The organism is Sphingomonas sp. 1F27F7B (genome assembly GCF_005503355.1).
In the GTDB taxonomy this organism is placed as follows: domain Bacteria; phylum Pseudomonadota; class Alphaproteobacteria; order Sphingomonadales; family Sphingomonadaceae; genus Sphingomonas.
This window is the reverse complement of record NZ_SCMK01000001.1, coordinates 283,955-339,649: the sequence shown is the minus strand read 5'-3', so window position 1 is coordinate 339,649 and position 55,695 is coordinate 283,955. Positions and strand designations below refer to the sequence as shown.

Genomic DNA, 55,695 nt, shown 5'->3' with positions numbered 1-55,695 from the left:
CGCGCGCAGGCACTTGCATGCGCGTCTGCCGTGACTTTTGCGACTTTTCGGGAGGCGAGGCTTGGATCTGCTGGCGGTTCTCATTGCGGTCGCCGCGCTGGCGGTGGGGCTCGGTCTCGGCATGTTCCTTGGTGGGCGCTCGGCGGCGCAGATGCGCGCGGAGCGCGACGCGCGCGCGGCCGAGTTCAAGGCCGCCGCCGCCGATCTCGGCCGCGCCCAGATCGAGCTGGCGAGCCTCAAGGCCGAGACCACTGGGATGGAGAGCCGTTTCGCCGAACTGGCGCACCGCATCCTAGGTGAATCCCAGAAGAATTTTCTCGACCGCGCCGATCAGCGCTTCGCCCAGGCGGGGGAGAGCAATGAGGCGAAGATGAAGGCGCTGCTGGCACCGGTGCAGGAAACGCTCCTGCGCTACCAGCAGGGGCTGAACGAAGTCGAGAAGGAGCGGGTGGGCAGTTATCAGGCGCTGCGCGAGGCGGTGCAGCAGCTTCATGCCGGCCACACCCAGGTGCGCGACGAGACCGCCAAGCTGGTCAATGCGCTGCGCACCAGCCCCAAGGCGCGCGGCCGCTGGGGCGAGCAGAGCCTGCGCAACGTGCTCGAGCAGGCCGGCTTGTCGCAGCATGCCGATTTCCAGACCGAGGTTTCGGTGAACACCGAGGACGGGCGGCTGCGGCCCGACGTGATCGTACGCCTGCCCGGCGGCAAGAAGCTGATCATCGACGCGAAATGCTCGCTGAACGCGTTCCTCGACGCCAGCGACGCGCATGAGGAGGGCGGCCGCGCCGCCCATCTCGCCGCGCATGCCGCCGCGATTCGCCGGCATGCCGAGCAGCTCGGCTCGAAGAACTATTGGGCGCAGTTCGGCGACGCGGCGGACTATGTCATCCTTTACATCCCCGGCGAGCATTTCCTGACCGCGGCGCTGGAGCAGGACGATGCGCTGTGGGAATGGGCGTTCGAGCGCCGCGTGCTGCTCGCCACGCCCACCAATCTCGTTGCGATCGCCCGAACCGTCGCCAGCGTCTGGCGGCAGGAGAAGCTGGCCGAGGAGGCGGCGGAGATCGCCCGGCTGGGTAAGGAGCTGCATTCGCGGCTCGCCACCATGGGCGGCCATGTCGCGCGGATGGGCCGCAATCTCGAACAGGCGACAGGCGCCTATAATGCGATGGTCGGCAGCCTGGAGAGCCAGGTGATGACCCAGGCCAAGCGCTTCGAGGCGCTGGAAGTGTCGAGCGGCACCAAGGAGATCGAACCGCTGCCGATGGTCGAGAGCGCGCCGCGCCCGCTCACCAAGCTGGTGGCGGGCCCGGACACGGCGGAAGCGGCGGAATAGCCCGGGCGATCGCTCAGGGCCGGGCGCGGACCAGGGTCATGGTGCGGCCGCGGGCGCCGGTGAGGACCAGCTTGCCGGCGCGGTTGCCCGACACGGTCAGGCGCTCGCCGAGCAGACCCAGGATGGCCTGCTCCTGCAGGTTCCGGCCGCGATCGAGGCAGGCCATCTTCGTGCTGGCCACGCCGCCGGTGCTGAGCCGGCCGCGAGCGAAATCATAGGTGCCGGTAAAGCGGTTGCAGCTCGCATTGCCCGAGATGCGGCCCCTCTCGAACGCGACGGTCGGGCTGGTGCCGCGCAGCACCGGCCGGCCGTTCAGCGCTTCGATCCGCCAATTGCCGTCGATCACGCTGGCGCCGGCCTGCGCACGCGGTTCGCCGCCACAGCCCTTGAAGCTGCGGCCGTCCACCGTGACGGTCACCGTGTCGGGATAGACGCGGTCGCTCATCCCGTCGCTGCACTGGCGGTGATTGGTGTTCACGTCGATCCGGCGCGTCTGCCAGATCTCGCCGGCAAAGCCGTGGATCACCCGGGGCGTCGGCACGCTGACGGTGGGGCGGCCAGGCGCCTCGAAGCGCATCGTCCGGGCGCCGATGGTCAGGCTCCAGAAGGGCTCGGTGCCCGAAGCGCGATATTCCGTCTGGGCCTGGGCCGCGGCGGGCAGGGCAGTCAGAGCGATCAGGCTGGCGGCGGCGATGGTCGGGATACGCATGCATTCACTCCTCTTTGCCGCGAGCAATGCGCGGACGGGGCTGAACGATCCCTGGCCGTAACGATTATCGCGCGTTCAGCCTCGCTGCTGGCCGAGCACCTCATAGGCCATCACTGCAGTGGCCACGGCGGCGTTCAGGCTGTCGGCCTTGCCGAGCATCGGGATCTTGACGAGCAGGTCGCACGCCTCGGCCATGAAGCCGGGCATGCCCTGCGCTTCGTTGCCGGTGAGCAGAAAGACCGGCGCTTCGTACCGGGGCGCACGATAGTCGTGCTCCGTATCGAGGCTGAGGCCGACCAGCTGGCCGGGCCCCTTGCGCAGCCAGACCAGGAAATCGCCCCAGTTCGCCCGCGCCACCGGCACGGTGAACAGCGCGCCCATGCTGGCGCGCACCGCCTCCACCGAGAAGGGGTCGACGCATTCGTCGATCAGGATCAGCCCGCCCGCGCCCACTGCATCCGCAGTGCGCAGGATGGTGCCCATATTGCCCGGATCGCGCAGCCGTTCGGCGACCAGCCAGATGCCCGCGCGGCTCCGGTCGAGATCGGCAAGCGTCACGGCGAAGTCGGGATAGACGCCCACCACCGCGCCCGGATTGTCCTTGCCTGAAAGCTTGGAGAGAATGTCGGCATTGGTCTCGATTGCCCAGCCGCCCGCGGCTTCGGTGGCGGCGACCAGCGTTCGGACCAGTGCGTGGCCGACCATGTCCTTCGAGAAGAACAGATATTGCGGAACCCGCCCCGCCTCATGCGCTTCGGTGAGGATGCGCAGGCCCTCGGCGAGGAACAGGCCCTCTTCGCGGCGATGCTTCTTGTCGCGCAGGTTGCGGACACGCTTGATCAGCGGGTTGGAAAAGGCAGTTATCTCGCGGGGCATCGGCGATGCCCTAATGCCAATTTCCGCCTGAGGCTATTCCTCGTTGAATCGGGCCTCGACCAGCGCGACCAATGCCTGGACCGCGCCGTCGGCGCCGTCCCCCTCGGCGCTGATGGCGATCGTATCGCCCTTGGCGGCCCCCAGCATCATCAGGTCGAGGATCGAAGTGCCGGAAGCGGTGTTGCCGTCCTTCTCGACGGTAAGTTCGACCGGCTGGGCGGTGGCGAGCGTCACGAAGGCCATGCTGGCACGCGCGTGCAGGCCGCGCTTGTTCTCGATCGTGACCGTACGGATGCAGCGGTTCAAGCGGCGGCCTCTCCCAGCACTTCGGATGCGATGGTGATGTATTTGCGGCCTGCATCGCGCGCCGCGGCCACAGCTTCGGTGACCTTCATCGTCTTGCGCGCGCTGCCCAGGCGAATCAGCATCGGCAAGTTGATCCCGGCGATCACTTCGACGCGGCCCGCTTCCATCAGCGAAATGGCCAGATTCGAGGGCGTGCCGCCGAACAGGTCGCTCAGCACGATCACGCCCCGGCCCGAATCGACGCTCTTGATCGCCGCGGCGATGTCCGCGCGGCGACCTTCCATGTCGTCCTCGGGCCCGATGCAGATCGATGCGACCTGCTCCTGCTTGCCCACTACATGCTCCATCGCGACTACGAACTCCTCCGCGAGTCGTCCGTGCGTCACGAGCACCAAACCGATCATCTCAAACTCCGCCCCCTGCCGTGGTCACCGGGGCCCCCTCCAGCGAGTCCTGCGGCGCGGTCTTCGTATCACGATGTGCCACCGTGGGGGAAAAACCCGCGCCGCGCAACCGCGCGGCCATCCGTTCGGCGACATGCACCGAGCGGTGGCGGCCGCCGGTGCATCCGAACGCTATCGTAACATATGCCTTTCCCTCGGCCTGGTAGCGCGGGAGCAGCAAAAGCAGCAGCGACTCGATCTGCGCCATCGCGGCCGGATAGGCCGGGTCGGCTGCGATATAGGCGGCGACCTCGGGATCCTTGCCCGTGCCGGGGCGCAATTCGGGATCCCAGTGCGGATTGCGCAGGAAGCGCATGTCGAACACCAGGTCGGCGTCGCGCGGGAGCCCGCGGGCAAAACCGAACGAGACGACCGAGATCACCGTGTCGCCCTGGCCGGCGCCCGAGAAAGTGGTGCGGATCTGCTGGGCGAGTTCGTTGGCGCTGAGATCGGTGGTGTCGATCAGCCGGTTCGCCCAGCTTCGCAGCGGCGTGAGCAGTTCGCGCTCGTGCGCGATGCCGTCCTGCGCCGGGCGATCCTGGGCCATCGGATGGCGTCGGCGCGTCTCCGAATAGCGCCGTTCCAGTTCGGCGCCCGAGCATTCGAGGAACAGCGTGCCGACGTCATGGCCATGGTCCTCGCGCAGCTTCTTGATTCGGCGAACGATGTTCTCCGGATCGAAGCCGCGCGTCTGGGTGCCGATGCCGATGGCCAGCGGCCGATCGTCGTCGGCATCGCCCGGCGCGGTGTCGAGCAGGCGGTTGAGCAGCAGCAGGGGCAGGTTGTCGACGGTCTCCCAGCCCAGATCCTCGAGCGTGCGCAATACGGTCGACTTGCCGGCGCCGGACATGCCGGTGACGAGCAGGATCTGCTTCGGGCGCTTGCTCGTCACGCCAATGCCTTCAGCGCATATTCGATCTTGATCGGCGCGGCCGGCTCGTTGGGTGCGAGCGCGATCACCGGCACGTCCACCCCGGCGATGCGCTGGGTGCGCCGGTCCTCGGGCAGGCGCGGCGCGGTGTCGAGCACCACGGCGATCAGCGCCACGGGCGCTTCGGCAAGGCTGGGCAACTCCACCGATCCGATGCCGCGGATGTCGACACGGCCGGCATTGCCCGTGGGCGCAGTGCCGCGCAATTCGATGCCCCGGCGCACGCAGACGGTGCGCGTGTCGGCCACCAGGACGGCGCCGCGATCCAGCAGGCGGAGCAGCAGGTCGGTGCGCTGCGCGTCGTCGCGCGCCTCGATCAGCACGCCGCGGCCGTCGATCGCCACGCAGGCGCCCAGAATCGCTTCCGAGGACAGCTCTGCCATCAATTGCGTCCCGTCAGTGGCAATTGCACCACGAATCGCGCCCCGCTCAATCGATCCTCCCGCGATTCGACTGAAATGCTCCCCTGATGGCCCTCGACGATCGTGCGGGCGATGGCAAGCCCCAGGCCGGAATGCTGGCCGAATGCCTCGTCCTGGGGACGCACCGAATGGAAGCGGCGGAAGATGTTCTCGCGAGCCTCGTCGGGTACGCCTGGACCCTCATCCTCTACCCGGACGGTCAGATAATCCTCGTCGCTGGATGCCGAGATCGCGATCAGGCTCTTGGGCGGCGAGAAGGAGATGGCATTCTCGATCAGGTTCTCGAACACGCGCTCCAGCCGCGCACCTTCGCCAAGCACGATGAGTTCGACGTTCGGCCCGCGATCGAAGGCGATGCGGATGCCATCGGGGATGCCGCGGGCCTCGCGCTGATCGAGCAGGGCCTGGATCATCGTCCCGATATCGACGGGCTCGAACGTGGCGCGGCTGAGCTGGGCATCGAGCCGCGAGGCCTCGGAGATGTCGGTGATCAGCCTGTCGAGGCGCAGCACGTCGTCGCGCACGATTTCGAGCAGCTGGTCGCGATGCTCCTTCTTCCGCACCGCCGCCATGCCGTCCACTGCGGAGCGCAGCGAGGCGAGGGGATTCTTGAGCTCGTGCGTGACGTCCGCCGCAAAGGCCTCGGTCGCGTCGATCCGGGCGCGCAGCGCCTGGGTCATGTCGGACAGCGCGCGGGCGAGCAGGCCGATCTCGTCGCTGCGATCGGGCAGGCGGGGCACCACCACTTCGCGCGCGCGCCCCAGCCGCACCCGGATCGCGGCGCGCGCGAGCAAGCGCAGCGGCCGCACGATCGTGCGCGCCAGGAACAGCGAGAGCAGGATCGAGAAGACCGAGACGAACAGCAGGACCATGCCCAGGCGGAAACGCTCGGCCCGCACGGTCTGGGTGATGTCGCGCGCATTCACCGTGGTCATCACCACGCCCAGTTCGGTGATCGGCGCGGCGGCGGTGATCACCGGCGTGCGATCGGGCGCGCGCCAGACCGTCGCAGGCGTGCCATGCGCGGAGAGGGCGGTGCGCACGTCCGGCCAGTCGAGCCCCTGGTCCGTCGGGCGCTCGCGGTAGAGCGGCGCGCGGTCGGCTCCCGCCACCGTGTCGATCACGGCATCGAGGAAGCGTGCTGCCTCCAGTCCCCAGGGATCCTTGTCCGGATCGCGCAGCACCACGTTGCGCAGGCCCAGTGCCTTGCTGTCCGAGAGCAGTTTCCCCTTCTCGTTGAACAGGCGGATGCGTGTGCCGGTGTCGCGCGCCAGGCTGAGCACCAGCAGGTCGCGGCGTTTCGCGTCCTTGGCGGAGGCGAGGGCCTGGGCGATCAGCCGCACTTCGCGGCCCGCCTGCTCCACCCGGCTGTCCACGATCCGGCTGCGATAGGAATCGAGATAGGAGAAGCCGCCGCCCAGCAGCGCCAGCGCGAAGATGTTCACCGCGAGGATGCGCGGCGTCAGGCTGACCCGGTTGGACCATTTGAGCGCGAGGTCGCGCTCGTCCCTATTCGTCCGAGAACCGGTAGCCCGCGCCATACAATGTCTCGATGGCGTCGAACTGCGAGTCGACCTGCCGGAATTTGCGGCGCACGCGCTTGATGTGGCTGTCGATGGTGCGGTCATCGACATAGATGTCGTCCTGATAGGCGGCATCCATCAGCTGGTTGCGGGTCTTCACGATGCCCGGGCGCTGCGCCAGCGTCTCGAGAATCAGGAACTCGGTGACGGTAAGCGTCACGTTGGTGCCGTTCCAGGTCACCCGGTGGCGTGCCGGATCCATGGTCAGCCGTCCCCGTTCCAGCGCCTCGGCAGTCACTTCCTCGCCGCCCTCTGCGCTCGGCTGGGCAGCTTCGGTCCGGCGCAGGATCGCGCGGATGCGGGCGATCAGCAGCCGCTGGCTGAACGGCTTGGCGATATAGTCGTCCGCGCCCATCGCCAGGCCCAGCGCCTCGTCCAGCTCGTCGTCCTTGCTGGTGAGGAAGATCACCGGGATCGTGCTCTTCTCGCGCAGCCGCCGGAGCAGCTCGAGCCCGTCCATCTTCGGCATCTTGATATCGAGCACCGCCAGGTCGGGCGGGTTGTCGATCAGGGCCTTCAAGGCGCTCTCGCCGTCGGAATAGACGCGCGTCAGAAAACCCTCGGTCTGCAAGGCGATCGAGACGGAGGTGAGGATGTTGCGGTCGTCATCGACCAGCGCGATCGTTGCGGTCATGCGTGTGCGGCACTCGGATCCATTGAATCCGTGGCGTAACCGAAAGTTCTTTGCCGCTCAATCGGCTGACAACGTTTACTCGGGTTGACCCCCGTCCGGCTGAGGTCCAAGGGCGCGCAATATTATTGCACCGGAGGGCGACAATCCGGGCAAGCACTTGGAGACGGAGGCTAATTTGACCGAGCGCACGCCGCGCCATGGTCTCGATGCCATGGGCATCGGGACGGGTGCCGATATTATCTGGAACCTCGAGACCGCCCCGCTCGTGGAGCACGCGGTGCGCCGCGGCGAGGGCAAGCTGGCGAAGGACGGCCCGCTGGTCGCCACCACCGGCAAGCACACCGGCCGTTCGGCCAAGGACAAGTTCATCGTCCGCGACGCGACCACCGAAGACAATGTCTGGTGGGGCAATGTCAACAAGGGCATGTCCCCCGAGCATTTCGCCGCGCTGAAGGCCGATTTCCTCGCAGAGCTGGCGGGACGCGACACGCTGTTCGTGCAGGATCTGTACGGCGGCTCGCAGCCCGAGCACCGCGTCAACGTGCGCGTGATCAACGAGCTGGCCTGGCACAATCTCTTCATCCGCACGATGCTGGTCCGGCCCCAGGCGAGCGAACTCGGCGGCTTCGTGCCCGAATACACGATCATCGACTTGCCGAGCTTCCGCGCCGATCCGGAGCGCCATGGCTGCCGCAGCGAGACGGTGATCGCGGTCAACTTCACCGAGAAGCTGATCCTGATCGGCGGCACCGCCTATGCCGGCGAGATGAAGAAGAGCGTCTTCGGGCTGCTCAACTATCTGCTGCCCGTCGACGGCATCATGCCGATGCACTGCTCGGCGAACATCGGCGCGAACGGCGATACTGCGGTCTTCTTCGGCCTGTCGGGCACCGGCAAGACCACGCTCTCCGCCGATGCCAGCCGCACGCTGATCGGCGACGACGAGCATGGCTGGTCGGATACCGCGGTCTTCAATTTCGAAGGCGGCTGCTACGCCAAGATGATCAACCTCTCGGCCGAGGCCGAGCCGGAGATCTTCGCGACGACCAGGCGCTTCGGCACGGTGCTCGAGAATGTGGTGATGGACGAGGAGTCGCGCGAACTCGACCTCGCGGACAACAGCCTGGCGGAGAACAGCCGCGGCGCTTATCCGATCGACTTCATCCCGAACACTTCCGAGAAGAATCTAGGCCCGGTGCCGCGCAACATCATCTTCCTGACGGCGGATGCGTTCGGCGTGATGCCGCCGATCGCGAAGCTGACGCCCGATCAGGCCATGTATCACTTCCTCTCGGGCTACACCGCCAAGGTGGCCGGCACCGAGATCGGCGTGACCGAGCCGGAGGCGACCTTCTCCACCTGCTTCGGCGCCGCCTTCATGCCGCGGCACCCGGCGGTCTACGGCAATCTGCTCAAGGAGCGGATCGCCAGGGGCGGCGTGGATTGCTGGCTGGTCAACACCGGCTGGAGCGGCGGCCGCGCCACCGATCCCGGCATCAAGCGCATGCCGATCCGAGTGACGCGCGCGCTGCTCAACGCCGCGCTCGACGGCAGCCTGGCGCAGGCCGAGTTCCGCAAGGACCCCAATTTCGGCTTCATGGTGCCCATCGCGGTGCCGGGCGTGGACGGCGCGATCCTCGATCCGCGCGCGACCTGGGCGAACAAGGCGGATTACGACGCCACCGCCGGCAGGCTGGTCGACCAGTTCGTCGAGAATTTCGCACAGTTCGCAGACCATGTCGACGCGGGTGTGCGCGAGGCGGCGCCCAGGGTTACCGCCTGATCTGTCCCGCTTTCCCCGGCGGGAGGCCAGGGGAAGTTGTGGGCGCCGGCGCCAAGCTGTGCTAAGCGTGCTCCCGTTCCGATCACTCGTAACGGGAGCAACAGCATGAGCATTCTCGACGGCATTCTCGGCCAGGTTTCGCAGAACGTGGACGTGGCCAATCTCGCCTCCAAGGTCGGGCTCTCGCCCGAGCATGTCGAGCAGGCCGTGCAGGCGCTCGCCAAGTTCCATCCGATGGACACCGATACCGCCGAGGGCGCCGCCTCGGAGACCGGCCTGCCGGTGGAGAAGCTCCAGGAGATCATCGGCCATATTGGCGGCGAAGGGTCGCTCGGCCGCTTCTCGCAGCTGATGCAGGAAGGCGGCCAGGGCGTGCTCGGCCAGCTGGGCGGTCTCGCCTCCGGCCTGTTCGGCTCGAAGAGCTGAGATTCGCGCGAGGCTCGCCCGGCGGGTGGCCGGGCGAGCCTCGCGTTTCAGCGGATCGCCGGCAGGATATGGTCCGGCAAGTACTTCTCCTGGGGCACGTACGTCACCTTGTCCCCGTAATTTCCGCCGAAGATCGCCACGACGAGGTCGAGCTTCGGCACTACCATCACCACCTGGCCGCCATTGCCCGCCGCAAAGAAGGCCGGCAGCTTCCCGCCCTGCCAGGGAAAGTCGATCCCCCACCAGAGATAGCCATAATGGAGTCCGCGCAACTCGCCGCGCGGCGCGGTGGAGCGCTGCACCCAGTCGGTGCTCAGGATGCGCTTGCCTTGCCAGGTGCCGCCGTTCAGCATCAACTGGCCGAGCTTCATGAAGTCGCGCGGCCGGAATTGTGCGCCGCCGCCCATGTACGGCTCGCCGGTCGGTTGCAGATTGAGGGCATAGGGTCCGAATTGCATCGGCCGGGCGATCAGCCGGTCGAAACTGTTCTCCAGCGGTTCGCCCGTCACGCGCGACAGCACGCCGCCGGCCAGGTTGGGATTGGTGCTGCAATAGACGCGGTTCCCGCCCGGGGCCGCGGCCATCGGCAGGTCGAGCGCATAGCGATACCAGTTCGGCTGGGCCTCCTGGTCCTGCATCACGTCCTCGTTGCCCGGCGCCTTAGGATCGCGGTCGTCGCAATGGAAGCCCGAGGCCATGTCGAGCAGATTGCCCAGCGTCATCGCTCGCTTGCGTGGATCGAGATCGGCAGGAAGCGTCTTCTCCATCGTCGCATAGACCGGGGTTTCCGGCCCGATCCGCGTGCCCTGCTGCATTGCCGCGCCGACCAGCACCGAGGTGAGGCTCTTCGCAGCCGAGCGCGTGTCGTGCAGGGCGTCGCCGTCCGTGCCGTGGAGATACTCCTCCAGCACCAGCTTCCCGTGCCGGGCGATCAGCACGGCATGGATATCCTGGGCGTGGACCGAGTCGATCGGCTGGTCGATCAGCATCTGGACGAAGCGCTCGATCACCGCGCGGTCGATGTTCTCGGCCGCCAGCGTGGAGACGGGCCAGCCATCGTTCTTCGGCAGCGGCGGGCGATAGGCATAGAGAGCCGAGAGGCCGGGACGCGGATAGAAATCGCTCAGCGCTCCGGCCGGCTCGAAATCATAGCTGTTGCCGCGTCCCGGAATGGCGATCGAGAGCAGGCGGTTGCCGGCGTCGAAGCTGCCGGCGGCGATCTCGACTTCCTCCGCCGCGCCGCCGGGCTTGCCGAGCAAGCGGACATGGCCGTCCTTCAGCTCGATATGCCTGAGGTCGACATTGCGGCCGATGTTCCGGTCGGGATTGCGCAGGAACACGCCCAGCCGGCCGTCGGCTTCCCGATCCACCTTCAGATAGAGCGTGAAGCTCTCGTCGAGCGGCCGCACCTCGCCGCGCCATAGCGAGGGGCCGGCGGGGCTCAGCACCACCGGTGTCGTATAGCGCATGCCGCCGGTGACGCTTCGGGGCTGGACCCAATGACCGCGGATGCGATCGCCCTCGATCCGCCCGCGAAAGCTGCCGAGGTCGCCCGCCAGGACGAAGCGCAGCGTGTCGCCCGCCTGCTCCACCGCCGCTTCGCGTCCGGCGATCTCGGCGCGCCAGCCGGTGCCGTCGCGCACCAGGGTGAGCGTGCCGCGCACGTCCGGACCGAAGCGCTTCTTGGCTGCCCAGAGCCCGACGAGCGCCTGACCGGCGTCCTGCGCGGCGAGGGGCAGGGGAAACATCATCGTGCAGGCGAGGAGGGAGGGGAGCAGAGCTTTGTGCATCGAACCGCTTTCATCTGTTGCGCCGGCCGCTCTGCGTTGCGGAAGCGTCTGCGTCTTGTATCCGCGCAACCTCTCGGCGCCAGCGGGCGGGCGTCGCGCGAAAGGCGTCGCGAAACGCGTGGTTGAGATGCGCCTGATCGACGAAGCCCGTCGCACAGGCGATGTCCGCAAGCGAAGCTGTCGTCCCGCCCAGCATCGCGGCCGCGCGCTCGAGTCGCCGCCCGCGCAGATGCTCGCCCGGCGTGCAATGGAGGTAGCGGCGAAAGACGCGGGCAAGGTGCACCGGATGCACGCCCGCTTCGCCGGCGAGGTTCGCGACGCTCAGTTCGGGGTCGTCGGCGGTGAAGGTCATCTCGAACACCCGGCGCAGCCAGGCCGGCGGCCTCGCGGCTTTCCGCGCTTCGTCGGAAGAGAGCGGCTGGACGCTGGCGATCAGCTGATGGGCGCGCCCGTCAAAGGCGAGCGGGGAAGGCGCAGGGCGGTCGAACTGCGCGGCGACGGCGTGCGCGGTCCAGATCGCATAGGGATCGAGCACCCGCACCGCAGGGCCCTCGCCGCGCTCATAGCCGCCGGAGATGGCGAGGAAGCTGCCCCGGCCTTCGTGGAACCGGTCGCGATGGGTGGTGCCGGGTGGGTTGAACACCAGCAGCGGCGTGCGCGAGACCGGCGGCGCATGTTTCGCCGAAGATTTGTACCCGCCCGAGAGGACGAGCACGAAATGTGCCTCGTCATGTGTGTGGGTCTCGACTTCGTGCTCGGGCGCGGTGGCGGCGAGGCGGTGATAGGTGAAGCCGCCGATCGCGCGATAGGCGGGACCGTCGCCCCAGAATTCATGCCGTGCCCGTCGCAACGTCATCGTTCGCGACTCCCTGGTTGCCCCGAGCCATATTGCTTCGGCGACACGCTTCGATCGACTGCCAGCGCGATCCCCGCGCCTGCGGCATAGGCGAGGAAATCGAGCCACTCGAAACTCCCGCCGAGCACCACTTCGATGATCCGGTGGCCGCGCAATCCGAGCAGGTCGATCAGATGGATCGCCTGGCCCGTCTCGATCAGCGCGCCGATCCCGAAGGCCAGTATGGCGGCGGGCAGGGGCCGGATCGGCAGCACCGCGCGCAGTCCGCAATGAACCAGGATCACTGCCAGCACGTCGCCCAGATAGGGCCGCACGAAACGGTCGCGAACATGGAGTGCGATCACCACCTCCACCGCGAACAGCAGCAGCACGACGATCGCATGGCCTGGGCGCCAGACCATCAGCCGCCGCGGCGCATCACGCCTTGCGCTCCGCGATGTGCCGATCGATCACATGCCCCAGCACGGTCATCGGCACGTTGCCGCCCAGCACCACGGCATCGTTGAACGCGCGGAAGTCGTAGCGCTCGCCCAGCGCTGCCCTGGCACGGTCGCGCAGGCGGTTGATCTCGCTATGCCCCACCTTGTAGCCGCACGCCTGGCCCGGCCAGGAGCAATAGCGGTCGACCTCGCCCGAGACTTCCTCCACCGAGGAGCCGTTGGCGGTGACGAACCAGTCGATCGCCTGTTGCCGCGTCCAGCGCTTGGCGTGGAGGCCGGTATCGACCACCAGCCGGCAGGCGCGAAAGCCGAGCGACTGGAGATAGCCGAGCTTCTCGGCCGGGTTTTCCGCATAGACGCCCAGTTCGTCGGCCAGCTGCTCGGCATAGAGCGCCCAGCCTTCCGAATAGGCGTTGAAGGCCAGGATCGAGCGGATCAGCGGCATCCGGTTGGCATATTCGCCTTGCCAGACATGGCCCGGGATCGCCTCGTGATAGGCAAGGTCGGGCAGGCTGAAGCGCGTGTGCAGGCTGGTGGTGCGCAGGTTGATCCAGAACTTGCCCGGGATCGTGCCGTCGATCGATCCCGCGCCGCCATAGGCGCCGGGCGCGCCGGGCTCTTCCTCGGGCGGCAGCCGCTTCACCTCGACATTGCCCTTCACCAGCGTGTGGAAGGCCTGGGGCATGCGGCTGCGGATGTCGGCGATGCGCTCGTTGAGGAATTTGAGGATCTCGGCACGGCCGGGATCGCCCTCGGGGAAGGCGAAGCGCGGATCCCTGGCCAGCGCCTCCATCCGCGCGCCGACCGCGCCCTGCGCATAGCCTTGCTTCTTCAGGATCGCGTCCATCTCGGACTGGATCCTTGCCAGCTGGTCGAGGCCCATCTGATGGACCTCGTCCGGCGTCATCGTCGTCGTGGTGCCGGCGCTCAGCGCCCAGGCATAATAGGCGTCCCCGTCCTTGAACTTCCAAACGCCGGCGTCGCTGGTCGCGCGGGCGCGGTGCTTCTCGAGCTCGGCGATCTGCCGGTCGAGCGCGGGCGTCAGGCGGTCCTTGGCAAGCAGCCAGGCGCGCTCGCCGAAATCGCCGTCCATGCCCGCAGTGCGATTGGCGACCGAGGTGACGATGCCCCAGCCGGCGGGATTGCCGCTGCGGGCCAGTCTGATCTGCTTCAGGCACTTGTCGAGCAGGAAGTCGGGGGCGATCACGCCCCGGGCCGCGGCGCGCTTCAGCCGCTCGGTTTCGCCGTCGACCTGTTCGGCATAGCTTTCCAGCCGGTCGAGATAGGCCTCGCCATCCTCGGGCGTCGCGATCTGGTGGTCGCTGTCGAGCATGCGCGGCACGTCGAGGAACGCGCCGACATTCTGCACCACCACATAGGGCGAGTTGCGCCAGCTGCCGGTGGCGACATCGCCATAGCCGAAGGCGAAGCCCTTGAGCGCGTTCGAGAAGCTCGCCTGGATCACGTCGACATGGGTGCGCATCGCCGGGCTCAGCGCGTTGAGGTCGAGCTTCGCCAGATCGGCCAGTGCCTTGCGCAGGTTCGCCGCGATCCGCGCCTGACCCTTGAGCGAGCGGTCGGCAAGCTGGTGCTTCAGGTTCGCGCGCTTGTCCTTGTCGATCCCGAGCGTCGTCGCCGTCTCGGGATAGTCGCGCAGCATTTGCTCGGCGATCCGGTCGATCAGCGCCTGGGCAGGCGCGTCATTGTCGGCCAGCAGTGCGCGGGCTCCGGCGGGCGTGCCGGCGATCGCGAGCGTCGAGCCCGCGCCGAGCAGCAACTGGCGGCGAGTGGTGTTCATTCGGAATTCCTCGAAACGAAAGTCTTCAGGCCGGCTCGACATCGAGCGAGCCGCTCCGCGCCCCGGTGATGCGGACATGCGCGCCGACGGGAGCGTCGGGGCCGTTGGCCAGCCATTCGCCGTCACCCACCTTCACGCGCCCCCGGCCGGCGACGATCGGCTCGACCACGGTGACCACCTGGCCGATCAGCCGCGCGACGCGGTCGTTGAGCAGGGGATCCTCGCTCGGCACCGGATTGGCGCGATACCAGCGCCTCCCCACCGCCACCGCCGCGGCCGATGCTCCCGCGAACAGGAACACCTCGAACACCAGGTCGAACGCCGGCACCAGCAGCGTGACGATCCCGGTCACCGCCGCGCCGGCGGCGATGAAGACGAGGAAGATGCCCGGGGCGAGCAGCTCGGCGATCGCGAGCAGTGCGGCCAGGATCAGCCAGGCCAGGCCCGGCACGGCGAGCAGTTGATCGAAGTTCATCTCAACTCTCCTGAGGTCCGAAAGGCCGGGGACGCGATGGCGCCGGCGGCGCGGGCGGGCGCGGCGTGTCGCCATTGCCGCCGCCCAGCGCTTCCTTGGCCAGTTCGCCGATGCCGCCCAGCGTGCCGATCAGCTGCGTCGCCTCGACCGGGAACAGGATGGTCTTGGCATTGGGCGAAGTGGCGAACTTGCCGACCGCCTCCACATATTTCTGCGCAATGAAATAGTTGAGCGACTGGCTCGATCCCGCCTCGATCGCATCGGAGACCAGCTGGGTCGCCTTGGCTTCGGCTTCCGCCGAGCGCTCGCGTGCCTCGGCGTCGCGGAACGCAGCCTCGCGGCGGCCCTCGGCCTCGAGGATCTTCGACTGTTTCTGGCCCTCGGCGCGCAGGATCTCGGAGGCGCGGGTGCCTTCGGCCTCCAGGATGTTGGCGCGCTTCTCGCGCTCGGCCTTCATCTGCCGGCCCATCGCGTTGACGATGTCGGCGGGCGGGCGGATGTCCTTGATCTCGACGCGCGTGATCTTCACGCCCCAGGGCGTCGTCGCATGATCCACCACCGAGAGCAGTCGCGCATTGATCTCGTCGCGCTTCGACAGCGTCTCGTCGAGGTCCATCGAGCCCATCACGGTGCGAAGGTTGGTGGTGGTGAGCTGGAGGAGCGCGATATAGAGGTCGCTCACTTCATAGGCCGCCTTGGCCGCGTCGAGGACCTGGAAGAAGACCACGCCGTCGGTGGAAATCATCGCATTGTCCTTGGTGATGATCTCCTGGCCGGGGATGTCGATCACCTGCTCCATCATGTTCACGCGCCGGCCGACCCGGTAGAAGAAGGCCGGATAGAAGTTGAAGCCAGGCGTCGCGACCGTGGTGAAGCGGCCGAAATGCTCGATCGTGTATTGATAGCCCTGGCGGACGATCGTGACGCTGGAGAAGAGATAGAGCACGACCACCGCGGCCACTGCGCCCAGGAAGACATTGAGTACGAGCATTCCGACTCCCCCAAAAAGATTGTGGCCCTCGCCAATCCACGCCTTGCTAGCATAGAGAAGGGCCATGATCACAGCCCGTCTCGCACCGCGCACCGCTCTGTTTCTTCCGGCTTCCAATTCCCGTGCGATCGAGAAGGCTCGGGAACTTTCGGCGGATCTGGTGATCCTCGACCTGGAAGACGCAGTGAAGGACGCGGACAAGGCAGCAGCGCGCCTCGCCGCGGTGGCGGCGATGGCTCCGGGGTTCGGTCCGCGGCTGGCCGCGATCCGCCTGAACGGAATCGAATCGGGCGAGCATCCGGAGGACGTGGTCGCCATCGCTTCCTCCGCCGCCGATCTCGCAGTGCTTCCCAAGGCCGAGCGAGCCGCCGATGTCGCGCAGCTGGTGCGGGCGCTGGGCAAGCCGCTGCTGGCGATGATCGAGACTCCCCGCGGCGTTCTCGCAGCGGCCGAGATCGCGGCGGTGCCGGGCGTGGCGGGCCTGATCGCCGGCACCAACGACCTGGCCGCGTCGCTCCGCCTGCCGCCGTCGAGCGGCCGCGGGCAGATGTCGGTCGCGTTGCAGACGATCGTCCTCGCTGCCCGTGCCGGCGGAATATGGGCACTGGACGGTGTGTTCAACCGGCTCGACGATGCCGAGGGCCTGGCGGCGGAGTGTCGCGAGGGCAGGGCGCTGGGCTTCGACGGCAAGTCGCTGATCCATCCCGGCCAGCTCGCCGTCGCCGCCCGGGCCTTTGGTCCGAGCGAGGCAGAAATCGCCGATGCCCGTGCGCTGATCGCCGCCGCGACCGGCGGTGCGGAACGGTATGAAGGGCGGATGATCGAGGCGATGCATGTCGACCAGGCCCGTGCCCTGCTCGAGCGCGCCGATCGGACCACTACGGAACATTTCGGAGCCTGAGGGCGACCGGCCGGGCCCGGCTGCGTCTATGATGACCATATGCCCGGCCTGCCCATATTGCACCGTGACCTGCTCGTCGCGCTCGACGAGATCGAGGCGCTCCTCGCGCAGCCCGCGCTCGACCGGCTGCGGCTGTCGCGGGTTCGCCTCTACATCTCCAAGGTCAATGGGGAGCGCCGCAATACGGTCGACGCGCTGTGCCAGGTGCGCGAGCGGGAGGCGGGCGGCGTCATCGCCCAGCAGTTCGCGGCATTGCGCCAGTCGAACATCGAGACGGGCATCGAATATACGATGCACGTCGGCGCCTGGAGCCTGCACGAGATCGCGGAGGACTGGCCTGGCTATTGCCGTGCCTCGACTGCGCTCGTCCGCAGCATCCGCCAGCAGATCGCGATCGAGCAGGCGCTGCTGTGCATGACGCCGGAAGATGCCGACCCCCTAGCGCTTTCCGACCCTCGCGGTTACATGGGCCGCCAACTTCCGAATCAGGACATTGGCGCACCCCATGGACATCCCCCTCGGCCTCACCTTCGATGACGTTCTCCTCTATCCGGGAGAATCCGAAGTCCTGCCGAGCATGGCCGATACCCGCACGCGGGTGACCCGCGGCCTTTCGCTCAACATTCCGATCCTCTCCTCGGCGATGGACACCGTCACCGAGGCGGACATGGCGATCGTGATGGCCCAGCTGGGCGGCATCGGCGTGCTCCATCGCAATCTCGACATCGACGAGCAGGTCGAGGCGGTGCGCGCGGTGAAGCGCTTCGAGAGCGGCATGGTCGTCAACCCGATCACCATGGCGCCCACCGGCACGCTGGCCGAGGCCCGTGCACTGATGGTCCAGCACAAGATCAGCGGCATTCCAATCGTCGAGGCGAGCGGCAGGCTGGCCGGTATCCTGACCAATCGCGACGTCCGCTTCGCCGAGCGGGCGGACCAGCCCGTCTCCGAGCTGATGACGCACGAGAACCTCGCCACCGTCCGTGCCGGCGTCGCGCAGGAAGAGGCGCGACGCCTGCTCCACCAGCGCCGGATCGAGAAGCTGCTGGTGGTGGACGACGCCTATCGCTGCGTCGGACTGATCACGGTGAAGGATATCGAGAAGGCGGTGAACTATCCCGCGGCGACCAAGGACGCCGCCGGCCGCCTCTGCGTTGCCGCTGCCTCCACCGTGGGCGACAAGGGCTTCGCGCGGACCGAGGCGCTGGTCGATGCCGAGGTCGACCTGATCGTGATCGATACCGCGCACGGCCACAACAAGGACGTCTCGCGCGCCGTGGAGCGAGTGAAGAAGCTCTCCAACCGCGTCCAGGTTATCGCCGGCAACATTGCCACCGCGGAAGCGGCCAAGGCGCTGATCGACGCGGGCGCGGACGGCGTGAAGGTCGGCATCGGGCCGGGCTCGATCTGCACCACCCGCGTCGTCGCCGGGGTCGGCGTGCCGCAGCTCACCGCGGTGATGGATGCCGCCAACGAAGCTGCGAAGCACGACGTGCCGGTGGTCGCCGATGGCGGCATCCGCACCTCGGGCGACGTCGCCAAGGCGATCGCCGCCGGCGCTTCGACCGCGATGATCGGCTCGCTGCTGGCGGGCACCGAGGAAGCGCCGGGCGAGACCTTCCTCTACCAGGGCCGCGCCTATAAATCCTATCGCGGCATGGGCTCGGTCGGCGCGATGGCGCGCGGCTCGGCCGATCGCTATTTCCAGCAGGACGTGAAGGACCAGCTCAAGCTGGTGCCGGAAGGCATCGAGGGCCAGGTGCCCTATAAGGGCCCGGCGCGCGACGTGATCCACCAGCTGGTCGGCGGCGTGAAGGCGTCGATGGGCTATGTCGGCGCCGGCACGATCCCCGAATTCCAGAAGAAGGCCCGCTTCGTGCGGATCACCAACGCCGGCCTGCGCGAGAGCCATGTGCACGACGTGACGATCACGCGGGAAGCGCCGAACTACCCGACGCGGTGAGGCAAGGGAGGGCGGCGCCTTCCCGTCACGCCTTGCGATAGGCGTACATGCTGGTCTCGTACGGAAAGGCTACCGCGCCGTCGCCGGTCAGCTCGGGCGTCCGGGCGATCAGTGCCCGCACCTGGCGTTCGACCTGGGCGCGCCGATCCGCTGGAAGGCCGGCGATGAAGCTAACCGAGAGCGTGCGCTTCACCACTACCTGTTCCGCGGTGCCGACATGGCTGTTGCGGATATGGCGCTCATCGACGAAATCGAAGCCCGGCGCCGGGAAGGCCTTGCGCCATGCTCCGGTGCGGTAGCGCGGGGTATCGCCCTCGTAGCGATTGGTGATTGCCGAGAGTGCCGCGACCCATGGCACGTCCTCGTCGCGACCGTTCCAGATCAGACCGAGCATGCCGCCCGGAACCAGCACCCGGCGCATCTCCGCCAGGGCCGCCGGCGTCGCGAACCAGTGAAAGGCCTGGGCGCAGACCACCGATTCGACCGAGGCGTCGGGCAGGGGGATCGCATCGGCAGATCCCTCCAGGGCCACGACTTCCGGAAAGGCGCGGACCAGTTCCTGCCGCATCTCCGCAATCGGCTCGACCGCGATGATGCTCCCGCCGCATTGCTCGAGCGTGGGCATGAACTTGCCGGTGCCGGCGCCGACTTCGAGGACCTGGCGCCCCGCGCCGACGCCGAGCACCTCGCGGAGCCACAAGAGGGTTTCGGGCGGATAGCCCGGCCGGCCGGCGACATAGTCGCGGGCTCCCATGCGATATCCCTTCGATTTCTCGTGAACCTGCATCGCCGTTCAACTCCGCCGCTTCGCCGGCCAACGCACGGGCTGGCCTCTCGGCCTCGCACCGGTCAAGGGGAAGACCGGCACGAGGCCGGGGGTCACTTTGCCGCGGCGAGCGCAACCGCGTCCGGCCCGGCGGGGAAGTGGAGCCGTCCAGCCTCGTCGTGCACTGCGTTCCACACCGCTTCCGCGACGTCGCTTTCCCTGGTGGTCATCACCGGCGCCGCAAAGGCTTCCAGGATGGGCCGAGCGAAATCGGCATATTCGCCCGGCAACAGGTCCTCGACCGGCACGATGGCGTTGGCGCCGAACCGCGTGGTCGGGGCATAGCCGGGCTCGACGAGCTTCACCTGCACGTCGAAATAGGCGAGCTCATGGGCGAGCGAGCCGGTGAACCCCTCGATCGCGGTCTTGCTGCCGGTATAGGCAGCGGCGAGGGGGAAGGCGCCGAGAGTGACGCTCGACGTCACGTTGACGATCATGCCCGATCGGCGCGCGCGCATTTGCGGGATGATTGCCTGACACATCGCCATCACGCCGATCGTGTTCGTTTCGACGAGTTGCCGGATCAGCGACATCGGCATCGCCTCGAACGCGCCGACGCCGCCCACGCCGGCATTGTTCACCAGAACGTCGATTGGGCCGGCGGCCTCGATCAGCGCCGCGATGCTCCTCTCGTCCGTCACGTCGAGGGGCAGGACCCGCAGCCGCTCGGAGGCGCCGGCGAACTGCGCGGGCTCGGGGCGGCGCATCGTCGCGATGACGTTCCAGCCGCGCGAAACGAACAGCTCGGCAACGGCCTTGCCATAGCCCGACGAGGTTCCGGTGATGAGGATCGTCTTGGTCATATTCTGTCTCCTTGGTTTCCGTAGCCCGGAGATAGGCAAGTTTATCTGGACGATCTATCATTGTTGATCCTATTTTGATTATGTATCGTCCGAATCATGGACCCCCTGAGCGATATCATTGCGCTGCTGCGCCCCACTGCCGCCGTCTCGAAGCCGATCGCGGCGCGGGGCCGTTGGGGTGTGCGCTATCGGGCCTATGATGCGCCGGGGTTCACCATCGTCCTTGCCGGAGAGGCCTGGATCGCCTTTGGCGGCACGGCGCCGCGGCGGCTGGCGCAAGGCGATTTCCTGTTGCTGCCGACCACGCCGGCCTTCGAGCTGTGCAGCGAGCCCGGCGTTGCATGCGTGCCGGTCGATCCCCGGAACGAGCCGGTGCGGCATGGTGAGCAGGAAGGGGAGCCGGATTTCGTCGCGCTGGGCGGAAGCTTCGCCTTCGAGCGAGTCAATGCGCCGCTGCTGCTCGGCCTGTTGCCGGGCCTCATCCACATCCCGGCTTCGGAGGGGCGCGCGACGCGTTTCGGGCGATTGATCGAGCTGCTGTCCGAAGAGTGCGTATCCGATTATCCGGGCAAGCAACTGATCATCCAGCGGATGCTCGAGGCCTTGCTGGTCGAGGCGTTGCGCTGGCGCAGCATCGAGCAGGGGGCCGTGCCGACGGGGCTGCTCAGCGGCATGCGCGATCCGGCACTCGCGCGCGCGCTGCGGGCGATGCATGCCGATGTTCGGGCCGGCTGGACGGTAGCGGAACTTGCGCGAGTGGCGGGCATGTCACGATCTGCCTTCGCGGCGCGGTTCGCCGAAGTGCTGGGTTGCGCGCCGATCGAGTATCTGGCGCGCTGGCGCATGGCGATCGCCAAGGACGCGCTGCTGCGCGGCATGAAGTCGCTGGATCGGATCGCCGACGAGATCGGCTATGAATCCGCGAGCGCCTTCAGCACTGCGTTTCGCAAGCGGCTGGGCGCTTCGCCGGGGAAATTCGCCCGGGACTCGGCAATGGAGGGCTAGGTTGGGGACTCATTCAGCTAACTTCGTCATCCCCGCGCAGGCGGGGATCCAGGGTAGCAGGGGATACCGGCGCCATCGTGCGAACGCTGTCCGAAGAGGGCAGGACGTGCCGCACCCGCTCCACGCATAACTCTGGATCACCGCCTGCGCGGGGATGACGAAGGAACATCAGATACTTGTTTGGGTTCTCAACCTAGGGCCGGCCGGCGTGCCTAGGCGTCATACCCGATCCGCACCTTGCCCGCCGCCTCCGCCGCGACCCGCCGTGCCGCATCGGTATCCCCCGCCAGAGCCAGCGCCACGCCCATTCGGCGATAGGGGCGCGAACTCGGCTTGCCGAAAATCCGCACATCCACTTCGCCGCCCGGCACCGCCAGCGCCTCCTCCAGCCCGTCATAGGACAGCGTCTCGCTATCCCGGTCCGCCAGGATCACCGCGCTCGCCGACGGCCCCCGCAGCGCGATCGCTGGGATCGGCAGCCCCATAACCGCGCGCGCATGCAGGTCGAACTCGCTGAGATTCTGCGAGATCAGGGTCACCATGCCGGTGTCGTGCGGCCGGGGCGAGAGCTCCGAGAAGATCACTTCCTCGCCCTTCACGAAGAATTCCACGCCGAAGATGCCATGGCCGCCCAGATCGTCGACTACCTTGCGCGCCATTTCCTGCGCGTCGGCGATCGCCCGGGCGGACATGGCGGCCGGCTGCCAGCTCTCCTGATAGTCGCCGCGTTCTTGGCGGTGGCCGATCGGCGGGCAGAAGAGCACGCCGTCGCGGGTGCGGATCGTGAGCAGGGTGATCTCGTAGTCGAAGGCGACGAACTCCTCGACGATCACCCGCTTGCGGTCGCCACGCATGTTCGCCACGGCATAGTCCCAGGCTGCCTCGAGCGCGCCGGCCTCGCGCACCGTGCTCTGGCCCTTGCCCGAGGAGGACATGACCGGCTTGATCACGCAGGGCAGGCCGGTGTGCTCCGCGCCGTCCAGCACTTCCGCCAGGCTCTCCGCATAGCGGTAGCGCGAAGTGCGCAGACCCAGCTCGACTGCCGCGACTTCGCGGATGCCGTCGCGGTTCATCGTCATCTGCGTCGCGCGGGCGGAGGGCACGATGGTGAAGCCTTCGCGTTCCAGCTCGGCGAGCACTTCGGTGCGGATCGCCTCCACTTCGGGCACGACATAATCGGGCCGATGCCTTTCCACCGCGGCGCGCAGCAGATCGCCGTCGAGCATCGAGAACACTTCGAAGCCGTCCGCGACCTGCATCGCCGGCGCGCCGGCATAGGCGTCGCACGCGATCACCTGGGCGCCCAGCCGCTTGGCCGAGATCACGAACTCGCGGCCGAGCTCACCCGAGCCGAGGAGCAGGATCTTCGCCGTGAACGCCATATGCTTGCCCTTGCGATTGGAGAGTGTCGCGTCCCTGGCCGGATCGGATGCGATTGTCGAGATTTCGCTGTCAAAGTGGCATCTGTTCTGCTTCTGATCGAAGCATGCGCCGCTCGATTTTCCGGACCTTCGTTGCTCCCCGCGCACGCCTGGCGCGTCAACGGAGTCAATATTTTGCTCAACCGCGTGGTTCAATGTCGTGAACCCTTCCGCGCGGCTCCAGGCTGCAATCGACCTGCTCGACAAGATCACCGCTGCTGCCCGCGACCAGGGCGGATCGGCCGACACGATCATCGCACGCTGGTTCGCCGAGCGCCGCTATGCCGGCTCGAAGGACCGCCGGGCGATCCGCGAGCTCGTCTATGACGCGATCCGCATGCTCGGCGAGCGTCCCGAGAGCGGCCGCGCGGCGATGCTGGCACTGGCCGCGCGTCGTCCCGAGCTGGCTGCGCTGTTCGACGGATCGCCCTATGGCCCCGCGCCGATCGCGTCGGACGAGCCGGTTGCCGAGGCAGGCGTGCTGCCGATCTGGCTTGGCGAGGCCTTCGCCTTGTCCGGGCTGGATGCCGATGAGCAGGCGGCGCTGCTCGAGCGGGCGCCGCTCGATATCCGTGTCAACACGCTCAGGGCCGATCCGGTGGTGATCCAGGCCGAGATTTCCGGCGCGGTGCCGCTGCCTTGCCTGCCGGCCGGGCTGCGGGTGCCTTCGGATACTGCGATCGAGCAGTTGCCCGCCTATCGGGATGGCCAGCTCGAGGTGCAGGACGCTGGCAGCCAGTTCGTCAGCCTGGCGGCGGGAGCGGTGCGCGGGCAGCATGTCATCGATCTCTGTGCCGGCGGTGGCGGCAAGACGCTCGCACTGGCCGCGACGATGGCGAACCATGGCTCGATCCTGGCCTGCGACATCGATCGCGCGCGGCTGTCCCGGCTGATGCCCCGCGCCGAGCGGGCAGGCGTGTCGATCGCGGATGCGCGCCTGCTCAACCCGAACCAGGAGGCGGCGATGCTCGCCGACCAGACCGGCCGTGCCGATATGGTGCTGGTCGACGCGCCGTGCTCGGGCACCGGCACCTGGCGCCGCAACCCCGAGGCACGCTGGCGGCTGACTCCGCCGCGGCTCGATCGCTATGTCGCGACTCAGGCGGCGCTGCTCGATATCGCCGCCGATCTCGTCCGCCCGGGCGGGGCGCTCGTCCATGTCGTCTGTTCGCTGCTCGATGCCGAGGGAGCCGGGCAGGCCCAGGCGTTTCTCGACCGGCATCCGGGTTGGAGCGCCGAGCCGCTGTCGCTCGGGGCCGGTACGCCGCGCGGCCCGGGGCTGCGCTTCACGCCGCTCCGGGACTCGACCGACGGCTTTTTTGTCGCGAGGATGCGCCGGCCATGATAGCGACGGGGCAGATTTCGGAGAATGTGATGCGTTTCACTGCGATTGGGGCGGCTGGCGCGCTGCTGCTGCTCTCGGTTTCCACTTCGCTGATGGCGCAGCGTGCCGACAACCAGATTGATCCGCGTTCGGTGGAACTGGTCAGGCAAGGCCGCGCGGCGCTGGCTGCCGGTAATATCCAGGGTGCGGGTGACGCGCTTGAGACTGCGCTGGCGGTGGATCCGCGCAACCGCGACGCCTATCTCGTCCTCGCCGAGATCGCGCGCAAGAACAGCCTGCCGGGCAAGGCGATCCGCCTCTATCGCGAAGCGCTGAGCCTCGAGCCGAACGATACCGCGGCGCTGCGCGGTCAGGGCGAAGCGATGGTCGCCAAGGGAGCGATGGAGCGCGCCAAGGAGAATCTGGCCAAGATCGAGAAGCTCTGCGCCAAGGTCTGCACGGATGCGACTCAGCTCTCGGCGGCGATCGCCAAGGGGCCGCCGGTCACCACCGCCCAGGCCGAGGCCGTCCCGGCGCCGAGCGCCACGCCGACGGCCAAGCCCTGATCCTGCCTGAAAGGCAGGATTGCGCCTGCCGGAGCCATTCCGGCGGATGCTCCGGACCCGCCGCTCCTTGGCGGGTTCAGCGCAAGACGCGAGCCAGCGCGACGAATTCCGCGACGGTCACCGTCTCGGCGCGGCGGCTGGAATCCATGCCCAGCGCCTCCATCGCCTCCAGCGCGCCGGGCACGCCCTTCAGGCTCTGGCGCAGCATCTTGCGGCGCTGGCCAAAGGCTGCGGCGGTCAGCCCCTCCAGCGTCTTCAGCCGCACCCCCTCGGGTGCGTCGCCGGGAACGATGTGGACGACGGCCGACATCACCTTGGGCGGCGGGGTGAAGGCCGAGCGATGGACGTTCATCGCGATCTTGGGAGCCGAGCGCCACTGGGCGAGCACCGCCAGCCTGCCATAATGCTCGGTGCCGGGACCAGCGACGATCCGCTCCGCGACTTCCTTCTGGAACATCAGCGTCAGGCTGGCCCACCAGGGCGCCCATTCGGCCGAAAGCCAGCCCACGAGCAGCGCGGTGCCGACATTATAGGGCAGGTTGGCGACGACATGGGGCTTGTCCCGGAACAGTGCGGGCGCGTCCACTTCCAGCGCATCGCCTTCGATGACGCGGAGCTTGCCCGGGAAATAGGTGCCGAGTTCTTCCAGCGCGGGGATGCAGCGCCGGTCGCGCTCCACCGCCGTGACGCTGGCCCCGCTCTCGAGCAGCGCGCGGGTTAGGCCGCCCGGGCCGGGGCCGACCTCGAACACTTCGGCGCCATCGAGCTTGCCCGGCACCTTGGCGATACGGGCGAGGAGCTGGTGGTCGAACAGGAAATTCTGGCCCAGCGCCTTGCTCGCGCTGAGACCATATTTGCCGATGACTTCCCGGAGAGGCGGAAGGCTGGTCACGCCGCGGCTTCGGCCCTGCGCTGCGCGGCGCCGGCGGCCATCTTGATCGCGGCGATCATCGCCCCCGGATTGGCTTGGTCCTTGCCGGCGATGCCGAAGGCGGTGCCATGGTCGGGGGAGGTGCGCACGATGGGCAGGCCGAGGGTGATGTTCACGCCCTCATCGAAGTGCAGCGTCTTGATGGGTATCAGCGCCTGGTCGTGCGTCGGGCAGAGCGCGGCGTCATAGCCGGCGCGCGCCCGGGCATGGAACATCGCATCGGCGGCGAAGGGGCCGGTCGCGTCTATCCCCTCCTCGCGCAGCCGGGCGATGGCGGGCTGGAGCACGTCGATTTCCTCGCGTCCGATCTCCCCGCTCTCGCCGGCATGGGGGTTGAGGCCCGCAAAGGCGAGCCGGGGGCGCTCGATGCCGAAGTTGCGCAGCAGTCCGCGTGCAGTGACGCGTGCCTTGGTGAGCACCAGATCGATGGTGAGCAGCTCGGAGACGCGGGCCAGCGGCTCGTGCACGGTGATCGGCACTACCCGGAGCGTGGGGCCGGCGAGCATCATCACGGCGTTCTCGGGGGCAATTCCGCAGCGTTCGGCGACGAACTCGGTCTGCCCGGGATGGGTGAAGCCGATCTTGTAGAGCTGGACCTTCGACACGGGACCGGTCACCACACCCCCGGCTGCCCCCGCATTGGCGAGACCGACCGCCAGTTCGAGCGACTGGAGAGCTGCCTTTGCGCTGGCCTCGTCGGGGGTGCCCGGGGTCACTTCGCACGTGTCGCTCACGGCAAGCACCGGGAGCGCGTCGCCGAAGACGGCCGCCGCCTGGTCCGGATTGTCGATCCGGACCACCGGCCCGTCCCATACTCTCTCCACGGCGCCGGGGCAGCCGATGGCGAAGAAGGGCGCGAGCGAATGCAGCTCGCGCGCCTTCCAGGCCTTGGCGGTGATCTCGGGGCCGATGCCGGCCGAATCGCCCATCGATATGGCGAGCGGCCGGATCACTTCAGCGATATTCGATGAGCGCGTCGCGCCGCAGGTCGCGGAGCATGCGCTGTGCACGCAGATTGGTGCGCTTGTCGGCCTCGCCGTCCTGGATCTGCTCGATCGAAGGAAGGCCGGGGGAGGGCGGATCGTCGCGGCCGCACACGACGAGAACGCGAACGCCGTCCTCGATCGTGCCGAAGGGCTGAGTTACCTGGCCCACCTGGAGCGGCAGGATGATCTGCTGGAGCGCGGGCGGCAGATCGCCGATCACCACGCCGTCCTTCTCCACTACTTCCGCGTTCTGCGCGGCAGCGACGTTGGACGCGTCGCCGCAACCCTTGATCGCCTGAGTCGCCTGGGCGAACTGCCCGGCGCGCGCCGTGGCTTGCGCTTCGTTCGTGCCCTTGGGGAAAGTGATCGTGATCTGGCGCAGCGAGAGCTTGGCGCCGCGCGGATCGGCCATGCCGACCTTGCGCTTGTCGGCGAGATAGACGACCGAGAAGCCGGTGGTGAGCGGGATCGGGCCGGCGACCTGGCCGGGCTGCATCTCCTCGACCGCCTTGGCCATTTCGTCGGGCAGGATGCCCGGCGCCAGGCGAACCCAGCCGAGATCGCCGCCCTGGCCCTTGGTCGAGCTCTCCGAATAGGTCCTGGCGAGATAGTCGAAGGGCGCACCTTCCTTCATCTGCTGGATGATGCGCTGCATGCTCGCATAGACTTCCTGCTTACGGTCCTCGGTCGCGTTGATGTAGATTTCGTAGACGTGATATTCCTCGCTGCCCTGGGCAGCCTTGAGGCGGTCGAGAATGGCCTTGGCCTCTTCCTCGCTCACGTTGATGTCCACCTTGCGGCGGAGCGTGCGGCTCCATGCGACTTCGCCTTCGATCTGCTTGCGCATCGTGCGTTCCGACGCGCCCGCCTGGCGCAGGAAGGCGCGCATCTGCTCCGGCGTCCTTTGGAGCCGCCGCGCGATGGACGCGAAGCTCTGGTCGATCTCCTTGGGATCGACGGTGATGTCATTGGCCTTGGCTGCCTGGATCTGCAGCGTTTCGTCGATCAGCTGGCGCAGGATCATCATGCGATACTGGTCGCGCTCTTCCGGCTTCAGGTTGAGCTTGTTCAGCGCGATGATCAGGTTGAGCCGCTGATCCACGTCGGTGCCGGTCAGCACGGTGTCGTTCACGATCGCGGTAGGCTTGCGGATATTGGGATCGGCCTTGCCGAACAGCTTGAGATCGCGGGGAAGATCAAGCTGGGCGGCGAGCGCTGCGGCCTGGTCCTCCTGCGTCGCCGGTGCCGGCGCGCTGGGCGCGGTCTGTGCCATGGCGGCGGATGCCAGGCTGGAGATCGCGAGCGCCAGAACGGACGAGCGGCCTGCGCGGATCGCCTTGGTAACACCAATGTTCACGTGAATCCGTACCCTCAAATCTGCCGGAAGCGTGGCGCTTACTGGCCAATTGTGCCTGAACTTAGGCTTACCGGCGGTTCCCCTCTGCCGCGGAGCCTAGCGTCCGAGATTCTTGAACGCCAGCGTGAACAGATAGGAGTTGCCGCGCGACGCGTCGCCGGTGGTGGCATAGTCGCGCTTCCAGGTGAAGCCCAGCCTGAGGCAATCATCTTCATAGGTGATGCCGACGCGGTGGCGCACGGGCTCGAATCCGTCGGCGACCGAAGTCGGGTCCTCCTTGCGATCGGTGAGGTCGATCAGGGTGGAGCCCGAGATCGACCAGAAGCGCGCGATCTGGACGCGGGCGCCCAGGCGGAGCTCCTCGCGGTCCTGGAGATCCTCCAGCGCCGGCCCGATATTGCGGTTGAGCCGCAGATAGCCGATCTGGAAATAGGTGGCGCGCGAGCCGAGCGTCATGTCGACTTCGTTGCGGCGGAAGGCAAGGCCGTCCTTGTCGAGCCGGTAGCGGTGGGTGAAGCTGACGAAGTCGCGGAAACGGATCACCGTGCGGCCGACGATGTCGGACACCCGATCGGTCAGCCCCGTCCCGTCGGGGAACAGGGTGGGGCGCGACGAGATGCGATAGCTCTGGCCGATATTCGCGTCGATCGAGAAGCCCGGGAGATAGAGCGCGTAGTCCATGCCCCAGGTGAACCGGGTCGAATCCTCGAACCGGTCATAGCCCGGGAAGCGATTGAGGGCGAAGAGGTTCGAATCCTCCAGATCCACTGCCCGCGCGTCCTCATTGGGGACTTCCAGATTGGCGATCTTGGGCGAGGCGACGATCTGGAAGCGCGGCGTGATTCGCTGGGTGCCGCCGAACAGCCCGCCGATCAGCGGCCATTTCACGTCCACCGCCGCGGCGGCAATGCCGCGCGTGTGGAACCCGTCCTCGCCGCGATAGCTGACCACGCTGGTCAGGTTCGTGTCGGAAGCGTTGTAGAGATCGCCCCGGGCATAGGCAGTGAGCGTCACTTCCTGGCCCCAGTTGGTCAGGCGGCGCAGGTCCCAGCGGGCGCTGGCGAAGGCGCGCTGCGAATCCTGCCCGTCCGATCGGCCGATCGCCAGCGTGTTGAGCTGGAACTCGAAGCGGCCGCCGACCAGCCCGTCGTCCATCCGGCGGCGATAGTCGATCTCGGGCAGGGCATAGGGCTGCAGGCCCTGGCGATCGCCTACTCTCAGAGTCTGCACCACCCAGGCATTGATGGACAGATAGCTATCCGCATCAATGCGTTCCACGCCGATATTGTTACGCAACCTGTCGTCGCGCGAGACGTCGTAGCGGCGAAGGAAGGTGCGGTCGGTGGTGAGCCGCAGCGAGGTATTGACGCTCCAGGCCGGATCGAGCTGGAACTTGCCCAATATGTCGAGATAGCCGCGGAAGTCGTTCTTCGACGTGGCCGGCGTGACCGGGACCGTCAGGTCGTCGGCGCGACGGCTGTAGGTGCCATAGGCCGTGACCCGGAACGCGCCGAGCGAATTGAGCTCGCGATAATCGGCTTGCAGCACCGGCAGCACGTTGGTGTAGATGCGCGGCGTGATGGTCAGGTCGCGATTGGGCGCGAAGCTGATGTAATAGGGCAGCGCGAACTGGAAGCCGTTGGCGCGATTGTAGCGCAGATCCGGCGACAGGATGCCGCTGGCGCTCTGGCCCCCGATCGGATGCGAGAAGATCGGCAGCGGGATCGTCGCGAAGCCGAACACCGAGACGCGGGCGCCGGTATAGCGCAGCCGCTTCTTGTCGGGCTCGTAGATCACGCGATCCGCGGTGACCTTCCAGGTGGGTTCCTTGGGGCAGTTCTCCGCGTCGCTGACCGAGCAGGGCGTATAGGCGGCATTCTGGACGGTGAAGCTGCCGTCCTCGTGGCGCTCGCCGTGCTGGGCGGCGATGCGGCCGCCGGCATCGAGCACCACCAGCATGTTCTGGACCACGCCGTCCTTCAGCGTGTCGGTCAGCTCGACTTTGTCGCCATAGGCGGAATCGCCCTGCGGGTTGACCAGGACGACATTGCCCTCCGCCACCACCTGGCCGGACTTGCGGTTCCACAGCACCTTGTCGGCGCGCAGCCGCTCGCTGCGGCGATAGAGGCGCACGTCGCCGGTGGCGGTCACCACGTCCTGCTCATTGTCATAATCGAGCTGGTCGGCAGTGAACTGGATCTGGTCATCGCCCTCCGGCAGCGCCGTCGGCGAGGGCGGCGGCGGCTCGACCGGCGGGGCCTGGAGGCTGGGCACGGCGGCGGGCGCCGGCGCAGGCGTCCCCTGAGTCGGCTCGGTCTGCGTCTGCGCGCGCGCTTCGGCCGCCAGGCACAAGCCCAGCGCGGCCGACAGCAGCAGGCCCTTGCGCGTCACTTCGATTCCCACCTTTGCTTCAACTCCCGTGCACGCGGCCTCTATCGCCCTATCGCAGCGGTTGCGCGACCGCAACGTCACGTGCGTTGGCCCGAACGCACGGAAGCGCTAACAGGAGCCATGCAGGTCGATTTCTACCATCTGACGCAGCTTCCCCTGGAACGTGCGCTGCCCCGGATCGCCGAACGCGTGGTCGAGACCGGCGGACGGCTGCTGATCGTGGCGGGCGAGGCGAGCCAGCGCGCCCGGCTCGACCAGCTGCTATGGACCTATGCGCCGGAGAGTTTCCTGCCCCATGGTCAGGCCGGCGGGCCCGACGACGATCGCCAGCCGGTGCTGATCGCCGGCGAGGCGGGCGCACCGGCCAATGGCGCGCGCAACGTCGCGCTGGCCGACGGCGTGTGGCGCGAGGAAGCGCTGGGTTTCGACCGGGCCTTCCACTTTTTCGACGAGGACCGGATCGCCGAGGCGCGCGCGGCCTGGAAGGCGCTGGCGGACCGCGAGGGAGTGGAGCGCAACTATTGGAAGCAGAACGCGCAGGGCCGCTGGGAGAAGGCGGCCTGAAACAGACGCTTTCGGACGCCGATATTCGCCAAGGACATGCGAACGGAGCACCGGAAGCCGCCGATTTCCGTCCGCTCCTCTCTCCGTGGCGGTGACGCGCGTGCATACGGATCGGACGCGAAAGTTCGCCTCCCGCGCGCGCATCGCAAATTCCTCACGGTTCAAAGAGCCTTTGCCGGAACAATAGCGGAACGATGAGTTGTAGGACAGCGGGGGCGCTTGCATCGCGCCGCGCCCGGGACTAGGGAGCCGCGACTTTTCCACAACCTCAAAAGCAGGAGCCGCACGGCCATGGCCGCGAACCGGACCTTTTCGATCATCAAGCCCGATGCCACCCGCCGCAACCTGACCGGTGCGGTCACCAAGATGCTGGAGGAGGCCGGCCTGCGCGTCGTCGCCTCGAAGCGCATCCAGATGAGCCGCGAGCAGGCCGAGGGCTTCTACGGCGTCCACCGCGAGCGTCCCTTCTTCAACGACCTGGTCGAGTTCATGATCTCGGGCCCGGTGGTCGTGCAGGTGCTCGAGGGCGAGAACGCCGTGCAGCGCAACCGCGACATCATGGGCGCCACCAACCCGGCCAATGCCGATGCCGGCACCATCCGCAAGGAACTGGCCGAATCGATCGAGGCGAACTCGGTGCACGGTTCGGATTCGGACGAGAATGCCGAGATCGAGATCAACTTCTTCTTCAAGCCGGAAGAGATCGTCGGCTGACAGCCGGGTTTCTACACCGATTTGGATGCGAAAGGCCGGGGTGGAAGCCCCGGCCTTTTTCGTTCAGGCCCGGTGCGAACTTCCCGGTGCGAACTTCGGCGTCGCATGTGATCACTGCATCGGGCGGCCGGACGACGCGGGGCAGGCCGATGTTCCGGTGGCGAGCCTGTGAACGACTATCGTCATCCCCGCGCAGGCGGGGATCCAGGACAGTGCGGGATATCGGCACCACCGCCCGAACGCCGTCCGGAGAGGGCGGCACCCGGCCACCTCGCCTCCGCGCCTGGCCCTGGATCCCCGCCTGCGCGGGGATGACAAGCTTTGCTGAATGAGTCTTGATCCTAGCGCATCGCGAGATGGCCGCAGCCGCGCAGCGGGCTGATGCCCGGTTCAAGGCCTTCGGCCGTCACCGACACGCTGTGCATGAAGCTGTCGCCGGCGCCGTTCCTGCACGACTCGCGCTTGATCTCGACGATCACCGGCTGGAGCGCTCCCCGTGCCCGCATCTCGCCGCTCAGGACGATCAGCGTGCTGGGCGCGTCCGCCGGCTGGCCCTTGTAGAACAGCTTGAACGCGCTTCGTTGCGAGCCGTCGGCCCAGACGAGGCTGGTGTCATGCGCACCCCTGCCGGTTGAGGTGATGTCGATGCTCCAATGCTCGCCGCCACCCTTGAAGGCGGGCACCGGGCTCAGCTGGTCGCCCCGGGCATGGGGCATCGGTCCGGGCGTCGCGGTTTCGGGCGGTTCGGATTGGGTGCAGCCGGCCAGGGCCAGCATCGTGACGGCGATCATCATGCGCATTTCGGAAAACCTCCCTGTTTTCATTTTCCCAAGCTGCAAACGCGAAAGGGAGGGTTTGAGTTGCCCCGTCGCAACCGATCGGTTGCAGAGCCCATTGCCGCTGCCCATGATCGGCCGCGCAGCACGCCGGGAGAGGGATGAGGATGATGAAGCTCGGACTGTCGGCAGCCTTGATGGCGGCGATCCTGCCAATGCATGCCGGAGCGGCGGTGCTGCATCCCAAGGTGGTGATCCTGGGCTATTTCGAGACGAGCAAGGCCTATGGCGAGAAAGGCTATTGGGGCGATGCCGACAAGCCGGGCGAGCTGCATCACTGGATCGAAGGCCTGAACCTCAAGCGGCGGCTGCCGGTGAAGGGGGCGTTCAATCCCGTCTGGGCGAATGCCGACGGATCGATCATCGCGATGAAGATCGGGCCGAACAGCCTGCATCCCGCCGTGAATCTGATGGCGCTGGGCCTGGACGCGAATTTCGACCTTTCCCGCGCCTATTGGCTGATCAACGGTATTGCGGGCACCTCGCCGGAGACCGGAACCATCGGCGACCTGATCTGGACGGACTTCGTCGTCAATGGCGATGTCGCCCATGAGATCGATGCCCGCGAGATCCCGGCCGACTGGCCGGAGGGATATTTCCCGGCCGGCAAGACCAGGCCCTATCCCGAGCCGCGGGTGGCGGCGGGCTCGCCGGAGGACGTCCGCACCTGGACCGGCCCGTTCCGCACGAACCGGGCGCGGACGGTCACGATGCTCAATGCGTCGCTCGCCCGCTGGGCCTATCGACTGACCGTCCGCGTCGCGTTGCCGGACAATGCCGGCATGCAGGCCCTGCGCATGGAATATGACCAGCCTCGCGCGCGTTCGGCGCCCGAAGTGGCGATCGGATCGACCTTGTCGTCCGAGACCTTCTGGCTCGGCGGCCGGCTGGATGCCTGGGCCCGCCGCTGGGTCGCCTATATGACCGACGGCCGCGGAACCTTCCGCACCACCGAGACCAACGATGCCGGAGCGATGGTGGCGCTGTCGGCGCTCGGCCGGGCCGGGCGGGTCGACCCCGACCGCGTCCTGCTGCTCCGTGCCGCGAGCAACTTCGACATGCCGCCCAGGGGCGTGGCCGCGTCGGAACAGCTGCTCCGGGAGGGGCCGCAATCCTTTGCCGGCTATCTGCCGGCGCTGGACGGCCTGTATCGCGTCGGCGCGCCGATAGTGCATGAGATCGTCCGCGGCTGGCCGACTTATTCCGGGACGCCTCCGAAGTGAGCGTGCGGGCGCGGTGAGACCGCCGGGGATCAGCTGCGCGGCAGGGTGATCGTCGCCACCAGCCCGCCGCCCTCGCGATTGGCGAGGCTGATCTCGCCGCTTGCATCGCGGACGATGGCACGGGCAAGGGCGAGGCCGAGGCCGGCGCCCCCCGTCTCGCGGTTGCGCGATTCCTCAAGGCGCGTGAAGGGATCGAAGACCTTCTCCAGCTTTTCCTGGGGGATGCCCGGGCCGCGATCGCAGACTTCGATCGCGACGCGGTGCTCGTCCGGGCGCAGATGGACCTCGGCGCCCCCGCCATATTTGACGGCATTCTCGATCAGGTTGCGCACAGCGCGGCGCATCAGCGCGGGGCGAAGGTGCATGCGCAGCCGGGGCGCTTCCTCGAAGGTCACGTCGCGGCCGAGATCGCGGAAATCCTCGACCACCGCATCGATCAGCGCGGACAGGTCGACATCGGTGGGCGGCTCGCTGGGACGGCCCAGCCTGGCCAGGCTGAGGATGTCGTCGAGCGTGTGGTTCATCTCGTCGATCGTGTCGGCCATGCGGGCGCGATCCTCGTCGTCCTCGACCGATTCGATGCGGACGCGCAGCGCGGCGAGCGGCGTGCGCAGGTCATGGCCGATCGCCCCGAGCATCCGATCCTTCTCGTCGAGCATGCCCGTCACCCGGGTGCTGAGCGCGTTATAGGCGGCGATCACCGCGCGGACGTCGCTCGGGCCGCTCTCCTCGACCGGCTTGGCACCGTCGCCGGGATGGAAATCGCGGGCGGCGGTGGCGAGCTTGCGCAGCGGGCGGGCGATGCGATGGCCGGCCCAGAGCACGGGCAGGAGGACGACGATGTAGAGAATGAGCGTCTGGGCGAGCAGCTGCCAGATCAAGGCACGTTCCGAGCGCGGCCAGGCCGAGCTGAGCGACAGCCAGCCCCTGCCGGGAAGCTCGACCGCGACCATCAGCTCGGCACCGAGGCGGCGCAGGCGATCGGCGCGTGCGGGATCCATGCGCTTCAGGAGCGGCCGGCTGCCGTCGATGGGCCGGACCACGGCGATGACCTGGCCCACCGCAACGCCGCCATCGGTGAGCCCCCGGCGAAAGTCGCGTTCGATGTCGCTGCGGCGGACGAGCTCGACGGGAATCGGATTGGCCGGGCCGAAATCGACGCGGCCCCGCAGCTGGCGGCGGCCCTCCCGTCCTTCGCGTGCGTCATGCCCGCCGCGGCGATCGGGGCCGCCGGGCGCGTCCGGGCGCGGGTTCACCGGCGCGCCGAGCCGCTCGGCGGCGTCGATCAGCCGGGTGACGGTGGGGACGATCACCTGGGCGAAGCGGGCGTTCTGGCGCTCGCGGACGAGCAGGCCGAAATTGATTCCCTGGGCGACGAACAGCGCCACTGCGACGAGCAGGGCGATCTGGCCGGGGAGCGAACGGGGAAAGAGGCGGATGCGCCCGATCAAAGCCGGGTCACTTCGGCCGCCAGCGTATAGCCGCCGCCCCAGACGGTCTTGATGATCGCGGGGTTGCGGGGATCGGGCTCGATCTTCTTGCGCAGCCGGCTGACCTGGTTGTCGATCGCGCGGTCGAAGGCGGCGGCCTCGCGGCCCTGGGTCAGGTCGAGCAGCTGGTCGCGGGTGAGCACCGCGCGGGGACGGGTGACCAGCGCGTGGAGGAGGCTGTATTCGCCGGTGGAGAGGGGAACCGAGACGCCCTCGCGATCGACCAGCGCCCGCTCGCCGGTCTTGAGCACCCAGCCGGCAAAGGCGAAGCTGCCCGCGTCGGGCGCATGCTGGCGGGTGCCGCCGGCCTGGAGGCGGCGCAGCACCACCTTGATCCGGGCCGCGAGCTCGCGCGGGGAGAAGGGCTTCACGACATAATCGTCCGCGCCCATTTCGAGGCCGACGATCCGGTCGGTCTCCTCGCCCCGGGCAGTAAGCAGGATCACCGGCGTGTCGCTGCTCTCGCGGATGTGGCGGCACAGCGACAGGCCGTCCTCGCCGGGCATCATGATGTCGAGCACCACCAGGTCGATGGCATAGGCCGCCATGCGGGCGCGGGCGCCCTCGGCATCGCCGGCCTGGGTGATGCGGAACCCCTGCCTGGTGAGATATTGGGCGAGCGGCTCGCGGATCGAGCGTTCATCCTCGACGAGCAGGAGGTGCGGCGTGTCCGGCATGTCGGGTTCGTAAGTCATGGGCATGCCGCAAGACAAGGGGTGCCCGGGCGGGTGAGGAGGCGAACCCGCCCGGGCCAGATCGGGCGGGCTCAGTTGTTCTCCGAGCCGCCCGGCGGGGGACCGCGACGTTCCATGCGCGCGCGCATCGCGTCGCGCTCGGCCTGATCGATCTTGCCGTCGTGATTGGTGTCGATGCGGTCGAAGCGGCGCTCTGCCTGGGCCTGCATGTCGGCAAGGGTCATGTCGCCGGCCATGCCGCGGCCACCGCCGCCGCCCGGTCGCGCGGCGTCGCGCTCTTCCTGGCTGACCTTGCCGTCATGATTGGTGTCGAGCCGCGCGAAGCGGGCAGCGACTTCGGCCTGGAACTCTTCCTTGGTGATCACGCCGTCATGGTTGGTATCGAGGCGATCGAACATGTCGCGGCCGGGCGGCGCCGGCGGTGCGTCCTGCGCGAAGGCCGGGACTGTCAGCAGCGTCGAGCCGAAGGCGGCGGCGAGGACGAGACTCTTCATCGGGGTCGAACTCCTGTGCATCCGGGGGTGTCGCCCCGACAGGATCCGGTTTCTGCACAGCAGCTGTCGCACGGGTTTGTCACGCGTTCGGGAAACTGTCGCAAAATGTCTCAGCCGAAGATCGCGACTCCCTGCATCGCCTCGGCGACGGGTTCGCCCGCCGCGTTCCAGATCGCCATGCGCTGGGTGGAATAGCCATGGTGCGCGGTATCGGCGGCGGCATGGAGCAGCCACCAGCCATCGGCGGTGCGCGGCTCGGCGGTCTGGAAATTGATCTGCCAGTTCAGCGAGCTGAGCGGGGTGCGGCGTTCCTCGATCAGCTTGAAGGCGGCGGGCGGCAGCGCATCGCCGATCGCCATCAGCTCGACAAAGGGATGGAGGCCGTCGAATGCGCGCAGCCGGGCCCAGCGCAGCCATTCGGCCGGGCCGGTGCCTTCGCGATGGTCGCGGAAATTGAAGTTGCCGGTGAAGAAGTCCTCGGGCCCCGTATAGAGCTCGGCGTCCGCCGCGGGCGGCGGCAGGGGCGCGCGCGGCGCGGCATCATGGGCGAGCGCCGAGGCGAGCGGGGCCATGAACACGAAAGTGGCGCGCAGGCCGAGCCCCGCCGCCGAGGCGACGTCGGACTGGAGGAAGGCGGCGTTGCGCCCGCGCCGCAGCCGGGTGGCGGTGACGCGGACCTCTCCGGCAAGCGGGCCGATAAACGCGATCTGGGCCGAGCGGAGGGGCGGCAGGTCCGGCTCCGCCTCCAGCGCCGCCTGGAGCGCGAGCGCGGCGGAGAGGCCGCCATAGGCGGTGCGGCCCTGCATCCAGTCGGTTGGGATGGCGGTGGTGAAGCCGCCATCGCCGGTGCGGACCGCGCCGGCGAGGATCCCGGCGAGCGGCGTCATGCCGGGGCGTACCGGTCGCGCAGCTCGCGCTTGAGGACCTTGCCGATCGCGTTGCGGGGCAGCTCGTCGACCTTGACCAGGTCCGCCAGCCGCTGAGTCTTGCCGACCCGGGCGTTGAACCAGGCGAGGGCCTCCGCCGGGTCGCCCGTGCCGGTGAAGAAGCCGATCGGCGTCTCTCCCCATTGCTCCGACGGGACGCCGACCACCGCGCAGTCGGCCACGCCGGGGTGCGCGATCAGCTCCGCCTCGAGGTCGGAAGGATAGATGTTGAACCCGCCCGAGATGATCAGGTCCTTCTTGCGGTCCATCAGGATGAGGAAGCCGTCCTCGTCGAAGCGGCCGACATCGCCGTGGCGGATGTAGCGGTTGCCCTCGGCATCGTGCCAGGTGGCGTCGCGCGTCGCCTCGGCGCGGCCGTGATAGCCGCTCATCATCGCGCCCGAGCGGCCGACCACTTCGCCCATCTCGCCCTGGGGCACTTCGTTGCCCGCGTCGTCGATCAGCCGGATATCCTGCCCCGGCAGCGGCGTACCGACGGTGTGGAGCTTGGTCGGGTGCATGTTGCAGAGGAGTGCGGTGGTGCCGCCGCCCTCGGTCATGCCGTAATATTCGACGAGCAGGCCCGGCCAGCGGGCGAGCACGTCGCCCTTCAGCGCCGCCGAGAAGGGCGCGCTGGTACAGGTCTTGAGGACGAAGGCGGAGAGGTCGAAACTGTCGAAATCGGGCAGCGCCATGATCCGCTGATACTGGACGGGCACGAGCATCGCATGGGTGGCCCGGTGCTTCGCCGCCTGGGAGACGAAGGTGCGCGCGTCGAACTTGCCGAGCAGCACCGCCGTGCCGCCCCAGGCAATCGTCGGGATGAAGCTGACCAGCGTGGTGTTCGAATAGAGCGGGGTGGCGATCATCGTCACGGCATTGCCGAAGCCGCCGGGCGCGCGGGCGATGTGGATCCAGCGCATCGCCTGGGGCTGGACGATGCCCTTGGGCACGCCGGTGGTACCCGAGCTGTAGATGATGTTGAACGGATCGTCCGGCCCGACCTCGACCGGTACGGGCCGGCTGCCCTCGGAGGTGAGGAACGCGCGGTGGTCGATGCCGGCGTCGCTGTCGTCGAGCGCCACGCGCTTCGCGGCGACCGGCGCCTCGCCGAGCGCCTTCGCGCCGGAGCTGTCGAGGAACAGGACCTTGGCGCCGCAATCGGCGATCATCGCGCCGAGCTGCGCCGGCGTCGCCGACGGCTGGAGCGGCGTGGGGACGCAGCCGGCCCGCAGCGCGCCGAAAAAGGCGCAGGCATATTCGATCGACGGCATGGCGAGGATCGCCACTGCGTCGTTCTTGGCCAGGCCCTCGCGCTGGAGCGCCGCGGCGACACGGTCGATCACCGCGTCGAGCTCGGCATAGGCGATCGCGCGATCCTCGAAGATCATCGCCGGCTTGTCCGGGCGCTCCTCGGCATGGCCGCGGATCAGATCGGACAAGGTGGCGAATTCGCCGGCGAGCATGACTTCGGTACGCATCAACCCTCCAATTTGCGCGGACGCTAGAAGAGCGGCGGCATGAACGCCATACGCAATTTTCGAAAAATCACTCAGGCGCTGGCTCGGGCTCCGTACCGGCCGGGCGCATGTGCACGAACAGCGCGATGATCAGCGCGGCCAGCGCCATCAGCGTGCCCGCGACGAGGAAGGCGGCGCCGTCGAAGCCGCGATGCGAGCCCGCCGCCAGCGCCTGGGTGGCGATCAGCGGGCCGAGGATCGCCGCGACATTGTTCATGCTCGAAATGCCGCCCTGCAACGCCCCCTGGTGCGACGCGCCGACCATGCCGGAGAGCGTGCCGTTGAGCGCCGGATAGGCGAAGGCTCCGAACGCGCCGATCAGGAAAAAGGCATAGACCTGCCAGCCCTGCTGGATGAACGCATAGGAGAAGAGCGTGAACGACGCGGCGCAGAGCGCGATCAGCGCCGCTCCGCGCTCGCCGAAGCGCTTGATCGTCCGGCCGGTGAGCAGCGCCTGCACCAGCACGGTGAGGAAGCCGACATAGGCGAGCGACCAGCCGATCGCCGTCGCATCCCAGCCGAAGCGGATCGCGGCCCAGAAGGACCAGGTGGAGGGATAGACAGTGCCGGCGAGCTGCCAGAAGAACCAGGCGAGCAGCAGCGGCCCGGCATTGCCGGCATGGAAGAGCGGGCGGAAGGCGCCGATGATGTGTGCGTCCGACCAGCGGAAGGGGCGGCGATTCTCCTTCGCCAGCGTCTCCGGTAGGAAGAAGAACATCACCACCGCGTTCAGCGCGGCGCAGATCGCGGCGATCAGGAACGGCGCGCGCAGGCCGAGCACCGAGCTGATCCCGCCCAGCGCCGGACCGAGGATGAAGCCGACGCCGAACGCCGCGCCGACCATCCCGAACACCGCGCTGCGCTTTTCCGGCGGAGTCACGTCGGCGATCACTGCGCTCGCCGGCCCGAAGGTGGCGCCCGCGATGCCGGCGATGACTCGGCCGACGAACAGCCAGGCCAGGCTCGGCGCGGCGGCCATCAGCGCATAGTCGATCGCAAAGGCGATCATCGACAGGATCAGCACCGGGCGGCGGCCATAGCGATCGCCGAGATTGCCAAGCACCGGGCCGGCGAAGAAGCCGGCGATGGCGAAGGCGGCGAGCATCCAGCCGGCGATGCGAGTGGCGGCGTCGAGCTCGACATGGCCGAGCTCGGTGACGAGCGCAGGCAGCACCGGCATGACGATGCCGAAGCCGATCACGTCGATGAGCACGGCGATCAGCACGATCGGCACCGCGCGATGTTCGAATTTCATGATTGTCCCCTCTTCGCCGCGCCTCTTAGCAGAGGCCGGCGCCACGGCCAGCCGCAAACATGGGCATTTTGGAACATATAAAGAACATTTGCAATGGGCAAGGGCGTTGTGCGCGGGCATCGCGGAAGGGGAAGCGGATGGCGAAGAAGGAATGGCGAGCGCTCTGGCGACTATCCCCTTCGGACAAGGATTGGTCTAATCGCCGTCATCCCCGCGAAGGCGGGGACCCAGAGTCACGAGCGACACGGCAGAGAAACCCTGGCTCCCCGCCTCCGCGGGGATGACGAAACAGGGGTACTTGTCTCAAGGGGATAAGTGCCAGCGCTCTTGACGACCGCCATTCCGTACCGCAAATTCGAAACCAATGAGAATAGCGGAGAGTGAGATGGCCACGGCCCCCGACATCGATGCGCCGGCAAATCCCCTGGACAGGTTCCGTGCCGAGGCCCGCGAGTGGATCGCGGCCAATTTCCCGCCCGCCCTGAAGGGCAAGGACAACGCGATGTCCGCGATCGAGGGCCCGCATGAGAATTCGCCCGACGAAGCCGCCTGGCAGCAGGCGATGGGCGACAAGGGCTGGGGCGTGCCGACCTGGCCGCGCGACTATGGCGGCGGCGGGCTGAGCCGGGCCGAGGCGCGGGTGCTGCAGGAAGAAATGCAGCGCGCCGGCGCCTGGAACCCGATCGGCGGCATGGGCGTGATGATGTTCGGCCCGACCCTGCTGGAATATGGCTCGGAGGAACAGAAGCGCGAGCATATCCCGGCGATCGCCAGGGGGCTGGTGCGCTGGTGCCAGGGCTATTCCGAGCCGGGCGCGGGATCGGATCTCGCCTCGCTCCAGACCTTCGCCGAGGACCATGGCGACCATTATGTGGTCAACGGTCAGAAGACCTGGACCAGCGGCGGGCAATGGGCGGACAAATGCTTCATGCTCGTCCGCACGGACAAGACGAAGAAGCATGAGGGCATCACCTTCCTGCTGGTCGACATGGATACGCCCGGCGTGGAAGTGAAGCCGATCCGGCTGATCTCGGGCAGCTCGCCCTTCTGCGAAACGTTCTTCACCGACGTGAAGGTGCCCAAGGCCAACCGGGTTGGCCGGGAAGGCGAGGGCTGGACGATCGGCAAGCGGCTGCTCCAGCACGAGCGCTCCAGCCTGTCGGGCGGGGGATCGGCCGCGGGGCGGATGTTCGCTGGCGCGTCGCTCGGGCAGATCGCGAAGAAATATGTCGGGGTGGATGCCGAGGGGCGGATCGCGGACGCGGATCTGCGCGGCCGGATCGTCCGGCACGAGATGGACCTGCGCAGCTTCATGCTGACGCTGCGGCGCACCGCGCTGGAGGCCAAGTCGAACCAGGGGCCGAGCGCCGCCACTTCGATCATGAAGAATGTCGGCGCCCGGATCATGCAGGAACGTTCCGAATTGCTGATCGAGATCCGCGGGCTGGCCGGGCTGGGCTGGGACGGCGAAGGGTTCGAGGAGGATGCGCTGAAGGACGTGCGCAGCTGGCTCTTCGGCAAGGCGGTGTCGATCTATGGCGGATCGAGCGAGATCCAGAACAATGTGATCGCCAAGCGCATCCTGGGGATGCTGGATCATCAGTAATCGCAAAGCCCTCTCCCGCTTGCGGGAGAGGGTTGGGTGAGGGTGAGTGGTGTGCCTCAAGCGGTTTGTTTGCCGCTCTCTCGCACCCTCGCCCCGGCTCTCTCCCGCAAGCGGGAGAGAGGGAAGAGGAAGAAGAAATGGCCATCCTGACCGAAGAACAGACGATGCTGCGCGACATGGCGCGGGAATGGGCGGACAATGAGGCGCCGGTCAGCGCATTTCGCAAGATGCGTGATGCGGCGCCGTCCGCCGGCTATGACGCCGAGATGTGGCGGGCCCAGGCCGAGATGGGCTGGGCCGGCATCCTGGTGCCCGAGGCGCAGGGCGGCGCGGGCATGGGCTATGTCTCGCTGGGCCTGGTGCTCGAGCAGCTCGGCCGCAATCTGGTCGCGACGCCGCTCGCCAGCACCGCGGCGGCGACCAGCGCGATCCTGATGGGCGGTTCCGATGCGCAGAAGGACGCGTGGCTGCCGCGGATCGCGGCGGGCGAACTGGTTGCCACGCTGGCGATCGACGAAGGGCCGCGCTTCGATCCCGCGAAGATCGCGACGACGGTTGCGGGCGGCAAGCTCGGCGGCGTGAAGGCATTCGTGCCCGAGGGCGACAGCGCGCAGCTGTTCGTGGTGGCGGCGACGGACGGGCTGTATCTCGTCTCGGGCGATGCCGGCGTGACGCGGTCGCCGCGTCACCTGACCGACGCGCGCAGCCATGCCCAGGTGACGTTCGACAATGCCCCGGCCGAGGCGCTGGGTGGCGGTGCGGAACTGATCGCGCATGTCGCGGACCGGGCGGCGGCGGCGAGTGCGGCGGAGATGCTCGGCATGGCAGAAAGCGCCTTTGCCAGGACCAACGATTATCTGAAGACGCGCATCCAGTTCGGGCAGGTGCTGGCAAGCTTCCAGGCGCTGCAGCACCGCATGGCGAAGATGTTCACCGAGCTTGAGCTGTGCCGCTCGGCGGTGGAAGGCGCGCTGGAAGCGATCGACAGCGGCCGCGCGAACGTGGCGCAGGAAGTGAGCCTGGCCAAGGCCGTGGCGAACGAGACTCTCCACCTGGTCAGCCGCGAGATGATCCAGCTGCACGGCGGCATCGGCATGACCGACGAGCATGACGCGGGCTTCTACCTGAAGCGCGCGCGGGTGCTGGAGGCGCAATGGGGCAATGCCGCCTGGCATCGCGACCGGTTCGCGCGGCTGAACGGGTATTGAGGCGCGCCGGTGGCATTTCCGATCGTCGCCATTCTCATGGGTCCCGCGCCGTTATCCCCGCGGACCCAGCGTCGTCGTCCGATGGGGCCCGCGTCGTAGTCCCCTCGGGTTCCAGCGTCGTAGTCCCCTCGGATCCCATTGTCGCCATCCCCGCCTTCGCGGGGATGACGGTGAAGGAGGCGGGGATGACGGTGGAGGAAGCGCGTGACCGTGGAGGATGCGCGTTGCGGTGGGGGAGGCGCGCGGCGGTGGAGGATGCGCGTTGCGGTGGAGGAGGCGCACGGCGGTGGAGGTGGCGCGATGACGGCGTGGAGTGACGAACGGCGTAGAAATGATGGGCCGGCGTTCGAAGATCAATTCGGCCAAGGGGTGGAGACACAAGCCAGCAATATATGACATTTGCGCAACACTGCTGAGTTAGTCCCCTTTTGCAACCTTTGTTCTGCTTGACGTCCCTCCGGGACCTGTCAGTATTCGAGGATAGGGTATGGAGCCGCCAAAGTGCTCCGGCCCGTGGTGGGAGAGATGATGATGATGCGGTTACGCCTTTTGTCGTGCGTTGCTGTTCCTGCGCTCAGCTTCGCGCTCGCGGCCCCTGCCTTCGCACAGGACGCCCAGACGCCGGCCGACGCGGCTGCTCAGAGCCAGAGCGAGCAGAACAGCGGAACACGCGATCCCAACGAGATCGTCGTCACTGCCCAGGGCCGTGCCCAGGTGCTCGCCGACGTGCCGCTCGCCGTCTCCGCGGTAACCGCCACGCAGCTGGAGCGCACCGGCGCCAACGACATCCGCGCGCTCAACCAGGTCGCGCCGTCGTTGCTCGTCTCCTCGACCGGCAGCGACGCGAACACTTCCGCCCGCATCCGCGGCGTCGGCACGGTGGGCGACAATCCGGGCCTGGAAAGCTCGGTCGCGACCTTCATCGACGGCGTCTATCGCTCGCGCACAGGTCTCGGCCTCAACGACCTGGGCGAGATCGAGCGCATCGAAGTGCTGCGCGGGCCGCAGGGCACGCTGGGCGGGCGCAACGCGTCGGCCGGCATGCTCAGCGTCACCACCAAGGGTCCCGAGTTCAATTTCGGCGGCATGGCCGAGGCGACCTATGGCAATTACGGCGCGTGGCGCCTGCAGGGGGCAGTGACGGGGCCGCTCTCGGAGCAGCTCGCCTTCCGCCTCGACGGCCTCTATTCGAAGCGCGACGGCTATTATCACGACGTCAACACCGGCCGCGACATCAACAATCGCGATCGCTATCTGGTCCGCGGGCAGCTGCTGTACCAGCCCAGCTCCGATCTCTCCGTCCGGCTGATCGGCGACTATAGCTATCGCAAGGAGGATTGCTGCGCCGCCGTCTATGCGACGGCCGACGTGGCGCAGGCCAATGCCTATGTCTCGCCGACCAATCCCGGGCTGATCGCGCCGGGCACCCCGGTGGCGACCGTGCTGACCGGGATCACCGGCACCACCTTCGCGCAGTATTTCCCGGGCTACAACGATGCCTATTCGCGCCGCATCGCGACCAGCGCCAACCGCTCCTATACCGGCAAGACCAAGGATTGGGGCCTCTCGGCGGAAGTCAATTGGAACCTGGGTGGCGTCGAGCTGACGTCGATCACTGCCTATCGCGACTATGACAACACCCAGGCGGCCGATGCCGATTACGGTCTGGCCGACATCCTCTATTTCGGCCCGAAGAGCGGCCGCCAGTTCAAGACCTTCACCCAGGAGCTGCGCTTTCATGGCGAGGCGTTCGGCGGCAAGCTCGACTGGCTGGTCGGCGGCTATTACGCGCATGAGGATCTGGACACCAAGAGCGAGCTCAAGTTCGGCAACGACTATGGCCGGTTCGCCGCGTGCCGCGTGGTCTATGGCTCGTTCAGCGCCTTCTACAATCCGAACAATGTCGGCTGCCTGACGCCCACCGGCGTGGCGGTGCTGAGCAACCCGGCGGGCCCGCTCGGCGCGGCGGGTGCGGCGATGGTCGGCGGGCTGCAGCGGCTCGACACGGTGCGCAACGTCGGCGACGACACGGCGAACTTCGACCAGACCAGCTCGAACTTCGCCTTCTTCACGCACAATATCTTTCACGTCACCAGCAACGTGGATCTGACGGTGGGCCTGCGCTACACCAACGAGACCAAGAAGCTGAACGCGAACTTCAACAACACCAACACGATATGCCCCGTGCAACAGGCGAACTTGCTGCCCTTCATGGGCGTGCCCGCCCTGGCCCCGCTTGCCGGCGGCATCATCACGCTCACCTGCCAGGGCGGCTCGTCCTCGGCGCTCAACGGGCTGACGCTGAACGACCAGCGCAAGGAGAACAAGTTCACCGGCACCGCGATCCTTTCGTGGAAGCCGGTCGACAACATCCTGCTCTATGCGAGCTATTCGCGCGGCTACAAGGCCGGCGGCTTCAACCTCGATCGCTCGGCTTTCAAGAACCCGAACCCGGCCCAGCCGCTGCCGATCTTCCCGATCAGCCTGGCCAATGCCGGCTATTATGCCGATGTGCTTCAGTTCGAGGAGGAGACGGTCACCGCCTATGAAGCGGGCATGAAGCTCTCTACCCGGGGCTTCAACCTGAACGTCGCGGGCTTCCGCCAGGAATTCAGCAACTTCCAGCTGAACACGTTCAACGGCACCGTCTATCTCGTCCAGAACATCAATGGCTGCAAGCAGGACCTGGGCGGCGGGGATCGCGACCTGAGCGCCACCACCGGCGCCTGCCCGTCGAACCAGATCAAGCCGGGCGTGGTCTCGACCGGTTTCGAAGTCGAGATGGCCATGTCGCCGGTGCGCGACCTGAACTTCAACTTCGGCGTGACCTATGCCAAGACCAAATACGCCAACAATCTGGTCGGCTCGAGCAGCGGCGCGCCGCTCGATCCGGCGCTGCGCCTGCTGCCGGGCCAGCTGCTCTCGAACGCGCCCGAATGGGTGGTGACGAGTTCGGCGGGGTGGACGCCGTCGCTGGGCGGATCGCTGCGCGGCCTGCTCTATGTCGATGCTCGCCTGGCCGACCGCTACAATACCGGCTCGGACCTGTTCCCGCAGAAGGAGCAGCAGAGCTTCGTGGTGGTCAACGGCCGCATCGGCATCAGCGGCAACGACCAGCTCTGGGCGCTGGAGCTCTGGGTGCAGAACGCGACCAAGGCCAATTACATGCAGGTCGGCTTCAGCTCGCCCTTCCAGGCAGTGAGCACCACGCCGACGCCGGGCTATCCGGGCGGGTCGCAAATCTTCTCGGCCTATCTCGCCGAGCCGCGGACCTATGGCATCACGCTGCGCTCGCGCTTCTGACGCCTGGGGGAGAATGTGGGACGGGCCCGCGGAGCGATCCGCGGGCCCGTCTTGCCGTTTCAGACGCGGTTCAGCCGGCAGGCCGGAGGAAGCGGCATCGACTTTGGAGAAATGCCGATGCGCTCGTTCCTGTTGCCCCTCCTCGGCTTCCTTGCGCTAGCGGCGCCGGCATCGGCCTTTGCGCAGGCGGGGCCGGGGGCGGAATGCGCAGTCAGCGTCCGGTTCGGCAGCTATGCCATGGGGATCGATCAGGCTGCGTTCGAACGGGTGCGAGGCCTGCTCGCGCGCGATCGCGGCGTGCGCGGAGTGGAAGCGCAGCGCTGGGGGCGGGAAGGGGAGACCACGCTCTGCGTGCGAACGCGCCGCCCGGCCGACGCGCGGCGGCTGTTCGGGCGGGTGAAGGCAGTGCTGCCCGCCAGGCCCCGCGGGCCGATCACGGTAGAGGCGCGCGGTGGGCTGCGGTTCGAGGCGCCGCGACAGTGAAAGGGCTGAATCGTGCATAATCACGCGCATTGACTCGCATGGTCATGCACGATATTGCCGATTTATGGTTGTTGATCCCCCAAATGCGCGGCGCGATGCGATTGCCGCGCGCCTTGCCGATGGGCAGCCGGTTTCGGCCGGGGCCCTGGCTGGCGAATTCGAGGTTTCGGAAGATGCGATCCGGCGTGATCTGCGTGCGCTGGCCGCTGAGGGAAAGTGCCGACGCGTCTATGGCGGAGCGCTGCCGATTTCACCGATCTCGGCCCCGATGGCGGCGCGGATCGAGGGCGACCAGGGGCACAAGCGTGCACTGGCCCGCGCTGCGGCGACGACGATCCGGCCGGGCGAGTTCCTGTTCCTCGACAGCGGCAGCACCAACCTTGCCCTGGTCGAATTCCTGCCCGAGGATAATGACCTGACCATCGCGACCAATTCGATCGACATCGCCGGGGCGGTGCTGCGGCGGCAGGATCTGAAGCTGATCGTGCTGGGTGGCGAGGCCGATCCGATCATCGGCGGCTGTGTCGATGCGGTGGCGCTGCAGGCGCTGGTGCAGATGCGGTTCGACCGCGCATTCATCGGCGCCTGCTCGGTGTCGGAGGAGGGCGTGGGAGCAGCGCAGCTCGCCGACGCGACCTTCAAGCGCACCGTCATTGCCCGGGCCGAGCGCACGGTGGTGCTGATCGCCAACGACAAGCTTGGCCGTACCGCGCCGCACCAGGTCGCAATGCTTGGCCAGATCGACATGCTGGTAGTCGAGGCAAGCGCCTCCGCCGCGCAACGCGCTTCGCTCGATGCGGCGGGGTGCCGCGCCATCCTCGTCGCCGATCCCGCCTGAACTTGCCGGAGCATCCATGATTTCCGCCGATCGCCCGGCCACCCGGCTGGCCACTCGTCTGTCGTTCCTGGTCGCCGGGTTCGGGATCTCCTGCTGGGCGCCGCTGGTGCCCTTTGCCAAGCAGCGCCTTCACATCGACGCTGCGATGTTGGGGATGCTGCTGCTCTGCATCGGCATCGGCTCGATCGCGGCGATGCTGGCGACCGGGCCGCTCAGCGCGCGCTATGGCGGCAAGCCGGTGATCGTGACGAGCGGCATTGCGCTTGCGGTGATCCTGCCGCTGCTGACGATTGCCGCTACGCCCGTTGCGCTTGGCGGCGCACTGCTGCTGTTCGGTGCCGCGCTCGGTTCACTGGACGTGGCAATGAACGTGCACGCAGTGGAAGTGGAACGCGCGGCGAAACAGCCGCTGATGTCCGGATTTCATGCGTTGTTCAGTATCGGCGGCTTTGCCGGTGCCGGGCTGATGACGCTCTTCCTGTCACTCAAGGTGAGCGCGCTCGCCGGCAGCCTGGTGTGTGCGGGGATCATGCTGGCAGCGATGCTGGTCGCCTGGCCGCGATTGCTGCCGGCAATGGAAGGCGAGAATGGGCCGCTGTTCGTGCGGCCGCATGGCGTGGTGCTGCTGCTGGCAGTCCTTGCCATGGCAACCTTTCTTGCCGAAGGCGCGATGCTCGATTGGAGCGCGCTGCTGATCACCCAGATGGGACTGGTCGGCACGACGCAAGGCGGCCTGGGTTATATGTTGTTCGCGATTGCGATGACGAGCGGGCGATTGCTGGGGGACAGGCTCACGGCGCGCCTGGGCGATCATCGCACCTTGCTCGGCGGTGGCGTGATTGCGGTTGCGGGATTCCTGGTGCTGCTGAGCGTGCCGGTCGCACCGATCGCGTTGGCGGGGTTCCTGCTGATCGGGCTGGGTGCGTCGAACATCGTGCCGGTGCTGTTCCGCATTGCCGGGGCGCAGACCCACATGCCGCCGGCATTGGCGATCGGAGCGATCACCACGCTTGGCTATGCCGGAATCCTTGCCGGGCCCGCGGCGATCGGCGTGGTGGCGGAGGCAGTCGGGCTGCGGGCCGCTTTCTGGATGCTGGCGGGGTTGCTGCTGCTGGTGCCATTCACTGCCCGGCGGACGGCAGGGGCAGCCGGTTCGGCTTGAAGCGACTTCGCACAGGGATTATTGCGACTAGCTTGCAATAGCATTTCGCCGCTGCTAGCGGCTCTCGCGAACTGGCCGGCCCTTGGCGGCACGGCGGCAATTCCGGGGGTCCCTTCATGGCCGTGCGTGCGCGCACTTCGCTGCTTTCCTTGCCGTTGCTGACACTCGCCATGGCGATGCCGGGTGTCGCCCATGCCCAGCAGGCGGAGCCGCGGAAGGATGCCGAAGGTTCCGAGGAAATCGTCGTCACCGCGGCGCGCACGGTGCTCCCGCCCAACGCGCTGCCGCTCACCATCGACGTGATCGACAAGCAGCGGCTCGACCAGCAGATCGCGATTTCGGGCTCGGTGACCGATGCGGTGGCGAACCTCACCCCGTCCTTCTCGCCGACGCGCCAGAAGCTGTCCGGGGCGGGGGAGACGCTGCGCGGGCGCTCGCCGCTCTATGCGATCAACGGCATCCCGCAATCGACGCCGATGCGCGACGGCAGCCGCGACGGCTTCACCATCGACGGTTTCTTCGTCGACCGGGTCGAGCTGATCTACGGCTCGAACGCGCTGCAGGGGATCGGCGGCACCGGCGGCATCGTCAACCAGGTGACGGTGGGCGCGCCGAAAACGGACGGGATCAGCGGGCGGGTGCTGTTGCAGGGCACTGCCGACAACGACTTCGCCAGCGACGGCATCGGCGGCAAGGCGGCGGGGCTGGTGCAGTGGAAATCGGGTCGGTTCGATGCAAGCTTCGGCGCGGCATATGAGAAGCGCGGCGTCTTCTATGACGGCGACGGGCGCCGTGTCGGGCTGAACCTCACTCAGGGCGAGACGCAGGATTCGACCACGGTCTCGCTGTTCTCGCGCATCGGCTATCAGCTGGGCGACACCGGGCGGATCGACCTGATCGCGAGCCGTTTCGAGCTGAAGGGCGGGGGCAACTACATCGCCGTCCCGGGCAACCGCGCCACCGGCCTGCCGACCAGCGCGATCCGCGGCGATGCCCCGGGCAAGCCGGCGGCGAGCCGCACCGAGAGCATGGCGCTGACCTATACCGACACGGCGCTGGGCGGCGGCAATTTCGTCGGCCAGATCTTCTTCAACCGCACGCATGACCGGTTCGGCGGCGAGATCGCGCCGATCGCGACCTTCCAGGACCCGAAGCTCGACCCGACCGAGAAGCTCTTCGACCAGTCCGAGAACCGTTCGCGCAAGCTGGGCGCCAAGCTGAGCTACGAGCGCGCGGTGCCCGGCTTCGAGGCGCTGACCGCCACGATCGGCTTCGACGCGCTGGTCGACAAGACCGAGCAGCGGCTGATCGCCACCAACCGGGTGTGGGTGCCGCCCAGCGATTTCCGCAGCCTCGCGCCCTTCGCCCAGGCGAACCTCAAGCTCTTCGGCGGCAAGCTGCGCCTGGCCGGCGGCGCGCGCTACGAGAATGTCGAGATCAGGATCGACGATTATCACACGCTTGCCTCGACCACCTATGTCGCGCCCAACAAGGCGACCTATGGCGGTGTCGCGGTTTCGGGCGGCAAGCCGAAATTCGAGGACCTGCTGTTCAACGGCGGTGTGATCGTGGAGCCGCTGCCGGGGATCCGCGCCTATGCGAGCTATGCCGAGGGCTTCACCGTGCCCGACATCGGCCGCATCACCCGGGCGATCAAGGTGACCGGCGTCGACCTGGACCATTATCTCGACATCTCGCCGATCGTCTCGAACAACCGCGAGATCGGCGTGGAAGTGAAGCGCGGTCCGCTCGACGGCTCGGTCACCTATTTCTGGTCGTCGAGCGACAAGGGACAGCTGCTCATCGCGCGGGCGGGCGGCATCTTCGACGTGCAGCGCCAGCGGGTGGAGATCCAGGGGCTCGAGGTCAATCTGGGCGTGAAGCTGCCGGTGCCGGGGCTGAAGGCGAGCATCGGCTATGCGCATCTGAACGGACGCTACGATGCCGACACGGTGCCCGACGGCAAGGTCGATACCGACCTCGACGGCACCAACATCTCGCCGGATCGCATCAACCTTGCGGCAGACTATCAGACGGGGCCGTTCAGCGCGCGCGTGCAGACGCAATTCTATCTGGCCCGCCGCTTCGACGGTAAGGCGCGCACGATCGACGACGCCAATCCGCTGCACCCTCAAAAGCTCTACATGAACGATTTCGGCGGCTATGTGCTGACGGACGCCTATGTCCGCTACCAGACCGGGCTCGGCGGGCTGAGCCTCAGCGTCACCAACCTCTTCGACAAGATGTACATCGACTACAGCTCCGACACCCGCCTGCCCAACGACAATACGGTGTTCTATGCGGGGCGCGGGCGCACCTTCACGCTGGCCTGGGACTATCGCTTCTGATGCGGCGCGGCGTGATGCAGTGGCTCGACCTGATCCATCGCTGGACCGGCGGGGTGCTTGGCCTGGTGCTGGCGATCATGGGGCTGACCGGAGCGATCCTGGTCCATGAGGAGAGCTGGCTCGCGCTCACCCTGCCGCATGCGGCGGATATGCGGGTGGCGGACGACGGCGCGATCGCGGAGACCACGGCGAAGCTGATGGCGGCCGAGCCGGCCACGCAGAGCATCCTCTATGCCGACGACCGGTTCGGGCTGCACCAGCTGCGCCTGGCCAAGGGCGCGGGCGCCTATGCCGATCAGGCGGGCAATGTGGTGACGCGCTGGGACAGCCAGTGGAGCCGGCCGGAGTTGTGGCTCTTCGATCTGCACCATCATCTCTTCACCGGCGACACGGGCGAGACGGTGATCGGCATCGCGGGGCTGGCGGCGATATTGTTCGTGATCACCGGCACGATCCTGTGGTGGCGGACCCGCCGGACGTTCAAGTTCCGGCTATGGCCCAAACGGCTGAGCCGGCCGATGATCGTGATGCAGCATCGCGACCTGGGGATCGTGATGGCGCCCTTGCTGCTGCTCTCGGCGGTGACCGGCACCATGATGATCTTCAAGCCCTTCGCGGCGCTCATCACCATGCCCTTCTCCTCGCCGGCGGCCGATGCGGCGGCGATGAAGCCACCCAAGGGGAAGAGCGGGCCGCTCGCGGCGCATCCCGATTGGCGGGCGATCGTGGGCGCGGCGCATGCGCGTTTCCCCGACGCGCAGATCCGCATCCTCTCGCTGCCGCGCAAGGCGGGCGACCCGATCCTGGTGCGGATGCGGCGCGCGGGCGAATGGCTGCCCAATGGCCGCTCGAACATCTGGTTCGATGCCGCCGACGGGCACGTGCTGGGATCGATCGACGCGCTGGCGCTGCCCAGGGGCGCGCAGATTTTCAACGGTGCCTATCCGGTGCATGCGGCCAAGGTGGGCGGGCTGCTCTACCGGCTGCTGCTCACCGCATCGGGGCTGGCGATGCTGCTGCTCGGCAGCCTGGCGGTGTGGAGCTTCTGGTTCAAGCGGCCCAAGGCGAAGAAGGTCCGCAAGCCGGCCTAGGCGCGGCTCCCCATTGCGGAGCGCAGGCGATGCCGCTAAGGGCGGCGTGTCGGAAAAGGCAGACTTGGTTTGGTAAGCCCAAGTCCTTTCGGTAACGAAAGCTCTGGTCTTTGGCCTCGCGCCGGGATCCCCGCGACGAACATCGGACGCCGATCGGCGCTCCGTGGTTCGTCCGTGTGGTGCTCGGTCCCGAGAAACGCTCCGGTCGAACAATGACCAGGAGTAGTTATGACCGACCGCCTTCCTTCCCTTCATGACATAGTCATCGCCGGTGCCGGCCCCGTCGGCCTGTTCCTCGCCTGCGAGCTGCGGCTGGCCGGCATCTCGGTGCTGGTGCTGGAGCAGGCCGAGGCGGCGAGCTCGCCCCTCAAGCGGCTGCCGTTCGGCCTGCGCGCGCTTTCGGTGCCGACGCTCGAGGCGCTCGATCGCCACGGGCTGCTCGAAGCAGTTGCCGCGATGCGCCCCGGGCAGCCCGGAGCGCATTGGGAGCAGCAGGCGCGTCGCCCCGCGGGGCATTTTGCGGGCATCCAGTTCTTCCATGACGACATCGACGCCGCGAAATGGCCCTATCGCCTGCCGAGCCCGGCAGGGACCAGCCTGGCGGTGGAGATGGAAGCGCTGGAGGCCGTGCTTACCGAGCGCGCAGGCGCGATGGGCGCCGAGATCCGGCGCGGCGCGGGCGTCGAGGATTTCGAGGAGACCGGCGAGGAAGTGCGTGTCCGCGCCGGCGGGGAATGGTTCCGCGCGCGCTGGCTGGTGGGGTGCGATGGCGGGCGCAGCGCGATGCGCAAGCTGGGCGGCTTCGCCTTTGCGGGCACGGATCCGGAATTCACCGGCTATTCGGCCGAGGTCGAGCTGGTCGATCCCGAGGCGTTGCCGGCGGGGCGCCATTATACGGCGACCGGCATGTACAGCTTCGCCCGGCCCGGGACGATCGCGATGGTCGAGTTCGACGGCGGCGCCTTCCATCGCACGCAGCCGATCACGCGCGCGCATGTGGAGGCGGTGCTGCGCCGCGTATCCGGCATCGATGTCGAGCTTGCGGAGCTGCGCCTTGCCACCACCTGGACGGATCGCGCGTATCAGGCGGCGACCTATCGCGAGGGACGCGTGCTGCTGGCCGGCGACGCGGCGCATGTCCATTCGCCGCTGGGCGGGCAGGGGCTCAACCTGGGCATCGGGGACGCCGTCAATCTGGGCTGGAAACTGGCGGCCACGATCCGCGGCGACGCGCCGGAGGGGCTGCTCGACAGCTATCAGGCGGAGCGGCATCCGGTGGGAGCGCGGGTGCTCGACTGGTCGCGTGCCCAGGTCGCGCTGATGCGGCCGACTCCGGCCACGCGGGCGCTGGAAGCCATCATCCGCGACCTGATCGAGACGCGCGACGGCGCCACCTATTTCGCTGAGCGCGTCTGGGGTGTCACGCTGCGCTACGATCTGGGCGGCGGGCATCCGCTGGTGGGGCGCAGCGTGCCCGATTTCGCGCTGGCCGACGGGAGGCGGGCCGGCGCGTTGCTGCGTGAAGGCAAGGGGTTGCTGCTCGACTTCGATCCTGCCGCGCCGCTGCGCGGACCGGCCGGGCACTGGGAAGCGCGGATCGCCTATGTCGCGGCCAAGGTCGAGGACGGGCTGGGCCTCCGTGCGGTGCTGGTGCGGCCCGACGGCTTTGTCGCCTGGGCGAGCGATGGCGCGCCGGATGCGGAGGGCGTGACGCAGGCGATGTCGCGCTGGTTCGGCGCGGCCGGCTAGCCGGACCGGCCGGCCGCTTGCCGGGAAATCACCCGGCCAGCACGGAATCGTCGAACAGGCCGAACGCGATCGTCGAGGCGTAGAAGGCCACGGCGCGTTCGCGCGGCATGGTGCTGGCCCATTTGCGCATGTCGAACGCGGCGTTCTGGAGGGCCATCAGCGTCTGCGAGGCGACGAGGGGGTCGATCGCGCGGATCGAGCCCTGGGCAATGCCGTCCGACAGCATGCCGGCGAAGCGGCGGGCGATGCGGTTCGAGCGGTCGATCATCGTCGAGCGGACCTGGGGCGGCAGGCCGGAGAGCGCCGTGGTGCGCAGCAAGGGGCCGCGCTCGCCGAACTGATAGTCGAGCAGCGCGGCGATCGTGCTCTCCAGCTGCTCCCAATGGGTGCCGCCGGCATTCTCGGCGAGGCGCTGGGCATCGGCGATGATGTCGAAGCTGCGCTTGTAGCAGGCGATCACCAGCTCGTCCTTGGCATCGAGATGGTGGTAGAAGCTGCCCTTGGTGACGTTGAGCTCCGACGCGATCTTCTGAACCGAGGCGCCGCGATAGCCGAGCTCGTTGATCAGGCGCGTGGCGGCGAGGAGGAAGGCCTCGCGGCCGGGCTCGGGCTCGTCATGCTCGAGATCCAGCATCGCGGGAGTCCAGGCCTGGCCCTGCGCGGCGATGCCGGTGCGGAACACGTCCATCAGCCGCGCCTCGACGCGTGGATACTCATCTACTTCGTAGCGCGGCAGCCAGGCGGTGAGCCAGAAGGTGTTCTCGAGCAGCACGTGCGCACGGGCGCCGTGGAGATCGGTCTCGGCGCGGCTGGCAGCCGGGCCCCAGAGCGCGCGCGTCTTGCGGAAGACGTCGCGCCAGCGATCGAGCAGCTCGCGCTTGATCGGGTCTTCCATCGCGCGCAGGTCGGAGAGGATGGCGAAGTCGCGCTCGGCGCCGCGGCGGATGCGGGCAAGCCGCTCCATGTTGATGTTGAGATAGCGCGCGACCCGGGCTTCGGGCGTGGGCTCCCGCGCGGCATCCTCGAGCATCGCTTCGAGCCGATCGAGCGTCTGCTCGAAGGCGGCGGCGGCAAGGTCTTCCTTGCGCTTGAAATAATAGGTTACGGACGTAGTGTTGAGGCCGACGCGGCGAGCCACGTCGGCGAAGGTCATCCCCTTGGCGCTCTGCTCGTTGATCGCGTCCGCGGCCGCGGCGAGGATTGCATCCCGCTTGGCCTGGAAGCGTTTCGTCGCGCTTGCGATTTCGACTTTCCCCGGTGCATTCATTGCAACCAGTCTAACGGATTTGGTGTGAAGCCAAAGCGTTTTTTCGAATCGCGGTTGTGCCGATTTTCGCGCCGGTCCGGCTTTACCGAATATCCGGTATGCTCTACTCCGGTCCGTGAAACTGAAATCGGAGAGGATGCGCCATGGATTTCACGCTGAGCGAGCGCGAGACCTATTTCCGTGACCGGGTGAAGGCGTTCATCGACACGCGCATCCGCCCCCGCGACGGCGAATACCATGCCCAGCAGAAGGAGGGCGATCGCTGGAAGGTGCTGCCGGTGATCGAGGAAGTGAAGGCCGAGGCCAAGGCTGCGGGGCTGTGGAATTTCTTCATGCCGCCGCATTCGGGCCAGGCCCATGTCGACGATAGCTTCGAGTTCCAGGGCACGCAGCTCACCAACCTCGAATATGCGCTGTGCGCGGAGGAAATGGGCCGGCTCGGCTGGGCGTCGGAATGCTTCAACTGCTCGGCGCCGGACACGGGCAACATGGAGGTGCTCCACCGCTACGGCACGCGGGCGCAGAAGGACCGGTGGCTGAAGCCGCTGATGGAAGGCGCGATCCGCTCGGCCTTCCTGATGACCGAGCCGGCGGTCGCGAGTTCGGACGCGACCAACATCCAGACCGGCATGGTGCGCGACGGCGACCAT

At 67.7% G+C, this 55,695-nt stretch carries 51 protein-coding genes (1 of these 51 running past the window's edge); 22 read left to right on the top strand and 29 right to left on the bottom strand.

The genetic code is table 11. The features are described 5' to 3' along the window. Positions 1-61: 61 nt before the first annotated feature. Positions 62-1,336 carry a DNA recombination protein RmuC gene (locus FFS08_RS01585; RefSeq protein WP_249341209.1) on the top strand — a complete coding sequence of 425 codons (1,275 nt, stop codon included), beginning with the start codon at positions 62-64 and terminating at the stop codon, positions 1,334-1,336. 13 nt (positions 1,337-1,349) lie between these two features. On the opposite strand, the gene FFS08_RS01580 is transcribed toward FFS08_RS01585, so the two are convergent. The 8 genes from FFS08_RS01580 to FFS08_RS01545 form a co-directional block, all read right to left on the bottom strand. Next, positions 1,350-2,045: an META domain-containing protein gene (locus FFS08_RS01580; protein WP_137864017.1), complete on the bottom strand. Its 696-nt coding sequence runs from the start codon at positions 2,043-2,045 to the stop codon at positions 1,350-1,352. Between the two features lie 75 nt (positions 2,046-2,120). Beyond that, the gene (locus tag FFS08_RS01575; protein WP_137864016.1) at positions 2,121-2,921 is read right to left on the bottom strand and encodes a TrmH family RNA methyltransferase; all 801 of its coding nucleotides are present in this window, start codon (positions 2,919-2,921) and stop codon (positions 2,121-2,123) included. A gap of 33 nt (positions 2,922-2,954) precedes the next feature. Then, the gene (locus tag FFS08_RS01570; protein ID WP_137864015.1) at positions 2,955-3,227 is read right to left on the bottom strand and encodes an HPr family phosphocarrier protein; all 273 of its coding nucleotides are present in this window, start codon (positions 3,225-3,227) and stop codon (positions 2,955-2,957) included. After that, on the bottom strand, positions 3,224-3,631 hold the full coding sequence (locus FFS08_RS01565; protein WP_086129567.1) for a PTS sugar transporter subunit IIA: 408 nt from the start codon (positions 3,629-3,631) through the stop codon (positions 3,224-3,226). Before FFS08_RS01565 ends, FFS08_RS01570 begins: the two co-directional genes overlap by 4 nt. 1 nt (position 3,632) lies before the next feature. Then, on the bottom strand, positions 3,633-4,562 hold the full coding sequence (gene rapZ / locus FFS08_RS01560) for an RNase adapter RapZ (RefSeq protein WP_137864014.1): 930 nt from the start codon (positions 4,560-4,562) through the stop codon (positions 3,633-3,635). Beyond that, positions 4,559-4,984 carry a phosphoenolpyruvate carboxykinase (ATP) gene (locus tag FFS08_RS01555; protein WP_137864013.1) on the bottom strand — a complete coding sequence of 142 codons (426 nt, stop codon included), beginning with the start codon at positions 4,982-4,984 and terminating at the stop codon, positions 4,559-4,561. Before FFS08_RS01555 ends, rapZ begins: the two co-directional genes overlap by 4 nt. Then, a complete protein-coding gene (locus FFS08_RS01550; protein ID WP_137864012.1) occupies positions 4,984-6,564 on the bottom strand; it encodes a sensor histidine kinase in 1,581 nt (526 codons plus the stop codon). The genes FFS08_RS01555 and FFS08_RS01550 overlap by 1 nt, the downstream gene beginning before the upstream one ends. Further along, positions 6,533-7,240 carry a response regulator transcription factor gene (locus FFS08_RS01545; RefSeq protein ID WP_137864011.1) on the bottom strand — a complete coding sequence of 236 codons (708 nt, stop codon included), beginning with the start codon at positions 7,238-7,240 and terminating at the stop codon, positions 6,533-6,535. Before FFS08_RS01545 ends, FFS08_RS01550 begins: the two co-directional genes overlap by 32 nt. 175 nt (positions 7,241-7,415) lie before the next feature. Between FFS08_RS01545 and FFS08_RS01540 the strand changes: the two genes are divergently transcribed. Both FFS08_RS01540 and FFS08_RS01535 read left to right on the top strand, forming a co-directional pair. After that, on the top strand, positions 7,416-9,023 hold the full coding sequence (locus FFS08_RS01540) for a phosphoenolpyruvate carboxykinase (RefSeq protein WP_137864010.1): 1,608 nt from the start codon (positions 7,416-7,418) through the stop codon (positions 9,021-9,023). A 105-nt stretch (positions 9,024-9,128) separates the two neighbouring features. Then, entirely contained in the window at positions 9,129-9,449 is a 321-nt protein-coding gene (locus tag FFS08_RS01535; RefSeq protein ID WP_137864009.1) for a hypothetical protein, read from the top strand. A 47-nt stretch (positions 9,450-9,496) separates the two neighbouring features. Here the strand turns inward: FFS08_RS01535 and FFS08_RS01530 are convergent, their stop codons facing one another. The 6 genes from FFS08_RS01530 to FFS08_RS01505 are packed head-to-tail and all read right to left on the bottom strand — an operon-like array spanning position 9,497 to position 15,799. Further along, positions 9,497-11,239: a serine hydrolase domain-containing protein gene (locus tag FFS08_RS01530; RefSeq protein WP_137864008.1), complete on the bottom strand. Its 1,743-nt coding sequence runs from the start codon at positions 11,237-11,239 to the stop codon at positions 9,497-9,499. Positions 11,240-11,249: 10 nt separating this feature from the next. Further along, positions 11,250-12,095 (bottom strand): helix-turn-helix transcriptional regulator, encoded by an 846-nt coding sequence (locus tag FFS08_RS01525; protein ID WP_137864007.1) that lies wholly within the window; start codon positions 12,093-12,095, stop codon positions 11,250-11,252. Further along, entirely contained in the window at positions 12,092-12,496 is a 405-nt protein-coding gene (locus FFS08_RS01520; protein WP_137864006.1) for a ribosomal maturation YjgA family protein, read from the bottom strand. The genes FFS08_RS01525 and FFS08_RS01520 overlap by 4 nt, the downstream gene beginning before the upstream one ends. A gap of 16 nt (positions 12,497-12,512) precedes the next feature. Next, entirely contained in the window at positions 12,513-14,333 is a 1,821-nt protein-coding gene (locus FFS08_RS01515; RefSeq protein ID WP_137864005.1) for a DUF885 domain-containing protein, read from the bottom strand. Between the two features lie 25 nt (positions 14,334-14,358). Beyond that, a complete protein-coding gene (locus tag FFS08_RS01510) occupies positions 14,359-14,808 on the bottom strand; it encodes an NfeD family protein (RefSeq protein WP_137864004.1) in 450 nt (149 codons plus the stop codon). Between the two features lies 1 nt (position 14,809). Then, positions 14,810-15,799, bottom strand: a complete 990-nt coding sequence (locus FFS08_RS01505; RefSeq protein ID WP_137864003.1) for an SPFH domain-containing protein — start codon at positions 15,797-15,799, stop codon at positions 14,810-14,812. A gap of 64 nt (positions 15,800-15,863) precedes the next feature. On the opposite strand from FFS08_RS01505, the gene FFS08_RS01500 reads away from it, so the two are divergent. Genes FFS08_RS01500 through guaB form a run of 3 tightly spaced genes read left to right on the top strand, consistent with a single transcriptional unit; the run spans position 15,864 to position 18,663 of the window. Further along, positions 15,864-16,700, top strand: coding sequence for an HpcH/HpaI aldolase/citrate lyase family protein (locus FFS08_RS01500; protein WP_502701992.1), 837 nt, complete (start codon positions 15,864-15,866; stop codon positions 16,698-16,700). 39 nt (positions 16,701-16,739) lie between these two features. Next, positions 16,740-17,237: a hypothetical protein gene (locus FFS08_RS01495; RefSeq protein ID WP_137864002.1), complete on the top strand. Its 498-nt coding sequence runs from the start codon at positions 16,740-16,742 to the stop codon at positions 17,235-17,237. After that, a complete protein-coding gene (gene guaB / locus FFS08_RS01490; RefSeq protein ID WP_137864001.1) occupies positions 17,206-18,663 on the top strand; it encodes an IMP dehydrogenase in 1,458 nt (485 codons plus the stop codon). The genes FFS08_RS01495 and guaB overlap by 32 nt, the downstream gene beginning before the upstream one ends. Before the next feature lie 25 nt (positions 18,664-18,688). Here guaB and FFS08_RS01485 read toward each other — a convergent pair whose 3' ends face one another. After that, positions 18,689-19,417 (bottom strand): class I SAM-dependent methyltransferase, encoded by a 729-nt coding sequence (locus FFS08_RS01485; protein ID WP_249341208.1) that lies wholly within the window; start codon positions 19,415-19,417, stop codon positions 18,689-18,691. Positions 19,418-19,542: 125 nt separating this feature from the next. Beyond that, positions 19,543-20,292, bottom strand: coding sequence for an SDR family oxidoreductase (locus FFS08_RS01480; RefSeq protein WP_137863999.1), 750 nt, complete (start codon positions 20,290-20,292; stop codon positions 19,543-19,545). A 96-nt stretch (positions 20,293-20,388) separates the two neighbouring features. Here FFS08_RS01480 and FFS08_RS01475 point away from each other — a divergent pair, with 96 nt between their 5' ends. Then, a complete protein-coding gene (locus tag FFS08_RS01475; RefSeq protein ID WP_137863998.1) occupies positions 20,389-21,297 on the top strand; it encodes an AraC family transcriptional regulator in 909 nt (302 codons plus the stop codon). Positions 21,298-21,509: 212 nt separating this feature from the next. Here FFS08_RS01475 and purT read toward each other — a convergent pair whose 3' ends face one another. Next, positions 21,510-22,679 (bottom strand): formate-dependent phosphoribosylglycinamide formyltransferase, encoded by a 1,170-nt coding sequence (purT, locus tag FFS08_RS01470; RefSeq protein ID WP_137863997.1) that lies wholly within the window; start codon positions 22,677-22,679, stop codon positions 21,510-21,512. Positions 22,680-22,878: 199 nt separating this feature from the next. Between purT and FFS08_RS01465 the strand changes: the two genes are divergently transcribed. Further along, on the top strand, positions 22,879-24,063 hold the full coding sequence (locus FFS08_RS01465) for an RsmB/NOP family class I SAM-dependent RNA methyltransferase (protein WP_137863996.1): 1,185 nt from the start codon (positions 22,879-22,881) through the stop codon (positions 24,061-24,063). Continuing rightward, positions 24,060-24,608, top strand: coding sequence for a tetratricopeptide repeat protein (locus FFS08_RS01460; protein ID WP_249341319.1), 549 nt, complete (start codon positions 24,060-24,062; stop codon positions 24,606-24,608). The genes FFS08_RS01465 and FFS08_RS01460 overlap by 4 nt, the downstream gene beginning before the upstream one ends. Before the next feature lie 76 nt (positions 24,609-24,684). Here FFS08_RS01460 and rsmA read toward each other — a convergent pair whose 3' ends face one another. The 4 genes from rsmA to FFS08_RS01440 form a co-directional block, all read right to left on the bottom strand. Continuing rightward, on the bottom strand, positions 24,685-25,500 hold the full coding sequence (rsmA, locus tag FFS08_RS01455) for a 16S rRNA (adenine(1518)-N(6)/adenine(1519)-N(6))-dimethyltransferase RsmA (protein ID WP_137863995.1): 816 nt from the start codon (positions 25,498-25,500) through the stop codon (positions 24,685-24,687). Next, a complete protein-coding gene (gene pdxA, locus FFS08_RS01450; protein ID WP_137863994.1) occupies positions 25,497-26,492 on the bottom strand; it encodes a 4-hydroxythreonine-4-phosphate dehydrogenase PdxA in 996 nt (331 codons plus the stop codon). Before pdxA ends, rsmA begins: the two co-directional genes overlap by 4 nt. Before the next feature lies 1 nt (position 26,493). Then, positions 26,494-27,882, bottom strand: a complete 1,389-nt coding sequence (locus FFS08_RS01445) for a peptidylprolyl isomerase (RefSeq protein ID WP_249341207.1) — start codon at positions 27,880-27,882, stop codon at positions 26,494-26,496. A 96-nt stretch (positions 27,883-27,978) separates the two neighbouring features. Then, positions 27,979-30,273 (bottom strand): LPS-assembly protein LptD, encoded by a 2,295-nt coding sequence (locus tag FFS08_RS01440; RefSeq protein WP_249341206.1) that lies wholly within the window; start codon positions 30,271-30,273, stop codon positions 27,979-27,981. A 120-nt stretch (positions 30,274-30,393) separates the two neighbouring features. Between FFS08_RS01440 and FFS08_RS01435 the strand changes: the two genes are divergently transcribed. Next, positions 30,394-30,837 (top strand): DNA polymerase III subunit chi, encoded by a 444-nt coding sequence (locus tag FFS08_RS01435; RefSeq protein WP_137863992.1) that lies wholly within the window; start codon positions 30,394-30,396, stop codon positions 30,835-30,837. 291 nt (positions 30,838-31,128) lie between these two features. Continuing rightward, on the top strand, positions 31,129-31,551 hold the full coding sequence (gene ndk / locus FFS08_RS01430; RefSeq protein ID WP_137863991.1) for a nucleoside-diphosphate kinase: 423 nt from the start codon (positions 31,129-31,131) through the stop codon (positions 31,549-31,551). Positions 31,552-31,892: 341 nt separating this feature from the next. Here ndk and FFS08_RS01425 read toward each other — a convergent pair whose 3' ends face one another. Continuing rightward, positions 31,893-32,351 carry a hypothetical protein gene (locus FFS08_RS01425; protein WP_137863990.1) on the bottom strand — a complete coding sequence of 153 codons (459 nt, stop codon included), beginning with the start codon at positions 32,349-32,351 and terminating at the stop codon, positions 31,893-31,895. 146 nt (positions 32,352-32,497) lie between these two features. On the opposite strand from FFS08_RS01425, the gene FFS08_RS01420 reads away from it, so the two are divergent. Beyond that, positions 32,498-33,610, top strand: a complete 1,113-nt coding sequence (locus FFS08_RS01420; RefSeq protein ID WP_171015332.1) for a purine-nucleoside phosphorylase — start codon at positions 32,498-32,500, stop codon at positions 33,608-33,610. Between the two features lie 29 nt (positions 33,611-33,639). Here the strand turns inward: FFS08_RS01420 and FFS08_RS01415 are convergent, their stop codons facing one another. The 6 genes from FFS08_RS01415 to FFS08_RS01390 all read right to left on the bottom strand — a co-directional run bounded on the left by FFS08_RS01415 (position 33,640) and on the right by FFS08_RS01390 (position 39,990). Further along, entirely contained in the window at positions 33,640-35,061 is a 1,422-nt protein-coding gene (locus FFS08_RS01415; RefSeq protein WP_502701991.1) for a sensor histidine kinase, read from the bottom strand. After that, positions 35,058-35,777: a response regulator gene (locus FFS08_RS01410; protein ID WP_137864033.1), complete on the bottom strand. Its 720-nt coding sequence runs from the start codon at positions 35,775-35,777 to the stop codon at positions 35,058-35,060. Before FFS08_RS01410 ends, FFS08_RS01415 begins: the two co-directional genes overlap by 4 nt. Positions 35,778-35,866: 89 nt before the next feature. Then, positions 35,867-36,289, bottom strand: coding sequence for an EF-hand domain-containing protein (locus FFS08_RS01405; protein ID WP_171012421.1), 423 nt, complete (start codon positions 36,287-36,289; stop codon positions 35,867-35,869). Between the two features lie 110 nt (positions 36,290-36,399). Beyond that, on the bottom strand, positions 36,400-37,176 hold the full coding sequence (locus tag FFS08_RS01400) for a thioesterase family protein (protein ID WP_137863987.1): 777 nt from the start codon (positions 37,174-37,176) through the stop codon (positions 36,400-36,402). Further along, positions 37,173-38,696 (bottom strand): class I adenylate-forming enzyme family protein, encoded by a 1,524-nt coding sequence (locus FFS08_RS01395; RefSeq protein WP_137863986.1) that lies wholly within the window; start codon positions 38,694-38,696, stop codon positions 37,173-37,175. The genes FFS08_RS01400 and FFS08_RS01395 overlap by 4 nt, the downstream gene beginning before the upstream one ends. Positions 38,697-38,763: 67 nt before the next feature. After that, on the bottom strand, positions 38,764-39,990 hold the full coding sequence (locus FFS08_RS01390; protein ID WP_171012420.1) for a TCR/Tet family MFS transporter: 1,227 nt from the start codon (positions 39,988-39,990) through the stop codon (positions 38,764-38,766). Positions 39,991-40,375: 385 nt separating this feature from the next. Here FFS08_RS01390 and FFS08_RS01385 point away from each other — a divergent pair, with 385 nt between their 5' ends. The 9 genes from FFS08_RS01385 (at position 40,376) to FFS08_RS01345 (ending at position 53,778) form a co-directional block, all read left to right on the top strand. Next, positions 40,376-41,596: an acyl-CoA dehydrogenase family protein gene (locus tag FFS08_RS01385; protein WP_137863985.1), complete on the top strand. Its 1,221-nt coding sequence runs from the start codon at positions 40,376-40,378 to the stop codon at positions 41,594-41,596. Positions 41,597-41,733: 137 nt separating this feature from the next. Next, positions 41,734-42,804: an acyl-CoA dehydrogenase family protein gene (locus FFS08_RS01380; protein ID WP_137863984.1), complete on the top strand. Its 1,071-nt coding sequence runs from the start codon at positions 41,734-41,736 to the stop codon at positions 42,802-42,804. Between the two features lie 534 nt (positions 42,805-43,338). Further along, complete coding sequence (locus tag FFS08_RS01375; protein ID WP_137864031.1) at positions 43,339-46,107, top strand: TonB-dependent receptor; 2,769 nt, start codon at positions 43,339-43,341, stop codon at positions 46,105-46,107. Between the two features lie 117 nt (positions 46,108-46,224). Then, positions 46,225-46,590 (top strand): hypothetical protein, encoded by a 366-nt coding sequence (locus FFS08_RS01370; protein WP_137863983.1) that lies wholly within the window; start codon positions 46,225-46,227, stop codon positions 46,588-46,590. Positions 46,591-46,654: 64 nt separating this feature from the next. Continuing rightward, positions 46,655-47,428, top strand: a complete 774-nt coding sequence (locus tag FFS08_RS01365) for a DeoR/GlpR family DNA-binding transcription regulator (protein WP_137863982.1) — start codon at positions 46,655-46,657, stop codon at positions 47,426-47,428. Positions 47,429-47,444: 16 nt separating this feature from the next. Continuing rightward, entirely contained in the window at positions 47,445-48,590 is a 1,146-nt protein-coding gene (locus FFS08_RS01360) for an MFS transporter (protein ID WP_137863981.1), read from the top strand. A 116-nt stretch (positions 48,591-48,706) separates the two neighbouring features. Next, on the top strand, positions 48,707-50,938 hold the full coding sequence (locus tag FFS08_RS01355) for a TonB-dependent receptor (RefSeq protein ID WP_137863980.1): 2,232 nt from the start codon (positions 48,707-48,709) through the stop codon (positions 50,936-50,938). Between the two features lie 14 nt (positions 50,939-50,952). Beyond that, a complete protein-coding gene (locus FFS08_RS01350; RefSeq protein WP_137863979.1) occupies positions 50,953-52,029 on the top strand; it encodes a PepSY-associated TM helix domain-containing protein in 1,077 nt (358 codons plus the stop codon). A gap of 228 nt (positions 52,030-52,257) precedes the next feature. Continuing rightward, complete coding sequence (locus FFS08_RS01345) at positions 52,258-53,778, top strand: FAD-dependent monooxygenase (protein WP_137863978.1); 1,521 nt, start codon at positions 52,258-52,260, stop codon at positions 53,776-53,778. A 28-nt stretch (positions 53,779-53,806) separates the two neighbouring features. On the opposite strand, the gene FFS08_RS01340 is transcribed toward FFS08_RS01345, so the two are convergent. Then, complete coding sequence (locus FFS08_RS01340) at positions 53,807-55,045, bottom strand: TetR/AcrR family transcriptional regulator (RefSeq protein WP_137863977.1); 1,239 nt, start codon at positions 55,043-55,045, stop codon at positions 53,807-53,809. A gap of 143 nt (positions 55,046-55,188) precedes the next feature. Here FFS08_RS01340 and FFS08_RS01335 point away from each other — a divergent pair, with 143 nt between their 5' ends. Next, a protein-coding gene (locus FFS08_RS01335; protein WP_137863976.1) for an acyl-CoA dehydrogenase family protein crosses the window boundary here: on the top strand, positions 55,189-55,695 show its 5' portion. 777 nt of this gene lie beyond the right edge of the window; only the first 507 of its 1,284 coding nucleotides appear in the window; it begins with the start codon at positions 55,189-55,191; its stop codon lies off the right edge, out of view.

Excerpts from the sequence above, each read along its gene's own strand:
- FFS08_RS01375 (WP_137864031.1), top strand. The coding sequence starts at position 43,339 with ATGCGGTTACGCCTTTTGTCGTGCGTTGCTGTTCCTGCGCTCAGCTTC.
- FFS08_RS01410 (WP_137864033.1), bottom strand. The coding sequence starts at position 35,777 with ATGCCGGACACGCCGCACCTCCTGCTCGTCGAGGATGAACGCTCGATC.
- FFS08_RS01530 (WP_137864008.1), bottom strand. The coding sequence starts at position 11,239 with ATGCACAAAGCTCTGCTCCCCTCCCTCCTCGCCTGCACGATGATGTTT.
- FFS08_RS01460 (WP_249341319.1), top strand. The coding sequence starts at position 24,060 with ATGATAGCGACGGGGCAGATTTCGGAGAATGTGATGCGTTTCACTGCG.
- guaB (WP_137864001.1), top strand. The coding sequence starts at position 17,206 with ATGGACATCCCCCTCGGCCTCACCTTCGATGACGTTCTCCTCTATCCG.
- FFS08_RS01400 (WP_137863987.1), bottom strand. The coding sequence starts at position 37,176 with ATGACGCCGCTCGCCGGGATCCTCGCCGGCGCGGTCCGCACCGGCGAT.
- FFS08_RS01385 (WP_137863985.1), top strand. The coding sequence starts at position 40,376 with ATGGCCACGGCCCCCGACATCGATGCGCCGGCAAATCCCCTGGACAGG.
- FFS08_RS01395 (WP_137863986.1), bottom strand. The coding sequence starts at position 38,696 with ATGCGTACCGAAGTCATGCTCGCCGGCGAATTCGCCACCTTGTCCGAT.
- FFS08_RS01525 (WP_137864007.1), bottom strand. The coding sequence starts at position 12,095 with ATGACGTTGCGACGGGCACGGCATGAATTCTGGGGCGACGGTCCCGCC.
- purT (WP_137863997.1), bottom strand. The coding sequence starts at position 22,679 with ATGGCGTTCACGGCGAAGATCCTGCTCCTCGGCTCGGGTGAGCTCGGC.
- FFS08_RS01580 (WP_137864017.1), bottom strand. The coding sequence starts at position 2,045 with ATGCGTATCCCGACCATCGCCGCCGCCAGCCTGATCGCTCTGACTGCC.
- FFS08_RS01370 (WP_137863983.1), top strand. The coding sequence starts at position 46,225 with ATGCGCTCGTTCCTGTTGCCCCTCCTCGGCTTCCTTGCGCTAGCGGCG.
- FFS08_RS01435 (WP_137863992.1), top strand. The coding sequence starts at position 30,394 with ATGCAGGTCGATTTCTACCATCTGACGCAGCTTCCCCTGGAACGTGCG.
- FFS08_RS01505 (WP_137864003.1), bottom strand. The coding sequence starts at position 15,799 with ATGCTCGTACTCAATGTCTTCCTGGGCGCAGTGGCCGCGGTGGTCGTG.
- FFS08_RS01365 (WP_137863982.1), top strand. The coding sequence starts at position 46,655 with ATGGTTGTTGATCCCCCAAATGCGCGGCGCGATGCGATTGCCGCGCGC.
- FFS08_RS01380 (WP_137863984.1), top strand. The coding sequence starts at position 41,734 with ATGGCCATCCTGACCGAAGAACAGACGATGCTGCGCGACATGGCGCGG.
- FFS08_RS01480 (WP_137863999.1), bottom strand. The coding sequence starts at position 20,292 with ATGACCAAGACGATCCTCATCACCGGAACCTCGTCGGGCTATGGCAAG.
- FFS08_RS01500 (WP_502701992.1), top strand. The coding sequence starts at position 15,864 with ATGATCACAGCCCGTCTCGCACCGCGCACCGCTCTGTTTCTTCCGGCT.
- FFS08_RS01520 (WP_137864006.1), bottom strand. The coding sequence starts at position 12,496 with ATGGTCTGGCGCCCAGGCCATGCGATCGTCGTGCTGCTGCTGTTCGCG.
- FFS08_RS01390 (WP_171012420.1), bottom strand. The coding sequence starts at position 39,990 with ATGAAATTCGAACATCGCGCGGTGCCGATCGTGCTGATCGCCGTGCTC.
- ndk (WP_137863991.1), top strand. The coding sequence starts at position 31,129 with ATGGCCGCGAACCGGACCTTTTCGATCATCAAGCCCGATGCCACCCGC.
- FFS08_RS01510 (WP_137864004.1), bottom strand. The coding sequence starts at position 14,808 with ATGAACTTCGATCAACTGCTCGCCGTGCCGGGCCTGGCCTGGCTGATC.
- FFS08_RS01565 (WP_086129567.1), bottom strand. The coding sequence starts at position 3,631 with ATGATCGGTTTGGTGCTCGTGACGCACGGACGACTCGCGGAGGAGTTC.
- FFS08_RS01485 (WP_249341208.1), bottom strand. The coding sequence starts at position 19,417 with ATGGGAGCCCGCGACTATGTCGCCGGCCGGCCGGGCTATCCGCCCGAA.
- FFS08_RS01555 (WP_137864013.1), bottom strand. The coding sequence starts at position 4,984 with ATGGCAGAGCTGTCCTCGGAAGCGATTCTGGGCGCCTGCGTGGCGATC.
- FFS08_RS01360 (WP_137863981.1), top strand. The coding sequence starts at position 47,445 with ATGATTTCCGCCGATCGCCCGGCCACCCGGCTGGCCACTCGTCTGTCG.
- FFS08_RS01355 (WP_137863980.1), top strand. The coding sequence starts at position 48,707 with ATGGCCGTGCGTGCGCGCACTTCGCTGCTTTCCTTGCCGTTGCTGACA.
- FFS08_RS01515 (WP_137864005.1), bottom strand. The coding sequence starts at position 14,333 with ATGAACACCACTCGCCGCCAGTTGCTGCTCGGCGCGGGCTCGACGCTC.
- FFS08_RS01495 (WP_137864002.1), top strand. The coding sequence starts at position 16,740 with ATGCCCGGCCTGCCCATATTGCACCGTGACCTGCTCGTCGCGCTCGAC.
- FFS08_RS01550 (WP_137864012.1), bottom strand. The coding sequence starts at position 6,564 with ATGGCGCGGGCTACCGGTTCTCGGACGAATAGGGACGAGCGCGACCTC.
- FFS08_RS01420 (WP_171015332.1), top strand. The coding sequence starts at position 32,498 with ATGAAGCTCGGACTGTCGGCAGCCTTGATGGCGGCGATCCTGCCAATG.
- FFS08_RS01545 (WP_137864011.1), bottom strand. The coding sequence starts at position 7,240 with ATGACCGCAACGATCGCGCTGGTCGATGACGACCGCAACATCCTCACC.
- FFS08_RS01535 (WP_137864009.1), top strand. The coding sequence starts at position 9,129 with ATGAGCATTCTCGACGGCATTCTCGGCCAGGTTTCGCAGAACGTGGAC.
- FFS08_RS01575 (WP_137864016.1), bottom strand. The coding sequence starts at position 2,921 with ATGCCCCGCGAGATAACTGCCTTTTCCAACCCGCTGATCAAGCGTGTC.
- FFS08_RS01345 (WP_137863978.1), top strand. The coding sequence starts at position 52,258 with ATGACCGACCGCCTTCCTTCCCTTCATGACATAGTCATCGCCGGTGCC.
- FFS08_RS01425 (WP_137863990.1), bottom strand. The coding sequence starts at position 32,351 with ATGCGCATGATGATCGCCGTCACGATGCTGGCCCTGGCCGGCTGCACC.
- FFS08_RS01405 (WP_171012421.1), bottom strand. The coding sequence starts at position 36,289 with ATGAAGAGTCTCGTCCTCGCCGCCGCCTTCGGCTCGACGCTGCTGACA.
- FFS08_RS01350 (WP_137863979.1), top strand. The coding sequence starts at position 50,953 with ATGCAGTGGCTCGACCTGATCCATCGCTGGACCGGCGGGGTGCTTGGC.
- FFS08_RS01340 (WP_137863977.1), bottom strand. The coding sequence starts at position 55,045 with ATGAATGCACCGGGGAAAGTCGAAATCGCAAGCGCGACGAAACGCTTC.
- FFS08_RS01475 (WP_137863998.1), top strand. The coding sequence starts at position 20,389 with ATGGACCCCCTGAGCGATATCATTGCGCTGCTGCGCCCCACTGCCGCC.